Origin of the sequence: Microbispora corallina, from assembly GCF_016863035.1 — a bacterium.
GTDB lineage: Bacteria > Actinomycetota > Actinomycetes > Streptosporangiales > Streptosporangiaceae > Microbispora > Microbispora corallina.
The window spans coordinates 1-56,381 of sequence record NZ_BOOC01000021.1 but is presented as its reverse complement, the minus strand read 5'-3'; the positions used below and the strand labels follow the sequence as shown (position 1 = coordinate 56,381).

At 72.7% G+C, this 56,381-nt stretch carries 51 protein-coding genes and 2 pseudogenes (1 of these 53 running past the window's edge); 27 read left to right on the top strand and 26 right to left on the bottom strand.

Annotation, left to right across the window (positions count from 1 at the left end; genetic code table 11):
* The 3 genes in view from Mco01_RS21310 to Mco01_RS21300 are tightly spaced (each overlapping or abutting the next) and all read left to right on the top strand, a layout consistent with a single transcriptional unit that may run on beyond the window.
* Positions 1-320: the 3' end of a carbohydrate ABC transporter permease gene (locus Mco01_RS21310; RefSeq protein ID WP_239103793.1), read on the top strand. 697 nt of this gene lie to the left of the window's left edge; 320 of the gene's 1,017 nt are visible here — the last part of the coding sequence; its start codon lies off the left edge, out of view; the stop codon is at positions 318-320.
* Positions 317-1,183, top strand: a complete 867-nt coding sequence (locus Mco01_RS21305; RefSeq protein WP_204058658.1) for a carbohydrate ABC transporter permease — start codon at positions 317-319, stop codon at positions 1,181-1,183. Before Mco01_RS21310 ends, Mco01_RS21305 begins: the two co-directional genes overlap by 4 nt.
* Positions 1,180-2,619, top strand: coding sequence for a GH1 family beta-glucosidase (locus tag Mco01_RS21300; protein ID WP_204058657.1), 1,440 nt, complete (start codon positions 1,180-1,182; stop codon positions 2,617-2,619). The genes Mco01_RS21305 and Mco01_RS21300 overlap by 4 nt, the downstream gene beginning before the upstream one ends.
* Positions 2,620-2,850: 231 nt before the next feature.
* Here Mco01_RS21300 and Mco01_RS21295 read toward each other — a convergent pair whose 3' ends face one another.
* Both Mco01_RS21295 and Mco01_RS21290 read right to left on the bottom strand, forming a co-directional pair.
* Positions 2,851-3,273 carry a hypothetical protein gene (locus Mco01_RS21295; protein WP_204058656.1) on the bottom strand — a complete coding sequence of 141 codons (423 nt, stop codon included), beginning with the start codon at positions 3,271-3,273 and terminating at the stop codon, positions 2,851-2,853.
* A 48-nt stretch (positions 3,274-3,321) separates the two neighbouring features.
* Positions 3,322-3,492 (bottom strand): hypothetical protein, encoded by a 171-nt coding sequence (locus Mco01_RS21290; RefSeq protein WP_204058655.1) that lies wholly within the window; start codon positions 3,490-3,492, stop codon positions 3,322-3,324.
* On the opposite strand from Mco01_RS21290, the pseudogene Mco01_RS40515 reads away from it, so the two are divergent.
* A pseudogene (locus Mco01_RS40515) lies at positions 3,422-4,325 on the top strand (pectate lyase-like domain-containing protein). The gene Mco01_RS21290 and the pseudogene Mco01_RS40515 overlap by 71 nt on opposite strands.
* A gap of 102 nt (positions 4,326-4,427) precedes the next feature.
* On the opposite strand, the gene Mco01_RS21275 reads toward Mco01_RS40515, so the two are convergent.
* Positions 4,428-4,886, bottom strand: coding sequence for a nuclear transport factor 2 family protein (locus Mco01_RS21275; protein ID WP_204058652.1), 459 nt, complete (start codon positions 4,884-4,886; stop codon positions 4,428-4,430).
* A 114-nt stretch (positions 4,887-5,000) separates the two neighbouring features.
* Positions 5,001-5,879: a GNAT family N-acetyltransferase gene (locus Mco01_RS21270; RefSeq protein WP_204058651.1), complete on the bottom strand. Its 879-nt coding sequence runs from the start codon at positions 5,877-5,879 to the stop codon at positions 5,001-5,003.
* Between the two features lie 134 nt (positions 5,880-6,013).
* Between Mco01_RS21270 and Mco01_RS21265 the strand changes: the two genes are divergently transcribed.
* Positions 6,014-6,445: an ester cyclase gene (locus Mco01_RS21265; RefSeq protein ID WP_204058650.1), complete on the top strand. Its 432-nt coding sequence runs from the start codon at positions 6,014-6,016 to the stop codon at positions 6,443-6,445.
* A 3-nt stretch (positions 6,446-6,448) separates the two neighbouring features.
* Here the strand turns inward: Mco01_RS21265 and Mco01_RS21260 are convergent, their stop codons facing one another.
* On the bottom strand, positions 6,449-7,333 hold the full coding sequence (locus Mco01_RS21260; RefSeq protein ID WP_204058649.1) for a phosphorothioated DNA-binding restriction endonuclease: 885 nt from the start codon (positions 7,331-7,333) through the stop codon (positions 6,449-6,451).
* Between the two features lie 64 nt (positions 7,334-7,397).
* Here Mco01_RS21260 and Mco01_RS21255 point away from each other — a divergent pair, with 64 nt between their 5' ends.
* Positions 7,398-7,745, top strand: coding sequence for a nucleotide pyrophosphohydrolase (locus Mco01_RS21255; RefSeq protein WP_239103791.1), 348 nt, complete (start codon positions 7,398-7,400; stop codon positions 7,743-7,745).
* Positions 7,746-7,787: 42 nt separating this feature from the next.
* Here the strand turns inward: Mco01_RS21255 and Mco01_RS21250 are convergent, their stop codons facing one another.
* Positions 7,788-8,198 carry a DUF2000 domain-containing protein gene (locus Mco01_RS21250; RefSeq protein ID WP_204058648.1) on the bottom strand — a complete coding sequence of 137 codons (411 nt, stop codon included), beginning with the start codon at positions 8,196-8,198 and terminating at the stop codon, positions 7,788-7,790.
* Between the two features lie 93 nt (positions 8,199-8,291).
* Between Mco01_RS21250 and Mco01_RS21245 the strand changes: the two genes are divergently transcribed.
* On the top strand, positions 8,292-9,116 hold the full coding sequence (locus Mco01_RS21245) for an AraC family transcriptional regulator (protein WP_239103790.1): 825 nt from the start codon (positions 8,292-8,294) through the stop codon (positions 9,114-9,116).
* 4 nt (positions 9,117-9,120) lie between these two features.
* Here Mco01_RS21245 and Mco01_RS21240 read toward each other — a convergent pair whose 3' ends face one another.
* From Mco01_RS21240 to Mco01_RS21230, 3 genes are read right to left on the bottom strand one after another with little or no spacing between them, the layout of a single operon-like run.
* The gene (locus tag Mco01_RS21240; protein ID WP_239103789.1) at positions 9,121-10,290 is read right to left on the bottom strand and encodes an MFS transporter; all 1,170 of its coding nucleotides are present in this window, start codon (positions 10,288-10,290) and stop codon (positions 9,121-9,123) included.
* A gap of 8 nt (positions 10,291-10,298) precedes the next feature.
* Positions 10,299-10,760: a PPOX class F420-dependent oxidoreductase gene (locus Mco01_RS21235; protein ID WP_204058647.1), complete on the bottom strand. Its 462-nt coding sequence runs from the start codon at positions 10,758-10,760 to the stop codon at positions 10,299-10,301.
* Positions 10,761-10,770: 10 nt separating this feature from the next.
* Positions 10,771-14,931 (bottom strand): hypothetical protein, encoded by a 4,161-nt coding sequence (locus Mco01_RS21230; RefSeq protein ID WP_204058646.1) that lies wholly within the window; start codon positions 14,929-14,931, stop codon positions 10,771-10,773.
* A gap of 466 nt (positions 14,932-15,397) precedes the next feature.
* On the opposite strand from Mco01_RS21230, the gene Mco01_RS21225 reads away from it, so the two are divergent.
* Together Mco01_RS21225 and Mco01_RS21220 are read left to right on the top strand one after the other, a co-directional pair.
* Complete coding sequence (locus Mco01_RS21225; RefSeq protein ID WP_204058645.1) at positions 15,398-15,607, top strand: DUF5999 family protein; 210 nt, start codon at positions 15,398-15,400, stop codon at positions 15,605-15,607.
* On the top strand, positions 15,604-16,149 hold the full coding sequence (locus tag Mco01_RS21220; RefSeq protein ID WP_204058644.1) for an ATP-binding protein: 546 nt from the start codon (positions 15,604-15,606) through the stop codon (positions 16,147-16,149). The genes Mco01_RS21225 and Mco01_RS21220 overlap by 4 nt, the downstream gene beginning before the upstream one ends.
* A gap of 151 nt (positions 16,150-16,300) precedes the next feature.
* On the opposite strand, the gene Mco01_RS21215 is transcribed toward Mco01_RS21220, so the two are convergent.
* From Mco01_RS21215 to Mco01_RS21200, 4 genes are all read right to left on the bottom strand, one after another.
* Positions 16,301-18,658, bottom strand: coding sequence for an ATP-binding protein (locus Mco01_RS21215; RefSeq protein ID WP_204058643.1), 2,358 nt, complete (start codon positions 18,656-18,658; stop codon positions 16,301-16,303).
* A 115-nt stretch (positions 18,659-18,773) separates the two neighbouring features.
* Positions 18,774-19,025 carry a hypothetical protein gene (locus tag Mco01_RS21210; RefSeq protein ID WP_157099519.1) on the bottom strand — a complete coding sequence of 84 codons (252 nt, stop codon included), beginning with the start codon at positions 19,023-19,025 and terminating at the stop codon, positions 18,774-18,776.
* Between the two features lie 35 nt (positions 19,026-19,060).
* Positions 19,061-19,459 carry a VOC family protein gene (locus Mco01_RS21205; RefSeq protein ID WP_204058642.1) on the bottom strand — a complete coding sequence of 133 codons (399 nt, stop codon included), beginning with the start codon at positions 19,457-19,459 and terminating at the stop codon, positions 19,061-19,063.
* Between the two features lie 39 nt (positions 19,460-19,498).
* Positions 19,499-19,966: an NUDIX domain-containing protein gene (locus tag Mco01_RS21200; protein WP_239103788.1), complete on the bottom strand. Its 468-nt coding sequence runs from the start codon at positions 19,964-19,966 to the stop codon at positions 19,499-19,501.
* A gap of 197 nt (positions 19,967-20,163) precedes the next feature.
* Between Mco01_RS21200 and Mco01_RS21195 the strand changes: the two genes are divergently transcribed.
* Complete coding sequence (locus Mco01_RS21195; RefSeq protein WP_204058641.1) at positions 20,164-22,407, top strand: MMPL family transporter; 2,244 nt, start codon at positions 20,164-20,166, stop codon at positions 22,405-22,407.
* An 84-nt stretch (positions 22,408-22,491) separates the two neighbouring features.
* Here Mco01_RS21195 and Mco01_RS21190 read toward each other — a convergent pair whose 3' ends face one another.
* A complete protein-coding gene (locus Mco01_RS21190) occupies positions 22,492-22,839 on the bottom strand; it encodes a winged helix-turn-helix transcriptional regulator (RefSeq protein WP_239103787.1) in 348 nt (115 codons plus the stop codon).
* 111 nt (positions 22,840-22,950) lie between these two features.
* Between Mco01_RS21190 and Mco01_RS21185 the strand changes: the two genes are divergently transcribed.
* The gene (locus Mco01_RS21185) at positions 22,951-24,012 is read left to right on the top strand and encodes an alkene reductase (protein WP_204058640.1); all 1,062 of its coding nucleotides are present in this window, start codon (positions 22,951-22,953) and stop codon (positions 24,010-24,012) included.
* Between the two features lie 57 nt (positions 24,013-24,069).
* On the opposite strand, the gene Mco01_RS21180 is transcribed toward Mco01_RS21185, so the two are convergent.
* The gene (locus tag Mco01_RS21180; RefSeq protein WP_239103786.1) at positions 24,070-24,645 is read right to left on the bottom strand and encodes a TetR/AcrR family transcriptional regulator; all 576 of its coding nucleotides are present in this window, start codon (positions 24,643-24,645) and stop codon (positions 24,070-24,072) included.
* Positions 24,646-24,748: 103 nt separating this feature from the next.
* On the opposite strand from Mco01_RS21180, the gene Mco01_RS21175 reads away from it, so the two are divergent.
* Positions 24,749-25,711, top strand: a complete 963-nt coding sequence (locus Mco01_RS21175; RefSeq protein ID WP_204058639.1) for a zinc-binding dehydrogenase — start codon at positions 24,749-24,751, stop codon at positions 25,709-25,711.
* Between the two features lie 33 nt (positions 25,712-25,744).
* Here Mco01_RS21175 and Mco01_RS21170 read toward each other — a convergent pair whose 3' ends face one another.
* Both Mco01_RS21170 and Mco01_RS21165 read right to left on the bottom strand, forming a co-directional pair.
* Positions 25,745-26,428 carry an MBL fold metallo-hydrolase gene (locus Mco01_RS21170; protein ID WP_239103785.1) on the bottom strand — a complete coding sequence of 228 codons (684 nt, stop codon included), beginning with the start codon at positions 26,426-26,428 and terminating at the stop codon, positions 25,745-25,747.
* A 75-nt stretch (positions 26,429-26,503) separates the two neighbouring features.
* Positions 26,504-26,650 carry a hypothetical protein gene (locus Mco01_RS21165; RefSeq protein ID WP_204058637.1) on the bottom strand — a complete coding sequence of 49 codons (147 nt, stop codon included), beginning with the start codon at positions 26,648-26,650 and terminating at the stop codon, positions 26,504-26,506.
* Positions 26,651-26,762: 112 nt separating this feature from the next.
* Here Mco01_RS21165 and Mco01_RS21160 point away from each other — a divergent pair, with 112 nt between their 5' ends.
* Positions 26,763-27,584, top strand: coding sequence for a putative RNA methyltransferase (locus Mco01_RS21160; RefSeq protein WP_204058636.1), 822 nt, complete (start codon positions 26,763-26,765; stop codon positions 27,582-27,584).
* A 92-nt stretch (positions 27,585-27,676) separates the two neighbouring features.
* A complete protein-coding gene (locus tag Mco01_RS21155; protein ID WP_204058635.1) occupies positions 27,677-29,437 on the top strand; it encodes a S9 family peptidase in 1,761 nt (586 codons plus the stop codon).
* Between the two features lie 46 nt (positions 29,438-29,483).
* On the opposite strand, the gene Mco01_RS21150 is transcribed toward Mco01_RS21155, so the two are convergent.
* Positions 29,484-31,022 carry a PP2C family protein-serine/threonine phosphatase gene (locus tag Mco01_RS21150; protein WP_239103784.1) on the bottom strand — a complete coding sequence of 513 codons (1,539 nt, stop codon included), beginning with the start codon at positions 31,020-31,022 and terminating at the stop codon, positions 29,484-29,486.
* 141 nt (positions 31,023-31,163) lie between these two features.
* Between Mco01_RS21150 and Mco01_RS21145 the strand changes: the two genes are divergently transcribed.
* Together Mco01_RS21145 and Mco01_RS21140 are read left to right on the top strand one after the other, a co-directional pair.
* A complete protein-coding gene (locus Mco01_RS21145; RefSeq protein WP_204058634.1) occupies positions 31,164-35,378 on the top strand; it encodes a HAMP domain-containing protein in 4,215 nt (1,404 codons plus the stop codon).
* Between the two features lie 3 nt (positions 35,379-35,381).
* Positions 35,382-36,014, top strand: a complete 633-nt coding sequence (locus Mco01_RS21140) for a response regulator (protein WP_204058633.1) — start codon at positions 35,382-35,384, stop codon at positions 36,012-36,014.
* A gap of 191 nt (positions 36,015-36,205) precedes the next feature.
* On the opposite strand, the gene Mco01_RS21135 is transcribed toward Mco01_RS21140, so the two are convergent.
* From Mco01_RS21135 to Mco01_RS21125, 3 genes are all read right to left on the bottom strand, one after another.
* The gene (locus tag Mco01_RS21135) at positions 36,206-37,465 is read right to left on the bottom strand and encodes an NYN domain-containing protein (RefSeq protein ID WP_204058632.1); all 1,260 of its coding nucleotides are present in this window, start codon (positions 37,463-37,465) and stop codon (positions 36,206-36,208) included.
* Between the two features lie 181 nt (positions 37,466-37,646).
* Positions 37,647-40,076, bottom strand: coding sequence for a sigma-70 family RNA polymerase sigma factor (locus Mco01_RS21130; protein WP_204058631.1), 2,430 nt, complete (start codon positions 40,074-40,076; stop codon positions 37,647-37,649).
* A gap of 85 nt (positions 40,077-40,161) precedes the next feature.
* Positions 40,162-40,935, bottom strand: coding sequence for a TetR/AcrR family transcriptional regulator (locus Mco01_RS21125; protein ID WP_204058630.1), 774 nt, complete (start codon positions 40,933-40,935; stop codon positions 40,162-40,164).
* Between Mco01_RS21125 and Mco01_RS21120 the strand changes: the two genes are divergently transcribed.
* On the top strand, positions 40,934-41,476 hold the full coding sequence (locus Mco01_RS21120; RefSeq protein WP_036325142.1) for an orotate phosphoribosyltransferase: 543 nt from the start codon (positions 40,934-40,936) through the stop codon (positions 41,474-41,476). The two genes, Mco01_RS21125 and Mco01_RS21120, sit on opposite strands and share 2 nt — an antisense overlap.
* Here the strand turns inward: Mco01_RS21120 and Mco01_RS21115 are convergent.
* Together Mco01_RS21115 and Mco01_RS21110 are read right to left on the bottom strand one after the other, a co-directional pair.
* Positions 41,448-41,888 (bottom strand): hypothetical protein, encoded by a 441-nt coding sequence (locus Mco01_RS21115; RefSeq protein ID WP_204058629.1) that lies wholly within the window; start codon positions 41,886-41,888, stop codon positions 41,448-41,450. The genes Mco01_RS21120 and Mco01_RS21115 overlap by 29 nt on opposite strands.
* Positions 41,889-41,944: 56 nt before the next feature.
* Complete coding sequence (locus tag Mco01_RS21110) at positions 41,945-42,625, bottom strand: DedA family protein (protein WP_239103783.1); 681 nt, start codon at positions 42,623-42,625, stop codon at positions 41,945-41,947.
* A 167-nt stretch (positions 42,626-42,792) separates the two neighbouring features.
* On the opposite strand from Mco01_RS21110, the gene fbaA reads away from it, so the two are divergent.
* The 4 genes from fbaA to Mco01_RS21090 all read left to right on the top strand — a co-directional run bounded on the left by fbaA (position 42,793) and on the right by Mco01_RS21090 (position 46,825).
* On the top strand, positions 42,793-43,815 hold the full coding sequence (fbaA, locus tag Mco01_RS21105) for a class II fructose-bisphosphate aldolase (RefSeq protein WP_204058628.1): 1,023 nt from the start codon (positions 42,793-42,795) through the stop codon (positions 43,813-43,815).
* A gap of 97 nt (positions 43,816-43,912) precedes the next feature.
* On the top strand, positions 43,913-44,335 hold the full coding sequence (locus tag Mco01_RS21100) for a DUF3151 domain-containing protein (protein ID WP_204058627.1): 423 nt from the start codon (positions 43,913-43,915) through the stop codon (positions 44,333-44,335).
* Between the two features lie 195 nt (positions 44,336-44,530).
* On the top strand, positions 44,531-45,814 hold the full coding sequence (locus Mco01_RS21095) for an adenylosuccinate synthase (protein ID WP_204058626.1): 1,284 nt from the start codon (positions 44,531-44,533) through the stop codon (positions 45,812-45,814).
* A gap of 84 nt (positions 45,815-45,898) precedes the next feature.
* Positions 45,899-46,825, top strand: coding sequence for a glycerophosphodiester phosphodiesterase family protein (locus tag Mco01_RS21090; RefSeq protein ID WP_204058625.1), 927 nt, complete (start codon positions 45,899-45,901; stop codon positions 46,823-46,825).
* 165 nt (positions 46,826-46,990) lie between these two features.
* Here Mco01_RS21090 and Mco01_RS21085 read toward each other — a convergent pair whose 3' ends face one another.
* On the bottom strand, positions 46,991-47,185 hold the full coding sequence (locus Mco01_RS21085) for a ferredoxin (protein ID WP_036325138.1): 195 nt from the start codon (positions 47,183-47,185) through the stop codon (positions 46,991-46,993).
* A 36-nt stretch (positions 47,186-47,221) separates the two neighbouring features.
* Positions 47,222-48,421, bottom strand: coding sequence for a cytochrome P450 (locus Mco01_RS21080; RefSeq protein ID WP_204058624.1), 1,200 nt, complete (start codon positions 48,419-48,421; stop codon positions 47,222-47,224).
* Between the two features lie 122 nt (positions 48,422-48,543).
* Between Mco01_RS21080 and Mco01_RS21075 the strand changes: the two genes are divergently transcribed.
* Positions 48,544-49,176 carry a TetR/AcrR family transcriptional regulator gene (locus Mco01_RS21075; RefSeq protein ID WP_204058623.1) on the top strand — a complete coding sequence of 211 codons (633 nt, stop codon included), beginning with the start codon at positions 48,544-48,546 and terminating at the stop codon, positions 49,174-49,176.
* Positions 49,177-49,194: 18 nt separating this feature from the next.
* On the opposite strand, the gene Mco01_RS21070 is transcribed toward Mco01_RS21075, so the two are convergent.
* Positions 49,195-50,328 (bottom strand): magnesium and cobalt transport protein CorA, encoded by a 1,134-nt coding sequence (locus Mco01_RS21070; RefSeq protein WP_204058622.1) that lies wholly within the window; start codon positions 50,326-50,328, stop codon positions 49,195-49,197.
* A gap of 380 nt (positions 50,329-50,708) precedes the next feature.
* Between Mco01_RS21070 and purD the strand changes: the two genes are divergently transcribed.
* From purD to Mco01_RS21045, 5 genes and pseudogenes are all read left to right on the top strand, one after another.
* Complete coding sequence (gene purD, locus Mco01_RS21065; protein WP_204058621.1) at positions 50,709-51,947, top strand: phosphoribosylamine--glycine ligase; 1,239 nt, start codon at positions 50,709-50,711, stop codon at positions 51,945-51,947.
* A gap of 94 nt (positions 51,948-52,041) precedes the next feature.
* Complete coding sequence (locus Mco01_RS21060; protein ID WP_204058620.1) at positions 52,042-53,130, top strand: LuxR family transcriptional regulator; 1,089 nt, start codon at positions 52,042-52,044, stop codon at positions 53,128-53,130.
* Positions 53,131-53,187: 57 nt separating this feature from the next.
* Complete coding sequence (locus Mco01_RS21055) at positions 53,188-54,036, top strand: phosphoribosylaminoimidazolesuccinocarboxamide synthase (RefSeq protein ID WP_204058619.1); 849 nt, start codon at positions 53,188-53,190, stop codon at positions 54,034-54,036.
* A gap of 172 nt (positions 54,037-54,208) precedes the next feature.
* Positions 54,209-55,486, top strand: a complete 1,278-nt coding sequence (murA, locus tag Mco01_RS21050; protein WP_204058618.1) for a UDP-N-acetylglucosamine 1-carboxyvinyltransferase — start codon at positions 54,209-54,211, stop codon at positions 55,484-55,486.
* 276 nt (positions 55,487-55,762) lie between these two features.
* A pseudogene (locus tag Mco01_RS21045) lies at positions 55,763-56,381 on the top strand (transcriptional regulator); the annotation flags it as partial.

Below are 56,381 nucleotides of genomic sequence, written 5' to 3'. Positions count from 1 at the left end.
CGATCGACGGGGCCTCCTCCTTCACGCAGCTGCGCCGCATCACGATCCCGATGATCCGGCCGACGATCGTGTTCGTCGTGATCACCTCGACGATCGGCGCCGTCCAGATCCTCGCCGAGCCGCTGCTGTTCGGCACCTACAGCGTGACGGGCGGCCCGGATCGCCAGTACCAGACGCTCGCGCTGTACATCTACGAGAACTTCACCAAGCTCGACTTCGGCTACGCCTCGGCCGTCTCGTGGATGATGTTCGTCTTCATCGTCCTCGTCGTGGCCGTCAACTACGCCCTCACCCGCCGCACCAGAGGGAGCCTCACATGACCGCCCAGGTGACGGGCGGCGCGCACGCCCGCCCCTGCCGCCCCTCCGGCGGCGTCGGCCGCACCCTGACCTACCTGACCCTGACGGGGGTGGCGTTCTTCTCCGCCCTGCCGCTCTACTACAGCGTGGTCGTCGCCTCCCGCGACAACTCGGCCCTGGCGTCCGTGCCTCCCCCGCTCGTGCCCGGCGGCAACCTGGTCGCCAACATCTCCCGCGTCTTCGACACCGTCCCCTTCGCACTGGCGCTGCTCAACTCGGTGCTGGTGGCGGGGCTCATCGCCACGTCGGTGATGTTCTTCTCCACGCTGGCCGGGTTCGCGTTCGCCAAGCTGCGCTTCCGCGGCAGCCGGGCCCTGCTGGTGCTGACGATCACCACGATGATGGTCCCCACGCAGCTCGGCATCATCCCGCTCTACCTGATCATGGTGAAGCTGGAGTGGACGGGCACCCTGTACGCCCTGATCGTGCCGGCCCTGACGAACGCGTTCGGCGTGTTCTTCATGACGCAGTACCTGTCGCGCGCCCTGCCGGGCGAGCTGCTGGAGGCCGGCCGCGTCGACGGCTGCACGACGTGGGGGCTGTTCTGGCACGTCGCCCTGCCCGCCGCGCGCCCGGCGGCGGCCGTGCTCGGGATGCTCACGTTCATGTCGGCATGGAACGACTACTTCTGGCCGCTGGTCGTGCTGACCCCCGAGAACCCCACCGTCCAGGTCGCCCTGTCGACGCTCGCCGCGGGCTACGTGAGCGACTACGCCCTCAGCCTCGCCGGGACCACGCTCGGCACGCTGCCGCTGGTCATCGTGTTCGCGCTGCTCGGCAAGCAGGTCATCGGAGGAATCATGCAAGGAGCTGTGAAGGGATGACCATGACCACCACTCGGGGGACCCTGCCTTCCTTGCTGACGGAGGGACGGGCGGTGTTCCCCGACGGCTTCGTGTGGGGCGCGGCGACCGCGTCGTACCAGATCGAGGGGGCCGCGCGCGACGACGGCCGCGGCCCCTCGGTCTGGGACACCTTCTCCCGCACGCCGGGAGCGGTCGCGCAGGGCCACACGGGCGACGTGGCCTGCGACCACTACCACCGGTACGCCGAGGACGTCCGGCTCATGTCCGAGCTGGGGCTGGCGGCGTACCGGTTCTCCGTCGCCTGGCCCCGGATCCGGCCGGACGGGAGCGGGCCGGTCAACCCCCGGGGCATGGACTTCTACGACCGGCTGGTCGACGAGCTCGCGGCCGCCGGCATCACGCCGTACGTGACCCTGTACCACTGGGACCTCCCGCAGGCGCTCGAGGACCGGGGCGGCTGGACGGCGAGGGACACCGCCTACCGGTTCGCCGACTACGCGGCCGCCGTCCACGCCCGCCTCGGGGACCGGGTGCGGCACTGGACGACGCTCAACGAGCCGTGGGTGCAGGCCTTCCTGGGCTACGGCTCGGGCGTCCACGCGCCGGGGCGGCGCGACGCCGCCGCCTCCCTCGTCGCCGCGCACCACTTCCTGCTCGCGCACGGGCTGGCCGCGCAGGCGCTGCGGGAGGCGGGGGCGCCGGAGATCATGCTGGTCGTCAACACCGCGCCGGTGCTGACGCCCGCCCAGATCGCCGACCCGGCCGCCGAACCCGACGAGGCGGACGCGGAGGCGGCCGACCGCGTCGACTGCCTGCTCACCCGGCAGATCCTCGACCCCGTGCTGCTCGGGACCTATCCCGCCACCGTGCTGGAGATCGTCGAACGGCACGCCGGGCTGAGCCACGTCCACGACGACGACCTGCGGACCATCCACCAGCCCATCGAGCTGGTCGGGGTGAACTACTACAGCCCATGCGTCGTACGGTCGAGCCCCGGCGAGCCGGCCAACCCGGCCTACCCCGGCAGCGAGGGCATCGCGTTCCCGGCCGTCGAGGTCCCGGTGACGGCGATGGACTGGCCGGTCGTGCCCGAGGCGCTCTCGCGTCACCTGCTGCGCCTGTCGCACGACTACCCGGGCGCCGGGCTGATGGTCACGGAGAACGGCGCGGCGTTCGACGACGTGGTGACCGCGGGCGAGGGCGCCGAGCACGTCCACGACGACGACCGCACCGCCTACCTGGACTCGCACCTGCGGGCCGTGCACGCGGCGCTCGAGGGCGGCGCGGACGTGCGCGGATATCTCGTGTGGTCGCTGCTCGACAACTTCGAGTGGGCCGAGGGGTACGCCCGCAGGTTCGGCATCGTCCACGTGGACTTCGCCACGCAACGGCGGCTGCCCAAGGACAGCGCGCTGTGGTTCCGGGAGGTCGCCGGCCGCAACGGGCTCGCGTGAGCCGTCCGGGAGCCGGCGTGAGCTCCAGGAGCGGGGCGCCACCACCGCCCTGACGGGCGTATCCGATCGTGACGCGGCCATACGTAACGAACGTCTCGAGGGCCGACGCCGCACCCGTCCAGCTCTGGGCGTACGGCGGCGGCGACAACCAGCAGTGGCAGCCCGTGGAGGAGGCGGGCGGCGCCTGATGTTCAAGCCCGGCGCGTACGACGTCGACGTCAACGTCGGCTTCTACACACAGGTGCTGGGGCTCGGCGCGTCCCCGGACGACGTCACGATCAACGGCCGGGTGCACGCCGAGGCCGACTGGTTCCAAGGCAACGCGACCCAGAACTTCTGGCGCGGCGCGGAGAACCTGTCGGTCACCCCGACGGGCGGCCAGGACCGGTGGGCGGTCTCCCAGGCCGCGCCGTACCGGCGCATGCACGTGCGGGGCGGCCTCACGCTCGTCGACGGCGGCTGGGCGAGCGGCGGCTGGATCTCCGACTCCACTATCGACGGCACGGTCGACTCGGGCGGGCAGCAGCAGTGGCTGACCCGCAACTCCCAGATCGGCGGCTGGACGGGGGAGAACTGGAACCTCGTCTTCGCCGGAGTGGCCGGCGCTCCCCCCACCGGCTTCCCGAACCCGTCGTACACGACGCTGCCGGCCACACCGGTGACGCGGGAGAAGCCGTTCCTGTACGTCGACCAGGCGGGCGCCTACCAGATGTTCGTGCCCGCGCTGCGGACCGGCGCCCAGGGCGCGAGCTGGACCGGCGGCTCGACGGCCGGCACGTCGACCCCCATCGACCAGTTCTCCATCGCCAAGCCGGGCGCCACCGCGGCCGACGTCAACGCGGCGCTCGCCGCCGGGAAGAACCTGCTGTTCACCCCCGGCGTCTACCACCTGACCGACACGATCAGGGTGACCCGCCCCGGCACCGTGGTGCTCGGCCTCGGCCTGGCCACGCTGCAGGCGGACAACGGCGTCATGGCCCTGTCGGTCGCCGACGTCGACGGCGTGAAGATCGCCGGCCTGCTGATCGAGGCCGGGACCACCACCTCACCCGTCCTCATGCAGGTGGGACCGTCCGGGTCGGGCCAGAGCCACGCGGCCGACCCGACGTCGCTGCACGACGTGTTCATCCGCATCGGCGACCCGATCGCGGGGCGCCACCCAGAGCCTGGTGATCAACAGCTCCGACGTGATCGGGGACCACCTCTGGCTGTGGCGGGCCGACCACTCCGACGACTCCCACCCCGGCACGGTCGGCTGGACGACCAACCCGGCGGACACCGGACTGATCGTCAACGGCGCCCGCGTCACGATGTACGGCCTGTTCGTCGAGCACTACCAGAAGTACCAGGTCGTCTGGAACGGCGAGGACGGGCGGACCTACATGTTCCGGAACGAGATGCCGTACGACCCGCCGAACCAGTCCGCCTGGATGAACGGCTCCACCCAGGGCTACGCGGCCTACAAGGTGGCGGCGTCGGTCACCCGGCACGAGGCCTGGGGCATGGGCAGCTACTGCTACTTCAACGTCAACCCAGGCGTGGTCGCGGCCCGCTCCTTCGAGGTGCCGGACACCCCGAACGTACGGTTCCACAGCCTGATCTCGGTCTCGCTCGGCGGCACCGGCACGATCAGCCACGTCGTCAACACCACGGGCGGCGCGGCGCGGTCCGGGCACACCGAGTCAACCCTCGTCTCCTACCCCTAGCGAAAGGGGACGGAACACCGGTCTGTCACCGGGCGGCCGGTGTTCCGTCATCCCCGGCCCGTGCGGTCGTGGCAGGCGCGGCGGCTTGTGGGTGCGGCCGGCCTACCTGAGCGGGATGCCCGCGTCCCTCTCGGACTCCGGGCGGGGGCCGAAGATGCGCCGCTCGCCCTCGTCGATCGGCACGTCGTTGATGCTCGCCTCCCGCCTGCTCATCAGGCCCTCGGGGGTGAACTCCCACAGCTCGTTGCCGTAGCTGCGCCACCACTGGCCGTCCGCGTCCCGGCTCTCGTACTGGAACCGCACCGCGATCCGGTTGCCGCTGAACGACCACAGGTCCTTGCGCAGGGCGTAGTCGAGCTCGCGCTCCCACTTGCCCGTCAGGAACTCCACGATCTCCCGGCGCCCCGTCACGAACCGGTCCCGGTTCCGCCACTCGGAGTCCTCCGTGTAGGCCAGGGCGACGCGTTCGGGGTCGCGGGTGTTCCAGGCGTCCTCGGCCGCCTGCACCTTCTGCCGGGCGGTCTCCTCGGTGAACGGCGGAACCGGTGGTCGTGCGCTCATGGCGACCTCACAAATTGCCGCGATCTAGTAAGAAACGGTCGTTTTCTCCTAGGGTTTCCCGGTATCGAGCGCTGAACCGAACCCGGCCGGGGCGGCCCTGTCGACGGGCGCCGCTCAGCCGAGCGCCGACATGAACGACGCGACCAGGCGGGACCGGTCGCCGGGGAGCGCCCGCCCGCCATGAACCATGAACGCCGTCGTGGACGACTGCGGCACGCCGTGTCCCGAGATCCATGAGATCAGCTCGGTACGGCGGTCACCGAGGTCGATCCTGATCCGGACGTCTGTGTCCCGGGCCAGGTCGGTGACGAGGGCGCGGGCCGTCTCGTCGTCCTCCGCGACGACGGGGCCGACGAACACCCTGTCGCCGCTCCGCCAGGACGCCCCGTACCCGGTGATCTCCCCGTCCCGCCCGGCGACCCGGACCTGCTCGGCGAAGTCGAACAGGCGGGCCAGCAGGCCGGACCGGTCGGCCCCGAAGACCTCGGCGTCGAGGGCGCACAGCGCGGCCAGGTCGCGCCCGGGCTCGGCGAGCCGCGTGGCGTTCCGCTCGCGGCCGGACCCGCCGTGCGCGCCGTCGCCCGCGTCGAAGCGGCCGACGCAGGCATGGATCATGTCGACCGTCTCGAAGCCCAGCTTCTCGTAGAGGGGCCGGCCGTACTCCGTCGCGCACAGGAACACGGTCGCGTCGCCGGCCTCGGCCAGCGCGTGGTTCAGGAGACGGCGTCCCAGCCCTCGCCCGCTGTACCGGGAGGCCACCAGCATCATGCCGACCGCGGCCGCCGTACCGCCGTACCGGGTGAGGATGGTCGTGCCCGCCAGGCCGTCGCCGTCCGGGGCGTCGATGCCGAAGCCCTCGCCGTACTCCAGCAGGAGCCGCCACTTGCGCTCCTCCCTGGGCCAGGAGCGGTCCTGCGCCAGGTCGAGGCAGCGGGGCACGTCGTCGAGGCCGAGGCGGCGGACGGGCAGGGAGGACGGGTCTGCGGGCTTCATGGGCACCTTTCTCTCGACGGCCATCCGGCGGTAGCGCCCCCGGGCACCGCGGCCCGAGGCGAGGTCCGGCCGGCCCGATACCCTGGCTTGGAACGCCCCTCACCGGCTTCCGATCGCGAGAGGGGGACTCGCGCATGCCGGACCTGCCCGAGGTGACGGACGCCATGATCGGCGCGTTCAACGCGCACGACCTGAAGGCGGCACTCCTGTGCTACACGCCGGGAGCAGTGTACGTGTCGCCGAGCGGCATGGGCGAGGGCCGCGACGAGATCGCCTCGTTCCTGGGGGCGTTCCTCACCGGCTTCCCCGATGTGCGCGTTACGCCGTGGAGCACGCTCGTCCTCGACGACCTCGTGGTCATCGAGTGGACCCTTACCGGCACACACGAGGGGCCGTTCCTCATGCCGGGCGGCGAGGTCCTGCCGGCCACCGGGCGGTGTGTGGGCATCCGCGGATGCGGCGCCCGGACCATGGACCGCCACCTGATCGCCGCCCACCGCGTGTTCTACGACCAGCTTGAGCTGTACGCCCAGCTCGGCGCCGAGCTCGCCCCCGAGACCCCCTGACCGTCACCCCCGCGCCGGCGCGCGGAACACCTGCCGGCCGTGCCACTCGATGTGCCGGGGGTGCACCCCGTCGAGCCCGCGCTGCGGCTCCCGCACGTCTCTCCCGTTGAGGGCCAGCACCATGTCTCGGGCAGCCGCCGCCCTGCCCACGAACCTCGCGGAGACCGTGATCGTCCGGTCCTGCGTCAGTCCCAGCACGCCCTTGTCGAAGAGCTTGTGGTGCAGGGAGCACAGGCACAGGCCGTTGCCGGGGTCGTCCGGACCGTCGAAGGCCCACCACCGCACGTGCGCCGCGTCGAGCCCGACCGCCGTCCCGTCGAGCCAGCCGTCGTACGCGCAGAACGCGCAGCAGTACTCGTACGCCATGAGGACCTCCTCATGGAACCCCGGACGGCGCGGCCGGCCGCGCAGCAGGCGGCCTCCGGCCTCGGCGCCGTCGACGTCCAGCCCGGCGAGCAGGCAGATGTCCGCGTGCAGCGAGGGCTCGAAGTTCGCGTCGAGGAGAACCCGGGCCAGTCTCGCGACCAGCCGCGAGTCCGCCGCCAGCGCCGCGGCCAGGTCCGGATGCAGGCGGCCGCGCGCCCCGCTCTCCCGTAAGCGGCCCACCTCCGGTCCCGGGCTGCCCCGGCCGTCGGCCGTGTCGACGAGCCAGAGGCCGTCGTCGTTCGCCAGGTGATGGAAGGGATAGCCGGGGCTCGTGTCCCGCGGCGGGCCGAACTCCTTCAGCAGCCGCCGCAGATCCCCCTCCGCGGCGCTGAAGGAGATGGGCTCGGCCCCCTCGCGCTGGTAGCGGCCGAGGGCGTACAGGAGGAGCAGGGGTTTGTGCGGCGCGCGCTCACCGTTCCGCGTCCACCGGCGAACTCCGGCCACGCGCTCCACCCAGTCCACGGCCGACGATTCTAGGCCGATCAGGCCGTGATGGGCGGGGGGCAAGAGGGTAGGGTCAGCGGACGTGGGTGAGCTGGAGCGGCTGGCGGACCGGATGCGGGAGTTCGCCCAGGCCCGGGACTGGGAGCGGTTCCACACGCCGAAGAACCTGGCGATGGCCCTCGCGGGCGAGGTCGGGGAGCTGGTCGCCGAGTTCCAGTGGCTGACGCCGGCGGAGTCGTCCACGCTTGACGAGGAGGCGACGGCCCGGGTCCGCGCGGAGCTCGGCGACGTGACCGCCTACCTCGTACGGCTCGCCGACCTCCTCGGCGTCGACCTGGTCCGGGCCGCGCACGACAAGCTCGACGAGAGCGAGCGGCGCTACGACCCCGGCCTCTACCGCGGCTCCGCCCGCAAGGCCCCACCCCTCTGACGCCCACTGCCCACAACCAGCGGGCCCGGCGCACCCGGCCCGTTACGGATGGAGCGGCAGGCCCTTGAGGGACTTGTCGACGGCGTTCCTGGGGCCGTGGACGGCGAGGCCGACGAGGGACATGTCGTCGGGCGTGACGGCCCGTACGACGGCGCGGTTGTCGTCGTCGTTGCCGGTCGTGAACATCTCCTCGATGTAGACGGCGGTGTCCAGGCCCCGCGCGACGGCGCGGGAGCGCAGGGCGGACAGGCCGCCGGCGTCGGCCACGTAGACGAGGACAGGCTGCCGGAACGTCGGCAGGTACGCGGTGCCGGAGGCGTCCTCGTACGGCGACCCGATCAGGCCGGGGACGCCGCCGGCGACCGCGCCGGCCAGGAACGCGGTGACGTTGAGCCGCTGCCACACGGCCAGGTCGTCGCGGACCACGATACCGATCTTGGTGTCGAAGCGCATGGGGACCAGGGTGACCGGGCCTGCGCGAACGCGTCTTGAACGCTCGTGCGGCCACCAGGATCGCGGGATCGCGGTGCGGGCCACAATGGGGAGGTGGCACAGGACTGGTCCCGTTACTGGCGCTCGGCCGACCAGCCGCTCGAGGCCATGCGCGCCCACTTCACCCGGCACCGCTACCACCGGCACAGCCACGAGACCTACTCATTCGGCGTGACGGAGGAGGGCGCGCAGGCGTTCACCTGCCGGGGCGCCTCGCACACGAGCGCCACGGGCATGGTGCTGGCGTTCAACCCGGACGACCCGCACGACGGTCACGCGGCCGACGAGCTGGGGTTCACCTACCGCATCGTCCACATCGGCCCCGAGCTGGTGACCGGCGTCCTGGCCGACGCGACCGGCGGGCGCGGCGCGCTGCCGCTGTTCCCCCGCCCCGTCGTCGAGGACCGGGTGCTCGCGCGCGACCTGCTCGACCTGCACCGCGCGCTCATCCGGCCCGCGACCGCCCTGCGCCGGGAGGAGGCGCTGGCCGCCGCGGTCGCGTCCATCGTCCGCAGGGCCGCCGTACGGGGGCCGGGGCCGGCGGAGGCGGGCGAGCGCGAGACCCGGCGGGTGGCCGAACGCGCGCGGGCCCGGCTGCGGGAGGCCCCCCTCGCGGACGTGACGGCCGGTGACCTGGCGGCCGCCGCCGGGTGCAGCAGGTTCGCGATCTACCGCGCGTTCCGGTCGGTGTACGGGATGGCGCCCAGCGACTACCAGCGGCAGCTGCGGCTGCGGCACGCCCGGACCCTGATCGGCCACGGCACGCCGCTGAGCGAGGCCGCCGTCCGGGCGGGGTTCGCCGACCAGAGCCACCTCACGCGCTGGTTCGTCCGGTCGTACGGGATCACGCCCGGGGAGTACCGGAACGCCGCCGGCTGAGGGATCAGGGTTCCCGAGGGTGGGCGCGGCCCACCTGGACAGCGGCGGCGGCGAGGAGGACGGCCAGCGCGAGATATCCCGTGACAAGGGACCCGGCGGCGGCCAGGGCCCCGACCAGGAGTGGGCCGCCCGCGTCGCCGATCTCCCGGCCGACCTCGGCGGCGCCCATGGTCCGTCCCATCCGGTCGGGCGGCGTGGCCGCGGCGAGCGACGCGAACCCGAGCGGGGTGACCAGACCGACGCCCGCCCCCGCCAGCACGGCGGCGGCGAGCAGCGCCGCGACGCCCGGGACGGCGGCCGCGGCGAAGGCGGCCGCGCACATCAGCAGCCCTGCGGCGAGCCCAAGGCGGACCGTGACCCGTCCGGCGTCGAGGGCCCGCCCGGCGACGGGCTGGGCGACGGCGGCGCAGACGGCAAGCACGGAGACGGCCGCCCCCGTCAGGACGGGCGGGAGCCCGTCGGCCGCTCCGGAGACCGGCAGGAAGCCGACGCCGACGGACAGCGCGGCCGTCCCGGCCGCGAGCGCCGCCGTCGGCCGCAGGAAACCGGGGTGAGTCAGGGCGCGGCCCAGGTCGGCCACCGTGCCGCGGGCCCGCGGAAGCGGGGGGACCGCCGGGACGGCGAGCGCCGCCCAGCAGGCCACCGCGGCCGCGACGACGGCCGTCACGGCGAACAGGGCCCGCGGGCCGCCGAGCCAGACCAGCGCCCCGCCCGCGAGCGGGCCCGTGGTGTAGCCGATGCTCTTGAAGAAGCCGTACGAGCCGAAGACCCGGCCGCGCGCCGGCTCCGGGGTCAGCCGCGCGACGAGGGTGGACGCGGCGGGAGAGAACGCGGAGGCCGCCGCGCCCTGTCCCAGCCGGGCGGCCCACAGCAGCGCCGGGTCGCCGGCCGCCGCGAAGGCCGCCGAGGCGAGGACGAACGCCACCAGGCCGCCGACCAGCACGGGACGGGCCCCGACACGGTCGGCCAGCGACCCGAACACCGGCTTGAGCACCACCTCGGCGCCGTCGTACAGCGCCAGCAGCAGGCCGAGGTAGAGCAGCGAGCCCCCGACGCCTCCGGTGACGGCGCCCAGGTTGGCGGCCACGCCGTGGGCGCCGAACGCCGTGGTGAACCCGGCCGCGTAGAGCGGCCACAGCGGGCGCGTCCCGCCCGCTCGTCCCGGCGATACCACGGGGACGGTCAGGCGAGGCGGGGCGGGAAGCCGCCGGTGGCCACCGGCCCCCAGCGCGTGGGGGTGATCCGCAGCAGCGACTTGCCCTGGCGGACCATCGCCTCGCGGTACTCGTCCCAGTCGGGGTGCTCACCCGAGATCGACCGGTAGTAGTCCACCAGCGGCTCCAGGGCCTCGGGCAGGTCGAGCACCTCGGCCGTGCCGTCGACCTGGACGTAGGGGCCGTCGAAGTCGTCGGACAGGACGACCACGCTGACCCGGGCGTCGCGGCGGGCGTTGCGGGTCTTGGCCCGCTCGGGGTAGGTGGACACGACGATGCGTCCCTCGGCGTCCACGCCGCAGCTCACCGGCGACGCCTGCGGGCCTCCGCCACGCCGCGTGGTGATGAGGACGGCGCGGTGGCGGTCGCGCAGGAAGTCGAGCAGCTGCTCGCGGGAGACGGTCTCGGCGGTGGCGATCCTGGGGCTCATGGCGCCAACTCTATTGAGGGTCACCGGCGCAGTCGCCCGGGGTGAACCCGGTCACCGCCAGGGCCGGCGCGTCGAACGGGGACATCATGTGGGCCAGCAGGTCGACCGCGTACCCGGGGACCTGGCCGCCCGGGTCGAGCAGGCTGACCACCTGTGGACCGTCCGCGCCGCGCAGCGTGATCGCGCCGGTGGACGGCGGCGCGGCGAGGCCGGGACGGGTGCCGATCGTGAGGCACGCCAGCCGGGCGGGACCCACGCCGACCGGCTGCCGTGCGCTGATGGGCCGCAGCACGCCGTCGTACCGCCGCAGGCGCAGGGACGTCGCCGGGCCGAGCCTGAGCGTGTCGCGGAACGCGTCCGCCCCCACCGCGCGGTCGATCCTGACGGCGAGCTTCACGTCGGGCCGCAGGTCGACGCCGTCCGTACGGATGTCCAGGTGGTCGTAGACCCCCTCGAAGCCGGGCGTCAGGAACCCCAGCGCGGGCGGCGCGGCGAGTCCGAACGGGATCCGGCCAGGGCGGATCCGCAACCACGACATGGCGTGCACGCCGACCGAGAGGTCCGCGACACGGCTCGGCCCCGCCCCGTAGTGGCCGTTCATCCGCAGCCCGAAGAACCCTCCGGTGTACGGGATGCCGGTGCGGTAGGACACCCGCTGCCGCCGCACCGCGGGGACGGCGAGGCCCGCGTGGATCTCGATCGAGCCGGTCGGCACCGGACGGGAGGCGAGGTCGATCGACAGGTCGTCGTTCAGCCGCACGGTCGTGTCCGGCGCGAGGTCGGTGAAGGAGATCGACGAGTCGAGCGGCCGCGCCCCCCGCACCGCGAGCCTGGCGAGCGCCCCCTGCACGGCGAGCGTGCCGTCGAGGGTGGCCGCGTCGGCCGTGTAGGTCAGGGCCGGCACCCGCAGCCCCGCCACGGAGGCCGCCGCGTCGACGGCGAACGTCGCGGGGACGCCGGTGAACCGGACGCCGCCCGTCCCCGGCCTTCCCTTTCGTGGGACCACGGTCACGCGGGCGGTGAGCGCGTCGATCGGCGCCGAGTCGCGCACGGTGAGGCGGGTCCTCGCGCCGTAGGCGGCCGTGATCGCGACCGAGGCGGGCACCTTCTCGACGACGACCTGGCCGCGCACGGTGCGGCCGCCGGCGCGCGTCTCCCCGCGCACCTCGAGCGAGGCCATGGGCGTGGCGGGCTCGACGGCGTACCCGACGTCGACCGTCCCGCCGCCGGACCCGCCGGCGACGCCGAACGGCCCCACCGACAGGCGGGTCACCGTGCCGGGCAGCCCGCGCAGCGTGGCGAGCGCCCGGAACGGCGCCGGTCCGGGCGCGCTACCGCCGAGGTACACCTGCAGGTCGCGGCCCGCCGCGCGGTAACCGGAGAACGTCACCGTCTTGTGGGCCAGGTCCAGCGTCGCCTTGGCCGGAAGAGACAGGCGCACGGTCCCGCGCAGCCCGAAGCAGCCACCCGTACGGCAGAACGGGCCGCCGTCCGCGGCGCAGCCCCGGGACCCCGCCGCGCAGCGTGCGTCGGCGAGGGCGAGGCCGTTCGCCACGGCGGGGACGGCGGGGGCCCGCTCGACGGCGGCGGCCTTGCCGAGCCAGACGTCCGCCCGCAGGTCCATGGGCGCGTCGGTCTCGTAGCCGACGACCCCGCCGGGGGCCGCGGTGATCCGCAGGTGTCCGGGGACCGGCCCGAGCGTGCCCAGCGCCCCGGCGCGCAGGTCTCCGGGCAGGAGGGCGTCCACGTCGAGCGCGACGGTCTGGCGGGCGGCCCGCACGTCGGCGTCGAGTCCGCCCGCGCCGTCGCTCAGCCGCAGGCTCGACAGGCCGTCGAGACGCAGGCTCGCGTCGAACCGTCCCGGGCCGAGGTGCGCCGCCACGTGCGGGCCGGTGGGAGCCGTCGCCCCGTCGTGGTCGGTCACCGCGATCGCCAACGAGCCGAAGGGCCCCGACACGCCGCGGACGGCGTACGTCCCGCCGGCCCAGGTGGCGTCGAAGCGGGCGGGCACCCCGGTGGCCCGGGCCGCGACCCGGACCCCGCCCGTCCGGGCGAAGGCGGACAGCGAGGCGACCGGCCGGTCGGCGGTCCACGTGAAGGCGCCGGCGGCCGGGTCGGCCGCGACGCCCACGTGGGCGCCGATCCCCTCGGCCGTGACGAAGAGGTCGTCCCGCCCCCGGGGGCCGACGGAGGTCACATGGCGCCTGTTGACGTAGAGCGACATGGCCCGCAGGCCGGCGGGGGTCGCCACATCGGCCACGGTCCGACCGCCCATGTCCCAGGACGCCGCGACCGAGGACCGCACCCCCTCGACCGTGCCGTCGATGGTCGGGCCTGCCGTGGTGTCGGCGTAGGCCGCGCGGATCCGGTCGATCGTGCCGCTCGCGCGGTAGACGGCCTTCCGGGCCGCCGGGTCGACGTCCACCTCCACCTCGGCCGGGGTGTCGGAGATCTCGATACGCGCGAGGTGCCGGCCGTCCACGGACGCCGCCCCGAGGAACGGCCGCCCGCCCGCGGCGAGCCGGAGCGCGGCGTGCGGCCGGGTGCCGTACGCGACGTCGAGCGCGTCGAGGTTCGACAGGCGCCCGGAGACGCCGAGCCGCGAGCCGTCCTTGATCACGGTGACGTGGGCGCCGGGCGGCGACGACACGGCTCCCCCGCCGCGCTGGAGGACGGCGTCGAGGCCGCCGAGGGCGCCGGACGCGGTCAGGGCGAGCCGGGCGTCCCGCTGGACGAGCTCGAGGTGGCCGGGGACGTCCGTGAGGGCGGCCCGGAAGGCAGTGCCGGCCCCCGAGCGGTCGGCGTAGACCATCCGCACACCGGTGCCGGTGGGAGATCCGGTGTCCACGGTGAGGCGTGATCGCGGGCCCGGCTCGTAGCGCGCCCGCAGGCGTCCCGGCAGCCGGGTGACCGAGATCCCCGCCGCGCCGTCGAGCCGGCCGCCGCCGAAGGCGTAGGCGCCGAACTCCGCCGTGCCGATCGCGGCGCCGGAGTCGAGGCTGAGGCCGGCCGCCCCGTCCGCCGCCCGGGTCAGCCGGGCCGTCGCCGTCCCGGTGACCCTGTCGGCGAGGAGGCGGGTGACCCGGGACCGGTGGGAGTCCCCGGACAGCGCCAGCGCGTCCAGCGCGGACGGGCGCGAGACGGTGACGGTGAGCGTGCCGGCGGACGTCGCGGTCTCCACCCGGGCGTGGACGGACAGGGTCTCCGGCACCGGGGCCTGGCGGAGGCTGACCAGCGAGGACGCCCCGGCCGACCGGCCGCCGTCCGCTCCCGCCGTCCCCGCGACCGTCGCGATCGACGCCCCCGGCCCGCGATGCCGGACGTCGGCCCGCACGTCGATCGCCCCCGACGAGGAGCGGGTGACGGTGTAGAGCCCCCAGTCGAGGTCGGACAGCGAGGCCCCGCGGCGGTAGCCGTCGACGCCGACGCGGATCAGCCGGTCGCCCAGGGAGTACTCCGCCCAGACCTGGGCCCGCAGGTCGCGCCCGGCGGTGTCCCCGCCCGGGAGCCGCCGGGTGAGCAGGCCCAGTCCCGCCGCCGCCGTCGCCGCGAGGCGGTCGCGGCGTCCCGGCGAGCCGCCGAGCGGCAGGTGACCGGCGAGGGCGTCCGCCGCCCGCAGCACGTCGCCCGGGTCGCGGGCCGGCACGAGATCGGCCAGGACGTCGGGCGTCCCGTCGCCGGTCACGTCGGCGGCGGCCGGGTGCAGGAGCGGCCGCGGCGCGGAGCAGGCGACCGGGAGCGACGGCGACTCGGCGCACAGCCGGTAGGTGAGCACCGGCACGCCCTCCGGCCGCGACCGGTAGAGCCTGGTCAGGTCGGGGCCGCCCAGCCCGCCGACGGTCTCCGCCGCCCGCGCCACCTCGCCGTCCGGGGGGCGGGTGACGCCGAGACGGCCCGCCGCGCCCGTGGCGGGCAGCAGCGCCTCGGGCCGGGGAGCCGCGCCGCCCCTCGACGGCAGGCCGGCGGCCGACAGGCGGGCCCGGACCTCGGCCGTGACGCCGTCCATGAACACCGGACCCGCAGGGATGGTTACCGGGGGCGGCTCCGGGCCGACCGGACGCTCCTCCACCGGCCGCGCGGCGAGCGACGGCTCACGCGGCACCGCCACCCGCTCTCCCGTACGGGAGGGCAGGGCCGGCACGGGGTCGGTCACGCCGGTGGAGTCGGTCACTCCGGTGGGTTCGGGCGAGCCGGCGGCGGGAAGGGACACGGCAAAGGCCGGGTATGCCGAGGCACGGGCCGGACCAGGCTCGACGGCCCCCCACGCGGTGAGTGAGGAGACCGCGAGGACCGCCGCCACGCCGTTCCTGAGGAGACGTGGGATACCTGTGGGACGCGGCATGACTGGCTCTCCCCGATCCGTACCTCGATCCGAGATCGTCGAAGGAAGCAGCCGACCACACGGTGAACTTCATGTCAAATAGTGAATCAAGCCCATATTGACGGGCAATCTGTCCTCAATCGATCCAAAGGATCTACCTCCACGCGGCAGTCCTGGTCTACGCACTACCTACGTAGGGCGGAATGGGTACTCATACGGGGGTTTTCCCCGTCTTCCACCCAGAGGTTGTCGGGCATGCTGAAACCATCGCCAAGAAAGGCCCACAACATCCGGACAAGCACCAAGGGGAACCAATATGTGCCAGCACCAGCCTCCGTGCCCGCCGGCAGACGCCCCCGATCGTGAGGCGGCCTGCCTGGTCGCGTTCCACCCCGAGCAGGGATGGGGCCTTCTCTGCAACGGCATCGTGCTGTTCGAGGACAACGGCGAGCTGCTGCCCGACGGGCGGAGCGTCCCCGCCCACTACGACTATCCGCGCCGGGAGCACCTGGGGTGTGCCGCATGAGCGCCCTCACCTTTCCTCTCGGCACGGCCCTGCGGTGGCCCTCCCAGGTCTCCGAGGGCACGCCCCGCGACCCGTACGCCGGTGTGCGTGAGCGGTGGCGAACGGCCAGGCGCAGGCTCGGGGAGATCGTGGTGAACTTGGCCGAGGACCCGCACGCCCGCACGGCGACCTGGAAGCTGCCCGTCAGCGGCAGCGCGGCCGCCACCGCCCGCCACCTCACCCGCGCGCGGCTGGACGACTGGGGCCTCGCGGAGCAGGCCGACGTGGCCGAGCTGCTCGTCAGCGAGCTGGTCACCAACTCTTTGCAGCACGGCAAGGGCCCGGTCCAGCTGACCCTGTCCGTGACCGAGGACGTGCTGCGCGTCGAGGTCGCCGACGGCGCGACCGGCATGCCCCGCCTCCGCGAGGCGCGCGAGGACGAGGAGGGCGGCCGGGGGCTGTGGCTGCTCGACCAGCTCGCCCGCTGCTGGGGAGGCACGCGCACGTCCGAGGGCAAGGTCGTGTGGTTCGAACTCCCCGGCCGTCAGGTCCACGCCGCCTGACGCGACCGCCGCCCCGGGCCCGCACACCCAGCGGCCCACCGCACGTCAGCACCCGGCCCTCGCACCGCGGCGGCCCTCCGACAGCCCGGCCCCCGCACGCACCCGGCGGCCAGCCGTCGGCTCCCGGCGGCCGACCGCCGCACCGGCCTCGTCAGGAGGCGTCGCGGCGGGTGCGCTCGCCCAGCCAGGTGGCGATCTGTGTCCGGGACTTGAAGCCCAGCTTGTCGAGGATGTGCTCGATGTGCCCCTCGGCCGTCCGCTGCGAGATCACCAGAGCGCTCGCGATGTCCTTGTTGCTCAGCCCGCGCGCCACGAGCTCGGCGATCTCCGTCTCCCGGCGGGTGAGCGGCGGCAGCCGTCCCCCCTTCGCCGGAGCGGGCCCCTCCGCCTCGGCCTCCGGCGGCTCCTCCTGCAGGGCGTACTGGATCGCCTCGTCGTAGGGGAGCCGGGTCCCCCGCTTGACCGCCGTGCGGAAGGCCGGCTCCCCGAGGACCTCGGCGGTCCGGGCCTGGCACTCGTCGTGGTAGCGGACGAGGTGCCCGAAGCCGCACAGCGCCGAGCCGACCGCCCGCCAGACGGTGTCCAGGACGCCGAGCAGCCGGGCGGCCCGCTGGAACCGCCGCTCGTCGGCCGCGATCCAGGCCAGGACCTCCAGGTTCACGCCGGTCCCGAAGAGGTCGTTGACCGAACGGTTGATCCGCAGGCTGTCCTTCTCCAGCTCCGCAGCCCGGCGGAGGTCGCCCTGGCGGCGCAGCTCGATGCCGAGGGTCATCAGCGCGTACGCCCGGTGCCAGTCCTCCTGATGGGACTCGCACACGGCGAGCGCCTCCTCCGCCAGGCCCACCGCCGCCTCGGCGTCGCCGCGGAAGGACCGCGCCATGGACAGCCGGACCAGCGTGAGGACCAGGCCCACCGGGTCGGCGTGGGCGCGGTGGGCCGCCGCCGCCTCCTCGTACAGCTTGATCGCCGTCTCCGGGTCGCCCTGCCGCATGGCGAGCTGCGCGGAGAACAGGTTGACGTACGCGAGATCCCGCTCCAGCCCCAGCCGCTCGGCCAGGTGCCGCCCCTCCTCCAGCACGTAGCCGGCCGGGCCCGGGTCGTCCTGGAGGATCGCCAGCCACGCGTCGGACCAGAGGGCGCGGGCCCGGGTCGGGCTCGGGTCGACGTGGACGGCGAGGCCGCGGTCGATCCAGCGCCGCCCCTCGCTGATGTGCCGGCCGGTGATCCAGTGATAGAGCAGGTCGCAGGCCATGTCGAGGCCTGTCTCCACCTCGTCCGGCTCGCCGTACGACCATTCCAGCGCCATCCGGAGGTTGGCGTTCTCGCGCTGGAGGCGGCTCAGGCAGGCGGCCTGCTCCGGGCCGAACCGATCGGCGTGGGCCGCGGCCGCGATCCGGCGGAAGTGGTCGCGGTGCCGCCGCTGGAGGGCGGCCTCCTGCCCCGAGGCCGCGAGCCGTTCCCTGCCGTAGTGGCGGATCGTGTCGAGCAACCGGTAGCGCACGGTCCCCTGCTGCTCCTCACGCACCAGGACCGACTTCTCCACCAGCCCGGTGACCAGGTCGAGCACGTCGTGGCGGGCGATGCCGTCGCCCGAGCAGACGTCCTCGGCGGCCTCCAGGTCCAGGCCTCCGCTGAACACCGAGGCCCGCTGCCACATCAGCCGCTCCTGCTCGGTGCACAGGTCGTAGCTCCAGCCGATGAGCGCCCGGAGCGTGCGCTGGCGGGGCAGGGCGGCCCGCGACCCGGCCGTCAGCAGGCGGAACCTGTCGTCGAGCCGTTCGAGCACCTGGTCGACCGACAGCGCCCGCAGCCGTACGGCGGCCAGTTCGATGGCCAGCGGCAGCCCGTCCAGCCGGCGGCAGATCGCCGTCACTGCTTCGCGGTTGGCGTCGGTCAGCGCGAAGTCCGGCAGGACCGCCGTGGCCCGCTCCGCGAACAGCCGTACGGCGTCGCAGTCGCTCAGGGCGTCCGTCGGTATCGGGTCGTCGTCGGCCGCGGGGAACGGCAGTGGCGCGACGTCCACCGTCTGCTCGCTCGCGATCCCGAGCGGCTGCCTGCTCGTGGCGAGGACCCGCAGGTCGGGCAGGGCGCGGACGAGCGTGTCGACCAGGACGGCGCAGGGCGTGAGCAGGTGCTCGCAGTTGTCCAGTACGATCAGCGCGCTGCGGCCCGCCAGGCGCTCCAGCAGCACCTCGGTGCGCGGCCGGGGCGAGTAGTCCTCGAGGTCGAGGGCCTCGGCGACGGCCTGGGTGAGCAGTTCGGGGTTCTCCAGCTCGGCGAGCTCGACCAGCCACACCCCGCCGGGGAACGCGCGCCGGACGTCCATGGCCACCCGCAGGGCGAGGCGGGACTTGCCGACCCCGCCCACGCCCGTGAGGGTGACCACGTGCGAGCCCGTCAGCAGCCGTTTGACCTCGGCCAGCTCATGACGGCGCCCGACGAAGCTGGTCACCTCCGCGGGCAGTCCGCTCGGCCCCCGCCCGAACACATTCGCCGCCAGTGCGGTCATGACACCTCACGCCGCCCCCGTGTCCCCGCTACGCCACCCCCGGCGCAACCCCGGCTACCAGGGTACATTTGTCCGTTTTGTCGGTCCGAATGGGGTTTTACCTTCATCGGCCTCCTCAGGCCGACCCGAGGCGGTCCAAGATCTGGCGGCGCCTGACCTCCAGGTCGTCGATCAGCGCCTCCTGCTGCTCCACGTTCGTGAGCAGGGTGGACCGTTCGGCCAGGTCCGTGGGGGCGTCCCAGCTCTGGCCGATCTCCTCCCGCATCTGCGCCGCCTCCTGGCGCAGCCGCGCGATCTGGCCGTCCACCTCGTTGAGCTCGTCTCTGAGCTCGGACTCGTCCATCTCCACACCGTCCTGTTCCGTCACAGTCGTCCCTTCCCCCATTCCACGACGGAGGCGAACTATTCGAGATCGGAGAAGAGCGTGAGCTGAAGCCCGGCCGGACCCTCCAGGCGGGCGTTCAGCGAGTTCCAGGGCGTGCGGGTGGGCTCGGCGATCACCTCGGCGCCCGCGCCGGCCAGCCGCCGGGTCGCCTCGGCGCTGTCGGGCACCTCGAACGCCACCCGGACGTGTCCCGCGACCCGCCTGCCCACCTCGACGCGGTCGACGAACGCGGCGTGGGCGGGGTCAGCGATCTCCAACGTCGCCCGCCCGGCGTCGAGGATCGTCACCCTCCCGTCGGGTCCGGAGAAGGCGGCGCGCTCGGACAGGCCCAGGACGTCGCGGTAGAACCGCAGGGCCTCCTCGTAGTCGTCGGCGGTCACGACCAGGCGGAGCTCGGTGACGGGATGATCGGTCATGCCCGCGTCAACATCCCCGCCCGGGGGCGCATTCCGGCTCTACCAGGCGGAGCCGAGATAGACCGTGGCGTCCGCCTCCCGGGCGTCCCGGGCCGCCGAGAGCCGCGCCAGCAGGTACGGCGGCAGGAGGTCGGCCGCCTCCTCGATCGTGAAGAAGCCGTACCCGTCCAGTTCCTCGGCCTGGAGCACCACGCTGGTGCCGTCCACGATCGTGCCGCAGTCGAACAGGAAATGGACCAGGGGGACGGGCCGGTCGTCCAGCGGCGGCACCCATTGGAGGACGAGCAGCCGCCCGACCTCCGCGGTGAGCCCCAGCTCCTCCAGCACCTCCCGGCCACAGGCCGCCTCGGGCGACTCGCCCTCGTCGACGTGTCCGCCCGGCCAGCCCCAGTGGTCGCGGTAGTTGGGCTTGACCAGCAGCACCCGGCCGGACGGGTCGGTGATGAACCCTCCCGCGGCCGCCGCCACCTTGTGCAGGCCGGCGTAGAAGACGTCGGGGGGGATCACGACAGGGCCGCCGTACGGGACGAACGCATGGTCACGAGGGTAATAGGGGTCTCCCGCAGAGACGAGTGGGGGATGTCCCCTAGACCTCGAGGACGAGAGCCGTACGCCCCTGGCACTACCTCCGAATTGGTCTGCTCGCCCGATGTCCCGGCCCTGATCGATTCCTACGGTTGAGGCAGTCGTAAAGGGAGACTTTCATGGGACGCCGCAAGAACCTCGCCGCCTCTGTCGGCGGCTGGAGCGCTCGCCACCGGTGGTGGGCCCTGCTCATCTGGATCGCTTTCGTGGCCGCGGCGACCTTCGCTGGGAACGCCGTGGGCACCGCCGAGATGAAGGACTACGAGAGCGCCAACGGGGACTCCCGCCAGGCGCAGCAGATCATCGACGAGGCGGGCTACAAGAACGTCGCCGGCGAGGTCGTCTTGGTGCAGACCCGGACGGGCACGGCGACCGTCGGGGATCCGGCGTTCCGCCGGGCCGTGACGGACGTGAAGAGCGCGATCGAGGCCACCGGGCAGGTGGAGCACGTGCGCACGCCGTACGACGCGCGGCCGTCGCCCGTGACGGCCGACCGGCGCACGACGCTCGTGCAGTTCGACATGAAGGGTGACGGCGCGACGGCGGAGGACCGGGTGCAACCGGTGCTCGACGCCGTGGCCGGGGTGCAGCGGGCCCATCCGGACCTGCGCGTCGAACAGGCGGGCGCGGCGAGCTCGCAGAAGCTGATCGGCGAGGCGATCGACAAGGACTTCGTCCGCGCCGAGCAGTTGTCGCTCCCGATCACCCTCGGCATCCTGCTCGCGGCGTTCGGGGCGCTGCTGGCGGCGGTGGTCCCGGTCGCCCTGGCGATGACGGCCATCTTCTCGGCCACCGGCCTGCTCGCGCTGACCAGCCACCTCCTCCACGTGGACTCGGCGACCGGCAACGTGATGCTGCTCATCGGCCTCGCGGTGGGGGTCGACTACTCGCTCTTCTACATCATGCGCGAGCGGGAGGAGCGGGCGAAGGGCCGCGACAAGCGGCGGGCCATCGAGATCGCGGCCGCCACCTCCGGCAGGGCGGTGCTCATCTCCGGCATCACGGTCATCGTGGCGATGGCCGGCATGTTCCTCACCGGCAACGGCATCTTCATGGGGTTCGCCGAGGGCACCATCCTCGTCGTGCTGACGGCCATGGTCGGCTCGCTGACCGTGCTGCCCGCGCTGCTGTCGCTGATCGGCGGCAAGCTCGACGCCCGCCTGATCCAGGGCACGGTCCGCGTCGCCACCCGCGGCCGCGTCGGCTGGCGCCGGATCCTGGGTGTGCGCGGCGGCCAGAGCCGGATGTGGAGCGCCGTGATGCGGCCGGTCCTGCGCCACCCGGTGGTGTCGGTGCTGCTCGCGGGCGGCCTGCTCGTCGGCCTGGCGATCCCGGCCACCGGCCTGAGCACCGGCGGCCAGACGATCGACGACCTGCAGGGCGACTACGCCATCGCCCAGACGTTCAAGCGCATCGACCACGCCTTCCCCGGCGGCAACGAGCCCGCGGTGGTCGTGATCAAGGCCGCCGACGTCACCACCCCGGCCGTCACGGCCAAGATCGAGGACTTCAAACGCCGCGCGATGGCGACCGGCGAGGCGAACGAGCCGTTCGACGTCCAGGTCAACCCCGACAAGACCGTGGCCAGGATCAGCATCGGCATCAAGGGCAACGGCACCGACGCCGCGTCCGAGCACGCCGTGCGCACGCTGCGCGAGCAGGTCATCCCCGCCACGCTGCCGGGCGCCCACGTCACCGGCAACACGGCCGGCTCGATGGACTTCAACGACCAGCTCGGGGGGCGCCTGCCGCTGGTGTTCGGGTTCGTGCTGCTGCTCGCGTTCGTGCTGCTGCTCGTCTCGTTCCGCTCACTGGTCGTCGCGGTCAAGGCCATCCTGCTCAACCTGCTGTCCGTCGCGGCCGCCTACGGCGTGCTGGTGCTGGTCTTCCAGAAGGGGTACGGCGAGAGCCTGCTGGGCTTCCACTCGACCGGGACGATCACCAACTGGGTGCCGCTGTTCCTGTTCGTGATCCTGTTCGGCCTGTCGATGGACTACCACGTGTTCATCCTCAGCCGGATCAGGGAGGCGTACGACCGGGGCATGCGGACCGAGGACGCGGTGTCGTACGGGATCACCAGCACGGCCGCCGTGGTGACGAGCGCGGCGCTCATCATGGTCGCGGTCTTCGCCACGTTCGCCACTCTATCGCTGCTGACCTTCATGGAGATGGGCGTCGGCCTGGCCGCCGCCATCCTCATCGACGCCACGATCGTCAGGGCCGTGCTGCTGCCGGCGACGATGAAGCTGCTCGGCGACTGGAACTGGTACCTGCCCCGCTGGCTCGGCTGGCTGCCCGTCCTGTCCCACGGGGACGACAACGAGGAGGTGCCCGAGGAGCGCGTCCCGGCCCTCGTCGGCTGATCCCTCATTCGCTCGTACGGCTCCGCGTCACGGGGGTGCGCGGAGCCGTACGCATGCCGCCTGTCCGGCGGCCTATTCGTCGGCCTATTCGTCGGCCTTCGAGCCGGTCGCGACCGGGGGCAGCCAGAACTCGGCCCACCGCGACACCTCCCGGACGACGCCCTCGAGGTCGCGGCCCTGTTCCGTCAGCACGTACTCGATCCGTACCGGGGTCTCCGGGTAGATCCGCCGCTCCACCAGGCCTTCGGCTTCCAGTTCCTTGAGCCGTTCGGCCAGCAGCTTGTCCGTGATGTCGGGGATGGCGTGCGACAACTGCGAGAAGCGGTTCGCGCCGCGGAGCAGCTCGCGCAGGATGACGCCGGTCCACCGCTTGCCGATCAGCTCGATCGAGTGGTGATACCGGGGACAGAAGTCCGGTTCGTAGCCAGCCACGACAGCAGCTTACTTCTAGATAGTGACTTGCGCAACGATAGGTCAGCTGCCTAGCCTTTCCTTTCGATAGTTGCCTTCGACTTGATAGTCGAGACCGTTCGAGGAGCGCAGATGACCACCGCATTCGACCCGTTCGACCTGGCCGGACTCAGGTTGCCCAACCGCATCGTCATGTCGCCCATGACCCGCAGCCGCGCGGTCGACCAGATTCCGACGCCGCTCATGGCGGAGTACTACGCGCAGCGGGCCGGCGCGGGGTTGATCGTCACCGAGGGCACCCAGCCCTCCGTCGCGGGTCAGGGCTACCTGAACACCCCCGGTCTCCACCACGAAGGGCAGGTCGCCGGCTGGCGCGGGGTCACCGAGGCCGTGCACGCCAGGGGCGGCAGGATCTTCGTGCAGCTCATGCACACCGGCCGGATCGGGCACGCCGGCTTCCTGCCCGACGGCGTGCGGCACGTCGCCCCTTCCGCGCTCCCCGCGGACGTCAAGATCTTCACCGGGGACGGCATGCGGGCCAGCGCCGACCCGATCGCGCTGGACGAGGACGGCATCCGCGCCACCGTCGCCGACTTCGCGCGGTCGGCGCGACTGGCGATGGACGCGGGTTTCGACGGGGTCGAGCTGCACGGCGCGAACGGCTACCTCCTCCACCAGTTCCTGGCCACCGGCACCAACCGGCGCACCGACCACTGGGGCGGCGACCTGGAGGCCAGGATCCGGTTCCCGCTGGCCGTCGCCCGGGCCGTCGCCGACGAGATCGGCGCGCACCGGGTCGGGCTGCGGATCTCGCCCGGAGTGCCCAACAACGACATGGTCGAAGACGACGCCCACGACACGTACGAGGCCCTGGTGACCGGGCTCAACCCGCTCGGCCTCGCCTACCTGCACATCTTCGAGGGCCCGTACCGGGATCTGACGCTGCGCCTGCGCCGGCGGTGGCGCGGCGCGCTGATGCTGAACCCGTCCACCCCGAGCGCCACGACCGGCCCTGAGCACCTGAACCTGATCGAGGACGGCACCGCCGACCTGGTGTCCTTCGGCGCGTTGTTCCTCGCGAACCCCGACCTGCCGGCCCGGCTGGCCGCCGGCGGCCCGTTCAACACTCCCGACCCCGCCACCTTCTACGGCGGCGACCACCGCGGCTACACCGACTACCCCGCCCTGGCGTGAGCGGCGGACGCGGCTGTCCTCTTCGGTGACGCGCCCGTCCAGCGGCGGCGGCGAGCGCTACCGGGAGGCCTGGAACGCCCGGATCACGAGTGCGGCGAACCGCCGGGAGGCCGTGACCTGAGCGGTCATCGATGTGGCGTGGATGCCCCTGTTGGCCATGAGCACAAGGATCAGGTCGTCCAGCACGAAGTCGGGGCGCAGGTGGCCGGCGTCCTTGGCACGGCGAGCCAGCTCGGCCACCGAATCCAGTGTGTACTCGCGGTCCGCGGCGAAATCCATCACGTCCGGGAAAGCCGACATGAAGGCGTCGGTGAAGCCGCGGTTGCGCGCGTGCAGCTCACAGATCTTCTCGATCACCAGGCAGAAGCCTCGCCATGGATCCGGATCGGCACGCCCCTCGTCGACGATGGCACGGCAGGCGCGCATCTCGCCAATGAAGGCTTCGGTGACCAGCGACTGTTTCGTCGGGAAACGGCGGTACAGGGTGGCCGGGCCGACCTCGGCGCGCCGGGCGATCTTCCGCATCGGCACGTCCAGACCTTCGGAGGAGAACAGCGCGCGGGCCGCGTCGAGGATGCGCTCACGGTTGTCCAGGGCGTCGGAGCGCAGGGTGTGAGGCAAAGGTTCGGCCACCGCTCTCATTTTACTCAACCGGACGGGGGCGTCCGTTACGGTCCGACAGTCCGGCGCGCGGTGGCCGGGCAGGTCCCGATCGATCCACACCATGGAGACGACAGTGAAGGCAGTCGCGATCCGCGCGTTCGGAGGTCCAGAAGGTCTGGCGGTCATCGACGTCCCCGCCCCGGTCCCCGCCGAAGGACAGGTGCTGATCGCCCCCGAGGCGATCGGCGTCGGCGGAGTCGACGCCCTGATCCGAAGCGGCGCCCTGGCTGCCTACGGTTTCCAGGAAGGTCACATCCCCGGCGGCGAGGTGGCGGGCACCGTGACGGCCGTCGGCGGCGACGTCGACACGTCATGGATCGGCCGGCGTGTCTGGGCGTTCACCGGCGTGGGCGGCGGCTACGCCGAACTGGCGATCGCCCCTGTCGAGGAGGTCCTCCCCCTCCCCGACAACCTGTCCGCCGCCGACGCGGTGACGCTCGGGAGCTCCGGCGTGGTGGCCCACTTCGGCCTCTCCCATGCCCACTTCGCTCCCGGCGAGTCGGTGCTGGTGCGCGGCGCGGCCGGCAGCATCGGGATCATGACGGTGCAGCTCGCGGCTCGCCGTGGCGCCGGCGCGGTCGCGGTCACGACGTCGTCCGCGGAACGCGGCGACCGGCTGCGCGAGCTCGGCGCGACCCACGTGCTGGACCGCTCGGGCGAGGGAGGCGACGACGCTCCCTCGGGCTACGACGTCGTCGTCGACGTCGTCGCGGGTGCGGACATGCCCTCCTTCTTCGCCAAGCTCCACCCGAACGGCCGCATGGTGGCCGTCGGCGCGGTGGGAGGACAGCCGCCGGCGGACTTCGGCGCGGCGATGATGGCGGCGTTCCAGAGGTCCCTGTCGTTCGCCACCTTCAGCGCCGCCACCGTGGCCGTGCACGATCGGCGTGCCGTGAGGACCGAGCAGTTCGCCGCCGCGGGTCGCGGCGAGCTGCGCGCGGTGGTGCACGAGCTGCTGCCCTTGGAGCAGGCCGTGCTGGCGCACCGGAAGATGGCCGCCGGCGAGGTGTTCGGCAGGATCGTGCTGACCCCGTAGCCCTCGCCGCTCACGCAGCCGGCAGCCCTCGGATCATCCTGCGGCCGAGCCGGCCGGGCCGTCCACGAAGGGGGTGGGGAAGTGGCCGGGGGCGAGGACGCGGGCCCGGGAGACGAGGGCGGTCCGGGTGCGGACGGCCTCCTCGGGGTCCTCGTCGTACAGGTAGCGGACCGTGGGATCGGCGAGCTGGACGGGGTGGAGGACGACGTCGCCGCTCATCACCACATCGCCGACCTCGACGCACTGGTGGCCCGGGGTGTGACCGGGGGTGTGCAGGAGCCGCACGCCCGGGAACAGGCCGGCGTCGCCGTCCACGATCTGGAGCCGATCCTCCAGGGGAACCACGACCTGCTCGCGCATCGGACCCCGCACCCAGTCGAGCTCGGCCCGCTGGACGACATACCGGGCGGCGGGGAAGACCGGCGCGCCGTCCGCGACGCAGCCGCTCGCGTGGTCGCTGTGGAGGTGGGTCAGCACGACCGCGTCGACGTCCGCCGGGTCGTGGCCGGCGGCGGCCAGCTCACCGAGCAGGCGTCCGGGGACGGGCGCCCAGCTCGCGGCCGGCGAGTCCGCGCCGCCGATACCGGTGTCCACCAGGACCGTACGGCCGGCGGCCCGCAGCAGGTAGCAGTGGAAGTGGAGGACCCACTCGGCGCCCTCCTCGAACGAGGCGCCGGGGAACAACTCCGGCAGCGGCCTGCGGATGTGCGCCCCCATTGGGCCCACGGCATCACAGAGGGGGACTATCTCGACACCCGCGACGACTCTCGGCTCATGCGGCATCGCCCCACATTAGTGAACGGCGGAACCGGCGGGCACGTAGTCGAGGTCGAGATCGGCGGCGTAGACGGCGCGCTCGCAGCGGGCGCAGCGGTAGAGGATGGGGCCCTCGTCCAGCTCGGTGCGGCAGCGCGGGCAGTGGCGGTGGGTGCGGGTCATCTCGATCTCCCCCTTCGGAACTTCCTTCTGTGTCCATGAGACGCCCGGCCGCTTGCCGTCCTCCTGCAGTCCGCTTGCCGTCCGCCCCGGGCGGCCGGGAGATGATGGACGGATGCTCGGCGACGTCATCGACCACCTGATCTGCCCGGTCTGCGGGGCGGGGCTCCGCCTCGACGCCGGATCGGCCCGCTGCGCTCGCGGGCACGCCTTCGACGTCGCACGGCAGGGCTACGTCAACATGCTCACGGGGTCGGCGGCCCCGGGCACGGCCGACACGCCTGCGATGGTCGCCTCCCGCGCCGCGTTCCTGGAGGCCGGGCACTACCGCCCCCTCGCCGTACGGCTGAGGGAGCTGTGCGCGGGGGCGGGGGTCGTGGCGGACGCCGGAGCCGGGACGGGCCACTACCTGGCGGGGGCCCTCGGCGAGGGGGCCGTGGGCATCGCCCTCGACGTGTCCAAGCACGCGCTGAAGCGGGCGGCCAGATCCCATCCCCGGGTGGGGGCGGTGGTCGCCGACGTGTGGCGGGCCCTGCCCGTCAGGGATGGCGCGGCCGACGTGCTCCTCAACGTCTTCGCGCCGCGCAACGCGCCCGAGTTCGCCCGGATCCTACGCCCGGACGGCCTGCTCGTCGTCGTCACGCCCGCGCCCGGCCACCTGAGCCCGATCGTGGAACGGCTCGGGCTGCTGCGGGTGGACGAGGACAAGGAGCGCCGGCTGGAGGACACCCTGGGCGAGGACTTCGCGCCCGCCGGGCGGGAGGACGTGGAGATCGCCCTCGACCTCGACCACAAGGCCGTGGAGGCGGTCGTCGGCATGGGACCGAGCGCCTGGCACACCCGGCCCGGCGAGGTCGCCGTCCTGATCGCCGAACTGCCCGATCCGGTACGGGTGACCGCGTCCTTCCGTATCGGCACGTGGCGGGCACACAGGTGACGCGCCGCCAGGAAAATCCCCTAATTGTCGGCCAATGCCCCTACTAACGGGACATACTTAACGGCGACCCCGACGGGACCAGGGGAGGGCGCATGAAGGCCGAGGAACGCTGGCAGGCCAGGTTCCGCGCTCCCCGGGTCACCCTGCCTGCGTGGGCGCGGCTGGCGCCGCAGCGCGCCGTCTACCGCGGCAACGCCTCCGGGGCCTGGGAGATCTACGCCTGGGACCGCTCCACGGGGCAGACCCGTCAGGTGACCGACCGTCCCGAGGGCACCTCGCGCGGCGCGATCGACCCGACCGGCCGCTGGATCTGGTGGTTCGCCGACACCGACGGCGACGAGATGGGCGTGTGGATGCGCCAGCCCTTCCAGGGCGGGGAGGACGTGCCGGCGCCGATGCCGCCCGGCCACCCGTGCGGGCTCGGCCTGGCCAACAACGGCACGGCCGCCGTCGGCCGCTCGTCCCGCGCCGGCTTCGAGATCCTGCTGGCCCGCCCCGACGCGGAGCCGGTGACGATCTACCGGCACGACGAGTACGCCGCGGTCGCCGACCTCTCCCTCGACGGGTCGCTCGTCGCCGTCGTGCACAGCGAGCACGGCGACGCCCTGCACCCCGCCCTCCGGGTCCTGCGCACCAACGGCGACACGGTCGGCGACCTGTACGACGGGCCGGGCAAGGGCGTGGCCGGCGCCCGGTTCGCCCCCGTCCCCGGCGATCGGCGGCTGCTCGTCCTGCACGAGCGCCGGGGCCGTCGCGAGCCGCTGGTGTGGGACCCGGTGACCGGAGAGCAGCGCGAGATCTGGCTGCCGGTGCCCGGGGAGATCGACGCCGACTGGTACGGGGACGGCCGGGCCCTGCTCATCGTCCACAACCACCGCGGCCGCACCGACCTGCTCAGGTACGACCTCCCGGGCGGCGGCCTCACGCCGATCGAGAGCCCCCACGGCGTGATCGACGCCGCCACGCCCCGGCCCGACGGCACCGTGGAGTACTCCTGGTCGAGCGCCGCCCACCCGCCCGTGATCCGGTCGAGCAGCGGGCACGTCGTCCTCAGCCCCGGCCGGACGCCGCCGCCGTCCGTGCCGCTGGAGGACGTCGACGTGGAGGGCCCCGGCGGCCGGGTGCACGCGCTCGTCTCCCGTCCGGAGCGGGTGGCCTCGCCGTACCCGACCGTGTTCCTGCTGCACGGCGGCCCGGCCGGGCAGGACGACGACTCCTTCCAGCCGCACGTGGCGGCCTGGGTCGACTGCGGCTTCGCGGTCATCCGGGTCAACTACCGCGGCTCCACCGGGTACGGCTCGGCCTGGCGGGACGCCCTCCGGGGAGAGGTGGGGCACGTCGAACTGGCCGACGTGTCCGCCGTACGGGAGTGGGCCGTGGAGCGGGGGATCGCCGACCCCGCCCGGCTCGTGCTGAGCGGGTCGTCGTGGGGCGGCTACCTGACCCTGCTCGCGCTCGGCACGCAGCCGAAGACGTGGGCCGCCGGGATCGCGGCCGTCCCGATCGCCGACCACGCGGCGGCGTACGAGGACGAGGCCGAGGGGCTGCGGGCCACGCACCGGGCGCTGCTGGGCGGCACGCCGTCCGAGGCGCCCGAGCGGTACGCCGCGTCGTCGCCGATCACCTACGCGGACATGGTGCAGTCGCCGCTGCTGATCCTCGCGGGCGAGAACGACCCCCGCTGCCCCATCCGGCAGATCGAGCGCTACCTGGAGGCCCTGGCCGACCACGGCCACGAGGCGTCGGTGTACCGGTACGACGCCGGCCACGGGACCCTCGTGGTCGAGGAGCGCATCCGGCAGATGTCGGCCTCGATCGACTTCGCCGTCCGGGCCCTGGCCGCCCGAACCTGACGCCGCCCGGGCCCTGACATAGGACCTGAAGCGGGTCGCGGCGCCGTCAGGGGGCGCGCAGGACGAGGATCGCGAGGTCGTCGGCGCTGGGCTCGATCGCGAAGTCCTGGACGGCCCGCCGGATCCGCTCGGCCACCGCCCGCGCCGACAGGTCGACGCACTCGGCCAGCAGTTTGGCCAGGCCGCCGTCGTCGTCGAGCAGCCGGGAGCCCGACCGCCGCTCGGTCACGCCGTCGGTCACACCCAGCAGCACGTCGCCGGGGCCGAGGTGGACGTCGTCCTCCTCGAAGTGCACCTCCGGGAACACGCCGAGCAGCGACTGTGGCGTGGCGACGCCGTCCACCACGCCGCTGGGCCGCAGCCGCAGCGCCTCGGGGTGGCCGGCCGACACCAGGCGGATGTCGAGCCCGTCGTCGACCCGGCGGATCTCGCCGTGCAGCAGGGTCAGGAAGCGGGCGCGCTCGCCCTCCTCCAGGATGGCCTGGTTGAGCCGGGACATGACGGCGGCGACGCCGTACCCCTCCCGTCCGAGCAGCCGCAGCGCGTGCCGGGCGAGGCCGGTGACCGCGGCCGCCTCCGGCCCGGTGCCGCAGACGTCGCCGATGGCGAAGCGCCAGACCCCCTCGCCCACCGGGAACAGGTCGTAGAAGTCGCCGCCGACCTCGTTGGTCTCCCCGGCGGGCTCGTAGATCACGTGGAAGTCGAGGCCGGGGGTCGTCGGCTCGTCCGGCGGGAGCAGGCTGCGCTGCAGGGCCCGGTTGGCCGCCGCCTGCTGGGCGTACAGGCGGGCGTTGTCGAGCGCGAACGCGGCCCGCCTGCCGACGTCCTCGGCGATCTGGATGGCCTCGTCAGGGAAGCGGTCGCGGCGGCCGAGGCACATGAGGCCGAGCCGCCGTCCCCGGGCGGTCAGCGGGAACGCCAGCGACTGCCACTCGCCGATGTGCAGCACCGCGATGCCGTCCTCGGAGGGGATCTGGACCTCGTCGAGCTCCTCGCGCAGCCCGTCGATCTGCGTCTCGTCCGCGTGCCAGAGGTACGCCGGGCGCACCGGGCCGTAGTCGTTCTGGGCGGTGTAGACGGCGCACCAGCTCGCCAGCCGCGGCACCACGATCTGCGCGATGATCGCCGGAACCATCTCCGGGTCGAGGGTGCCGGCCAGCAGGTCGCTGGCGTCGGCGAGGAACCCGAGCCAGCCGGGACCGTTGGCCGCCTCGATCAGCCACTCGTCGCTCTGCACCGGCTCGCGGCCCGGCAGGTCGATCCTGGCCCAGCGGGTGCGCAGCGACGTGGTGAACGTCACCCCCCAGCCCGCGGCCTCCCCCGGCCGGTCGCCCGCGGCGTCGTCGGCCTTCTCCCGGATCTCCACCTGGACGGACTCGCCGTTGTGGATCCAGACCACCTCGAACGGCTCACCGGACACCCGCCCGACCAGGTCGGCCGTCAGCCGTTCCGCCTCGTCGCATACGGACATGGCGGCCCACGCGGTCATCACTTCACGCGTGAACCGCCTCGCTTCGGGTACGGCCGTCTCGCCCGGCGTGAAAGACGCCGCCAGCACGGCGCGAGGGGTAGTTGCCACTGTCATTGTGCTTACCACACTTCCGACTGACACAGGGTCAATCAAGGCACCCCTCACCCCACGGAACGTGACAGACTGGCATGGAGTCCGCGGCTGAAGTGCCGTTCGCCTTGGTCGCGTAACCCCCGATGGGGTAAAGGAGGCTACATGTCGCCCGCCAACGTCGAGCTGGCCGGGACGGAACGGGTGTACACCGAGTCCGACTTGGTTCCCTTCCTGGAAACGCTCATCACGTGGCGTGACGGCGACTTCCGGCGTCGGGTCTCCCACGCCCCGCCCGGCATCCTCAGTGAGATCCGCCTCCTTCTCAACGAGGTGGCCGACCGCCGCGAGCACCTGGCCAACGAGCTGGGCCGGGTGCGCCGCGAGATCGTCAAGGAGGGCCGCTTCGACGAGCGGCTCAGCCCGGGCCCCGGCGTCGGCGCCTGGGCCGAGAGCGTCGGCTCCGTCAACGACCTCATCGACGCGCTGGTGTCGCCCGTCACCGGCGCCGCGGACGTCATCGACGCGGTCGCGAAGGGCGACCTGTCCCGCAGGATCGACCTCGACCGCGGCGCCCGCGGCGAGGTGCGCCGCCTGGGCAAGGCCGTGAACGGCATGGTCGAGCAGCTGTCCGCCTTCGCGGCGGAGGTCACCCGGGTGGCCCGCGAGGTCGGCACCGAGGGCCGTCTCGGCGGACGGGCCAACCTGCGCGGGATGTCGGGCAGCTGGCGCGACCTCACCGAGGCCGTGAACACCATGTCGGGCCGGGTGTCGGCGCAGGTGCGCGACATCGCCGAGGTGACGACGGCCGTGGCCCGCGGCGACCTCAGCCGCAAGGTCACCGTCGACGCCGTCGGCGAGATGCTGGAGCTGAAGAACACGGTCAACACCATGGTCGACCAGCTCTCGGCGTTCGCCGAGGAGGTCACCCGGGTGGCCCGCGAGGTCGGCACCGAGGGCCAGCTGGGCGGCCAGGCCCAGGTCCGCGGGGTGTCGGGGGTCTGGAAGGACCTCACCGACAACGTCAACTTCATGGCGAACAACCTCACCTCCCAGGTCCGCCAGATCGCCGCCGTGTCCACCGCGGTCGCCCAGGGGAACCTGTCCAAGAAGATCACCGTGGACGCCCAGGGCGAGATCCTGGAGCTCAAGGACACCCTCAACACCATGGTGGACCAGCTGTCCGCCTTCGCGGCCGAGGTGACGCGTGTCGCCCGCGAGGTCGGCACCGAGGGCCGCCTCGGCGGGCGCGCCGAGGTGAAGGGCGTCTCCGGGGTCTGGAAGGACCTCACCGACAACGTCAACTCGATGACGAACAACCTGACCTACCAGGTGCGCAACATCGCCCAGGTCACCACCGCCGTCGCCAACGGCGACCTGACCCGCAAGATCGACGTCGACGCCCAGGGCGAGATCCTCGAGCTCAAGAGCACCATGAACACGATGGTCGACCAGCTGTCGTCCTTCGCCTCGGAGGTGACCCGCGTCGCCCGCGAGGTGGGCACCGAGGGACGGCTGGGCGGCCAGGCCCAGGTCCGCGGGGTGTCCGGCATCTGGAAGGACCTCACCGACAACGTCAACTTCATGGCGAACAATCTGACCTCCCAGGTCCGGCAGATCGCCGCCGTGTCCACCGCGGTCGCCCAGGGCAACCTCTCCAGGAAGATCACCGTGGACGCCCAGGGCGAGATCCTGGAGCTCAAGGACACGATGAACACGATGGTGGACCAGCTGTCCGCCTTCGCCGACGAGGTGACCCGCGTCGCCCGCGAGGTCGGCACCGAGGGACGGCTGGGCGGCCAGGCCCGCGTCCAGGGTGTGTCGGGCGTGTGGAAGGACCTCACCGACAACGTCAACTCGATGGCGAACAACCTGACCTACCAGGTGCGCAACATCGCCCAGGTCACCACCGCCGTCGCCAACGGCGACCTGACCCGCAAGATCGACGTCGACGCCCAGGGCGAGATCCTCGAGCTCAAGAGCACGATGAACAAGATGGTCGACCAGCTGTCGTCCTTCGCCTCGGAGGTGACCCGCGTCGCCCGCGAGGTCGGCTCGGAGGGACAGCTCGGCGGCCAGGCCCGCGTCGAGGGCGTCGAGGGCACCTGGAAGCGCCTCACCGAGAGCGTGAACGAGCTGGCCGGCAACCTCACCACGCAGGTGCGCGCGATCGCCGAGGTGACCAGCGCCGTCGCCCGGGGCGACCTCACCCGCTCGATCACCGTGGCGGCTCCCGGCGAGCTCGCCCAGCTCAAGGACACCATCAACACGATGGTCGCCACGCTGCGCGAGACCACCAAGGCCAACGAGGAGCAGGACTGGCTCAAGTCCAACCTCGCGCGGATCTCCCGGCTCATGCAGGGCCACCGCGACCTCATGGAGGTCTCGCGGCTGATCATGAGCGAGCTCACCCCGCTCGTGACCGCCAGCCACGGCGCCTGCTACCTCGTCACCGACGACCGGCTCGAACTCATCGCCGGGTACGGCATCCAGCCCGGGTCGTCCCCCCGGCAGAGCTTCGCCATGGGCGAGGGCATCATCGGTCAGGCGGCCCTGGAGGCCAAACAGACCATCCTGCAGAACGTGCCGCCCGAGTCGATCGTCATCGAGACCGGCCTCAGCCGGTCGCGGCCGGCGCAGATCGTCGTCCTGCCGATCCTCTTCGAGAACAAGGTGCTCGGCGTCCTGGAGATGGCGACGTTCACCGAGTTCGGCGAGGCCCACCTGGCGTTCCTCACCCAGCTCGTCGAGACCATCGGCGTCACGATCAACACGATCATGGCCAACTCCCGTACGGAGGACCTGCTCAAGGAGTCGCAGCGGCTCGCCCTTGAGCTGCAGGAGCGGTCGGACGAGCTTCAGCGCCAGCAGGAGGAGCTGCGCAGGTCGAACGCGGAGCTGGAGGACAAGGCGGCCCTGCTGGCCAAGCAGAACCGCGCCATCGAGATCCAGAACTTCCAGATCGAGCAGGCGCGGCGGACGCTGGAGGAGCGCGCCGAGCAGCTCGCCGTGTCCTCGCGCTACAAGTCCGAGTTCCTCGCGAACATGTCCCACGAGCTGCGCACGCCGCTGAACAGCCTGCTCGTGCTGGCCAAGCTGCTCACGGAGAACGCCGAGGGCAACCTCACTCCCCAGCAGGTGGAGTTCGCCCGCACCATCCACGACGCCGGCTCGGCGCTGCTCCAGCTCATCAACGACATCCTCGACCTGACCAAGGTCGAGGCGGGCCGGATGGACATCCACCCGCAGCAGCTGTCGCTGCCCTCGCTGGTCGACTACATGGAGGCCACCTTCGCCCCCCTCGCGCAGGACAAGGGCCTGTCGTTCACGGTCGAGGTCGACCCCTCCGTTCCCAACAGCCTGAGCACCGACGAGCAGCGCCTGCAGCAGGTGCTGCGCAACCTGCTGTCCAACGCGGTCAAGTTCACCCCGAAGGGCGAGGTCCGGCTGGAGGTCACCCACGCGCCGGCCGACATCGCGTACGTCGACGACACCCTCAAGGGGGCCAGCGACATCCTTGCCTTCAAGGTGATCGACACCGGCATCGGCATCGCGCCGGACAAACTTGAGATCATCTTCGAGCAGTTCCGCCAGGCCGACGGCACCACCAGCCGCAAGTACGGCGGCACCGGCCTCGGCCTGTCGATCTGCCGGGAGATCGCCCGCCTGCTCGGCGGCGAGATCCACGTGGACAGCGCGCCGGGCCTCGGCAGCACGTTCACGCTCTTCCTGCCACTGGCGTACGTCGGGCCGCTCGCCTCACCCGACGGCGGCGCCACCACGCCGGGCGGGCAGGCCGACAACCGGCCGGTCGAGGTGCCCGAGCTGTACACCCGCGACGTCCTGCCGGAGATCCCGCTGCCGACCGACCTGCCGTCGCCGCAGGCGGTCGCGCCGATCGTGGACGGCCGCGACTGGCAGGGCGACGACCCCCTGACAGGTGCGAAGATCCTTATCGTGGACGACGACATCCGGAACGTGTTCGCGCTGACGAGCGTGCTCGAACGGCACGGCTCCACCGTCGTGTACGCCGAGAACGGCCGCGAGGGGATCGAGCAGCTCGAACGCAACGAGGACGTCGCGCTCGTCCTCATGGACATCATGATGCCCGAGATGGACGGCTGGGCCACGACGTCGGCCATCCGCATGATGCCGCAGTTCGCCGACCTGCCGATCATCGCGCTGACCGCGAAGGTCATGCGCGGCGACCGGGAGAAGAGCATCGCCTCCGGGGCGTCCGACTACGTGCCCAAGCCCGTCGACGTCGACCGGCTGCTGGAGCGCCTGCGCGGCTGGCTCCTGCGCGGCCGGGGCAACGGCGCCGACCGGCCCCGGCCCGCCGTGCCCGCCGACCACCGAGACATCCACGAGGAGGCGTGATCGATGCCTGACCGCGCCAGGGTCCTGCTGGTCGACGACCGGGAGGAGAATCTGATCGCGCTCGAGGCGATCCTCAGCTCGCTCGACGTGATCCCCATGCGGGCCAGGTCCGGTGAGGAGGCCCTGAAGGCACTCCTGTCGACCGACTTCGCGCTCATCCTGCTCGACGTCCGCATGCCGGGCATGGACGGGTTCGAGACGGCCGCGCACATCAAACGGCGCGAGCGGACCCGCAACATCCCGATCATCTTCCTGACCGTGGTGGACAGCGCGCCCGACTACGCCTTCCGCGGGTACGCCGCCGGCGCGGTCGACTACCTGACCAAGCCCTTCGACCCGTGGGTCCTGCGGGCCAAGGTCGCGGTGTTCGTCGAGCTCTACACGATGAACCGGCGGCTCACCGAGCAGGCCGCGCTGCTGCGCGAGCGCCTGTCCACCGAGCTGCCCGGCGGCGCCGGCGCCGACCAGACGTCGGTGCTGGCCGAGCTGTCCCGGCGCGTCGTCGCCGTCGAGGACGAGCTGCGGCGGGTCCGCGAACTGGCCGACAAGTCAGGCGACACCACCGTGAACGGCGCGGTCGCCGACCTCGCGGAGCGCGTCACCCACCTCCGCGCCGGCTTCGACGCCCTCCAGTAGCCCCTCCCCCAAAAGCCGCCCAGCTCAGCGCCGCGCGCGTACTGTCGACATGGCCTCGCCGCGCTCAGCGCCGCGCGCGTACCGTCTACATGGCCTCGCTGCGCTCGGCGGAACGCGCGCCCACAGGCGCCGGCTTCCTTTCTCGCTCGGGGTCGCTCGTGCCTCGCTCCCCGCTCGCTCGTCAGTCCAGCTCAGCGCCGCGCGCGTTCGAGGGCGTCCCAGAAGCCGCGGCGGAGGGCGTGGCGGACCTCGTCGTGCAGCAGGAAGTCGATCGGCAGCGACGAGCCCTGGAGGAGGCGGGCCTCCAGGTCGGAGGGCATGCGGGGCTTGCGGGCGAGCACGGCCTCCAGCCACAGCGCCGGGGCGTCCCTGGCCACCGAGTCGCCGAAGTCGTGGCCCTCCTTGTGCGCGGCCTTCACCGCTTCGGCCAGCGTGGTCGTGCCGCCGGCGTTCTGCACCGGCACGGGGGCCGGCTGCGGCCCGGTGTACGGCCCGAGCTGAGACGGCGTGTACGCCCCCGTGCCCGAGGACGAGTACGGGGAGGCCGTGGGAGCCGGCTGGGTGGGCGGCGGCTGGACGGGCGGGGCCGGGGGCACGGCGGGCGGGGACACGGCGGGCGGAGGCGGCGGAGCCACCGGCGGCTGGGCCTGCGCCTGCGGGGCGGGCTGGGCAGGAGGCTGGGGGGCCGGCTGCGGCGGGGCCGCGGGCGGCGGCTCCTGACCGTACGCCGAGTACGACGTCGTGGACGGCTGCGCGGGCAGGGCCGGAGGCGTCGGGCGCGCGTGGGCCGCCGAGGAGCGCCCGGCGCCGTGCGACCCGTTGGCCAGCGGCACCACGCCGTTCGACCGCGACTGGCCGTTGCCCGCGGACTGCTGGTGGTGCTGCCCGTTCCCGATGCTCAGGCCGTGGTCCTGGGTGGTCACCATCGTCACGTACGGCCGGAGGTGGCCGCCGGCCATCTCGATGAGGTCGTCGCACTCCTGCCGGAGCGTCCGGGAGGACGACCAGGCGCCGTCGCCGGCGATCTGCACGACCGTCACCCGGATGCCGAGGTCCTGGGCGTCGCAGACCACCTGGGCGAGGTCCTCGTCGCCGCTCACCACGACCGCGTCGCACACCGCGTTGTTGCGGGCCAGCGTCATCAGGTCGCGGTGCACCTGCGCGTCGACGCCCTCGCGGCGGCCGGGCCGGATGCGGGCCAGGCGGAGCTTCAGCCCGGGGATGTCGGCCAGCACGTCGTGCTCGGGGGTGCGGCGGCCCTCGACGGTCGCCTCGTACCAGTAGCACCGCAGCAGCGGCAGGCCCGTACGCTCCCGCGACAGGTTCGTCAGGAGCTGCAGCAGGCCGGGGTAGTCCCAGGCGACGGCTTCGCGATGGCGGGTGCCGTGTACGGCCATTGCGCCGTCCGCCAGCACGTAGCCGGCGTCAACGAACAGCGCGCAGCGATCCACGCGACACCGCCCTTCCTACGTGGCTCTTTCAGGGTAGTCAAGCGGGTGATCGTGCGAGGGTGAATCCCGGCGATTCAGCCCTCGCCGCACGATGCGGAGCCTGTGGACCCGCATCCCTGACCTTGGAAGCGTTCACGCAGACCGTACCAGTTTGTCCGGGTCTTGCCTGCCCCTCCCGAGGTCAGGACCACGTACGGGCGCTGACCACCGCGACCCCGAAGAACAAGGAGTTCCGCCTGGTCGTGAGCCGCAGGACGGGATGCGGTCCGAGCAGCGCGTGGATGGTGTCGGCCGCGACCGCCGTGCCCCCGGCGGTGAGGTCGAGCGCGCCCCCGCGCCGCCGCTCCCCGCCGCCGGGCCGGGACCGGTCGCTCAACGTGACCACCCCTCCCTTGACGCCCTGGCCGTTCCAGACCACGAGGTCGATCCTGGCCGGCGCAGAGACGGGGGCGAGGCCGTCGAGCGGGATCCGCAGCGACCCGCCGGACTCGTCCACCACGGCCGCGGCGTCCAGCACGACGGCCCGCGTGTACGGCTGCCGATCGTCGGTCGCCATGACCACGAGGCTCCAGCCGGCGTGCCGCACGGCCCCGTCCAGGGTGGTGGGGTCGGCGGCCCACCAGGAGCCGGGACCGGCCGCCCGGACGAGCGAGGTGACGTCCGCGAACGCCTGGTAGCCCGACCCGTCCGGCAGGTCGCGGCGGGCGATCTCGGCCGCGCGGACGACGCCGTACTCGGCCGCGCCCGGCGGCCGGAGCCGGATCTCGCCTCCCGGGTCGACGTCGTGCCCGCCGGCCGCCCAGTAGAGGCCGGCCCACAGGACCCTGCCGCCGGCCGGCAGATCGAGCCGGGCGCAGCTCGAACTCTCCGTCGTGTCGTCGTCGTCGAGATCGACGGGGATCGCGACGCCCACGTCCTCGGCGGGCCCGGCGTCGCCCGGGGCGCATCCGCTCGGCGGGACGGCCGCGCTGACCAGCGTGTTGCCGACGACCCGCGTGACCACCCGGCCGTCGGCGGCGAACCGGGCCGCGGCGCCGGAGGCGCGCACGCCCGACACCGCGGTCGCCGCCGCCCGCACGCCCTCCGACCGCACCGCCACCCCCGGCCCCCGCCCGATGGGCGCGTCGGCCGCCACGGCGACCCGAAGGAAGATCGCGGTCACCTCCCCCGGCGCCAGCGCCCCCCTCCCGCAGCGCACGACCCGGCCGCCCGTACGGCAGGCCCAGCCGTCGGCCGTACGGGCCCCGGACCGGCGGCGGCCCGAGGACACGAGCGTGACGCCCCGAGGCAGCGTCACGGCGGCCTCGACGTCGCCGCTGCGCACGGCGCCCGCGTTGCGCAGGCGGACCGCGATGAGGCCGGACTGGGCCCGCAGCAGCGCGCCGAGGGGGTCGATGCTCGCGACGAGGTCGGCCGCGCCCGCCTTCCGCGTGCGTTCCCGCGGCACGGACGGCTCGGCGCGGCGCGGCGCGCGCGTCTCGATCCGCCGGCGTCCTGAGCGTCCGGCGGCGTCCCGATCGACGCCGGCGTCCGCGGTGGGCGCGGGCGAGGCGGGGGACGGCCCCGGCACCAGGGTCGGCTCCGTCCGCGAGGACGCGGGGAGCGCGGCCTGCCGGGCGACCGGGCGCACCGTCATCGGCCGGGCCACCAGGAGGAACGCCGCCGTCGCCACCGTCGCCGCCAGCACACCGGCCAGGACGGCCCGCACGGGGGTGGGGACCCCGCGCAGCAGGTCGCCGGCCCAGGACGAGCCCATTTTGCTCCGCTCGCTCGGACGGGCGTGCTCGGGCCGCGCCGGGCGCAGGAGGCCGGCCAGCTCCGAGAGGCGGGGCCGTCCGGCCAGGGCGGTGCGGGCCGCCGCGACCAGACCGCCCGGGGCGGCGCCGCCCTGCCGGGCGAGGTCGGCGAGGTAGTCGTCGACGACCGGGCCCGCGATGAGCTGGCCGACGACCACCCGCAGGCCACGGGTGACGTCGGCCAGCTCCAGGAGCACCGAACGGCAGTCGATGCACTCGGCGACGTGCTCGTCCACCAGCCGCGCCTCGGCCGGGGGCAGCCCGCCCTCGACGTGACGGGAGATCTTCGGCAGCACCCCGAGGCACTCCCGGCCCGGCCCGCCCTCCAGGTGGATCCGCACGTACGCGTGGCGCAGCGCCTCTCGGGCCGCCCGGGCGAGCCCGCCCACGCCGCCCGCCGACATGCCGAGCAGCGGGGCCATCTCCTCGGGCGCCGCGCCCTCGACCTCGGCGTGCCACAGGACCATCCGGAAGCGCTCCGGAAGCGAGAGGTAGGCCCGGGCGAGCGGCGAGCGCTCCAGCCCCGCGAGATCGGGGTGCACGTGGACCGTCCAGGGCTCCGCGACGTCGACCCGGCCGGTCGCGGCGTACCGCCGCAGGGCCGTCAGCAGGTACGGCCGGAACGCCGCCGGCGGGCCCCCGCCCTCCCGGACGATCTCCAGCACCCGCGCGAACGTCTCGACGAGCAGGTCCTCGGCCTCGTCGTCCCCCTGCACGAGCTGCCGGGCCAGGGACCGGGCGGCGGCCGCGTGGCGCTGGTAGAGCAGACCGTAGGCCGAGGAGTCTCCTCTCCTCACGGCCTCGATCAGTTCCATGTCGGTCCGACGGGCTTCTCGACGCATTGCGACCTCGCGATTACGATGAGTTGCACCGCGTTACATTCCGCAATCCACGTCCTGGCTAAACCGAAGCCCGCCCTTTACCGCGGGTAACCGTCAGGCCGGCGACACCTCCCGACCCATGATCGAGGCGAGGAAGCGGGCCGCCGCGCCGTTGTCGGCGGCGGGGACGATGGTGCGGTTCAGGCCGACGGTCACGCGGCCCCCGGCCGGCGGCGAGGACGCCGTGCAGGAGGACGTCGACGAACTCCTCCGGCGTCGGCTCCGGCTCGTCTCCGGTCAGGGGGAGCCGGGCGAACAGCAGGCCCAGGAAGTACGTCGCGACCCGCTCCGGATCCATCCGGAGGGCGTCCCGGTCGGGCTCCACGAGCTCGGCCACCGCCTCGCGGACGGCGCGCAACGACCGCTCGCGACCGCCGCCGGAAGGCCGCCCTCCCGCGGAAGGCCCCTCACCCATGGAAGGCCTGTCGCCTGCGGAGGGCTCCTCACCTGCGGAAGGCCGTTCGCCCGCGGACCGCTCCCGCCGGACGCCGGAGGCGTGCAGCGCGCCGAGCACGGTCCCCATCCGCCGCAGATGGGCGCCCAGGGCCTCGGCGGCCTGCACGAGCCGCGCGGGAAGGGGGTCGTCGACGGAGATCGAGGTCAGCTCCCGCAGGACGTGGTCGGGATTCATCGCCTCGGCCGCGCAGGCGCCCATCAGCTCGTCCTTGTCGGCGAAGACGCGGAAGATGGTGCCCTCCCCGATGCCGGCGGCCCGCGCGATCTGACTGGTGGTGACGCCGGCGCCGTACTCGGCGACCTTCCATCGCCGGGCCGCCCGTACGCTGAGCACCATGGGTGACCGCGACAGACTCCTGGACGAGATCAAGAACAAGGGGATCGTGCACGGCCGGGTCGTGCTGTCCTCCGGCAAGGAGGCCGACTGGTACGTGGACCTGCGCCGCATCACGCTGGACGGCGTCGCCGCGCCGCTGGTGGGCCGGGTCATGCTCGACCTGACCGAGGACCTGGGGTACGAGGCGGTGGGCGGCCTGACGCTGGGGGCCGACCCCGTGGCGACCGCGATGCTGCACGCGGCGGCGGCCCGCGGCAGGGCGCTCGACGCGTTCGTGGTGCGGAAGGCGGGCAAGGCCCACGGCCTGCAGCGCAGGGTCGAGGGTCCGGACGTGGCGGGACGCCGGGTGCTGGCCGTGGAGGACACGACCACCACGGGCGGCTCGGTGCTCACCGCCGTGGAGGCGCTGCGCGAGGCGGGCGCCGAGGTGGTCGGGATCGCGACGATCGTGCACCGCGGCGGCGACGAGGCGCTGGCCGGCGCCGGTGTGCCGTACCGCTCCGCCTACACGCTCACCGACCTTGGGATCTCGTCACCTTGAACGACTGGCGCTCGCCCGGCTGCCCGGCCGGGCGAGCCGTGCCGTTCTGCTCGACGGCGACCGTGGCGGCGTCGTCCAGGACGACGGCGAGCTCCGGGTCGAAGTAGGACGCCTGCTCGCCCTTGGTCATGTCGCGGTCGATGAGCACGTCCCCGCCCGGGACGCGGACGAAGACGGGGCACCTGTCCGCCTGGCAGACGATGCGCACCGTGGGGACGCGGGAGGCGGCGGGCGTGGGCGAGCCCGCGATGCTCGTGGACGGGGGACCGGAGGCGGGAGCGGCCTCGTCCGATCCCAGGGCGGAGAACAGGGATCTCGCCCCTATCACCAGCAGCGCGAGCAGCAGCACCACGGCCAGGCCGGCGAGGGCGAGCCTGGCGATGCCGAGCGGGTCAGACCTGTGGCGTCCCACAACCCGGAGAGTAGCGGGTGTGAGGGATATCTCAGTACTGGCGAGTCACAAACGGCCTACCTCGGGGCGTGGTGGCGGCCCTTGGGCTCCAGCGCTGCGGCTTTGCGGCTCTTCAGCACCTCGCGGACGATCGGGATGACCGACAGCAGGACCACCACGAAGACCCCGGGGAGGATGTACTTGTCGATGCCCTCGACCTTGCTGCCCAGGAAGTAGCCGAGCAGGAGCAGCGCCTCCACCCACACGACGCCGCCCAGGGCGTTCCAGACGAAGAAGCGCCGCGCGTCCATCTCCAGCACGCCGGCGACCGGGTTCATGAACGTGCGGACGATCGGCATGAACCGGGCGGCGACCACGGCCTTGGCCGGGCCGAACTTCTCGAAGTAGTACTCCGCCTTGTCGACGTGCTCCCGCTTGAACAGCCGCGAGTCGGGCTTGTCGAACAGTTTCCTGCCGAACCTCGCCCCGAGGAAATGGCCGAACTGCGCGCCGGCGATGGCCGCTATCGGCGCGAACACCAGAAGCGTGGGCAGGGAGAGCGGGGCGATCCCGAAACCGTGTGCGGCGGCGGCCGTGCTGAAGATGCCCGCGGTGACCAGAAGCGAGTCGCCGGGCAGGAAGAACCCGACAAGAAGGCCCGTCTCGGCGAATACGATGGCGATGACACCGATCGTCGCGAAGGCGCCGAGCATGCCCAGCCACCACTTCGGGTCAAGAAGATCCAAGAGCACGTCCACGGGGTGAGCCTACCTGTCCGGAATGAGATCAGACTGAGAAGCGACAGGCGCGCTCGACAACCGTGAAACCGTGAGATGAGCGCGGGTGACCCCGCGCTTCCCTGATCGGCATGGCCTTGGGGATACTGGCCAGCGCCGGTTACCGTCCCAGAAGGAGATGACTCCCGATGCCTATCGCCACTCCCGAGGTCTACGCCGAGATGTTCGACCGCGCCAAAGCAGGCGGGTTCGCATATCCGGCGATCAATGTGACCTCGTCGCAGACGTTGCACGCGGCCCTTCGCGGTTTCGCGGAGGCGGAGAGCGACGGAATCGTCCAGGTGTCGACCGGTGGCGCGGAGTTCCTTTCTGGCACCACGGTGAAGGACATGGTGACCGGCTCGGTGGCCTTCGCCGAGTTCGCCCGTGTGGTCGCCGAGAAGTACCCCGTGACGGTCGCCCTGCACACCGACCACTGCCCGAAGGACAAGCTGGGCTCGTTCGTGCGCCCGCTGCTGGAGATCTCCGCGGAGCGCGTCGCCCGCGGGCAGGACCCGCTGTTCCAGTCGCACATGTGGGACGGGTCCGCCGTGCCGCTCGACGAGAACCTGCAGATCGCCTCCGAGCTGCTCGACAAGACCGCCGCGGCCAAGGTCGTCCTCGAGGTCGAGATCGGCGTCGTCGGCGGCGAGGAGGACGGCATCGTCGGCGAGATGAACGAGAAGCTCTACACCACGGCCGAGGACGCCCTCGCCGTCGCCGAGTCCCTCGGCCTGGGCGAGCGCGGCCGCTACATCGTGGCCGCCACGTTCGGCAACGTCCACGGCGTCTACAAGCCGGGCCACGTCAAGCTGCGCCCGAGCGTGCTCAAGGAGATCCAGGACGCCGTCGGCGCCAAGTACGGCAAGGAGAAGCCGTTCTACCTGGTCTTCCACGGCGGCTCCGGCTCCGCTCTCGAGGAGATCCACGAGGCCATCTCGTACGGCGTGGTGAAGATGAACATCGACACCGACACGCAGTACGCCTTCACCCGGCCGATCGCGGACCACATGTTCCGCAACTACGACGGCGTCCTCAAGGTCGACGGCGACGTCGGCAACAAGAAGGCCTACGACCCCCGCGCGTACGGCAAGGCCGCCGAGGCGGGCATGGCGCAGCGCGTGGTCGAGGCCTGCCGGCAGCTCAAGTCCGCGGGCACCAAGATCAAGTAGTTCCACCTCGGCGGAGCGGGGGATCGATACGACATCGATCCCCCGTTTCCATGATCGGCCATACTCATTCAGCGGCCTTACAGGTAAGACTGTGCTCATGGAAACGCACGAGAACCTCCTTGGCGGTCCGCCGCCCACCCTGCTGCCGGACAACCCCGACGCGCGGCAGATGCTCGAATCGGGCGCCAAGGCGGCCGACGTGGCCGCGCGCTTCCCCGCCTACTCGGCGGCCTGGGCCGTTCTCGCCGACGACTACTTCGCGGCCGGGCACGCGGTCACCTCCTACGCCTTCGCGCGCACCGGCTACCACCGGGGGCTGGACCAGCTCCGCAGGGCGGGCTGGAAGGGCTTCGGGCCCGTCCCGTGGGACCACGAGCCCAACCAGGGGTTCCTGCGCTGCCTGAACGCCCTGGCCCGGGCGGCCCAGGCGATCGGGGAGAAGGACGAGGCCGAGCGGTGCGCCCAGTTCCTCCGCGACAGCAGCGAGGAGGCCGCGCGGGTTCTCACGGCCACCACGTGACCTCGCGCCCGCGGCGGTCCCCCTGACGTCCTCCCGGCCCGCCGCCGCCTCGCGCGGCGGCCGGGCCGGGAAAAGGGGAGCATCCGTACGTAAGATCCCGTTCACCCACACGGGGGCACTCGGGTAGTCTCTGTTTGCAAGAGGCCCCTGCCGCGCTTGCGTCAGGGGTTTTCGTTTTGTCGCGGGAGTAGGACCATGCCGGCTGTCGTTCTCGTGGGCGCCCAGTGGGGCGATGAGGGCAAGGGGAAGGCCACCGACCTGCTCGGCGGCGACGTCGACTACGTCGTCCGCTACCAGGGGGGCAACAACGCGGGTCACACCGTGGTGATCGGGGACCAGAAGTACGCGCTGCACCTCCTGCCCACCGGAGTGCTGTCGCCCGAGGTGATCCCTGTGATCGGCAACGGCGTGGTGATCGACCCCGGTGTGCTCCTGGGCGAGATCGACGGGCTGGCCGATCGCGGCATCTCGTGCGACCGCCTGCTGATCTCGGCGAACGCGCATTTGATCATGCCCCACCACAAGGCCATCGACAAGGTGACCGAGCGCTACCTGGGCAAGGCCAGGATCGGCACGACCGGCCGCGGGATCGGTCCCGCGTACGGCGACAAGATCTACCGCATGGGCGTGCGCGTGCAGGACCTGCTCGACCCGGGCATCCTGAGCAAGAAGATCGAGGTCGCCCTCGGCGAGAAGAACCAGATCCTCACCAAGATCTACAACCGGCGCGGCCTCGACCCGGCCAAGGTGCTCGACGAGTACCTCGGGTACGCCGAGCGGCTCCGCCCCCACATCGCCGACACCTCGCTCGTCCTGTCCAGGGCGCTCGACGAGGGCAAGGTCGTCCTGCTGGAGGGCGGCCAGGGCACGCTGCTCGACATCGACCACGGCACCTACCCCTTCGTCACCTCCAGCTCGCCCACCTCGGGCGGCGCGTGCGCGGGGTCGGGCATCCCGCCGACCCGGCTCACCCGGGTCATCGGCATCCTCAAGGCGTACACGACCCGCGTCGGCTCCGGGCCGTTCCCCACCGAGCTGCTCGACGAGCAGGGCGAGTGGCTGCGCCAGACCGGCGGCGAGTACGGCGTCACCACCGGGCGCAACCGCCGCTGCGGCTGGTTCGACGCCGTCATCGCCCGGTACGCCACCCGGATCAACGGCGTCACCGACTTCTTCCTCACCAAGCTCGACGTGCTGTCGGGCCTGGAGCGCATCCCGGTCTGCGTGGCCTACGACGTGAACGGCGTGCGCCACGAGGAGATCCCGATGACGCAGACCGAGTTCCACCACGCCACGCCGATCTACGAGGAGTTCCCCGGCTGGCAGGAGGACATCACCAGCGCCAAGACGTTCGACGACCTCCCGCCGAACGCCCAGTCGTACGTCCGGGCCCTGGAGGAGATGAGCGGCGCGCCCGTGTCGGCGATCGGCGTCGGGCCCGGCCGCACGCAGACGCTGCAGCTCCGGTCCCTCATCTGATCGGTTTGGGCGGGTTCGTGGTGTGCGCGCCGGGAACACGGCGATGCCCGGCGCGCGGAGGACGACCCAGTAAGGTACGCCCTTGTGCAGGGATACGTTGAGCTACACGGGCATCGCGGCGCGCGCGGGCTGAGACCTGAGAACACCCTTCCCGGCCTGGCCTTCGCGCTGGAGCTCGGGGTGGACGCGCTGGAGTTCGACGTGGCCATGTCGGCCGACGGCCAGCTCGTCCTCACCCACGACCTGCTGGTGTCCCCGGTCACCAGTGCCGACACCGGCATGGCGCACCCGGGCGACGAGATGTTCCCGTACGTCGGCAAGCCGATCATCTCGCTGACGTTGCCCCAGCTGCGCACCCTCGACGTGGGCGTCCGGCTGCCGCAGCGGCCGGACGACCGGTTCGCGATGACGCAGGTGCCGCTCCCCGACACCCGGATGCCCACGCTGGGCGCCGTTCTGGGCCTCATCGGGGCACTCGGCGCCGACAAGGTGCGGCTCAACGTGGAGCTGAAGTCCGACCCGACCCGGCCCGAGCTGTCGGCCGACCCGGTGCGGTTCACCGAGCTCGTCGCCAAGGAGCTCGACCGGCACGACCGGCTGTCCCGGGCGGCCCTGCTCAGCTTCGACTGGCGCATCCTGGAGGCGGCCCGGCCGCTCGTGGATCAGCGGTACGCCCTGGTCGAGCGGGCCACGATGAGCCCGGCCTGGATGAACGGCGTCCGCCTCGACGAGATCGGCGGCGACCTCGCCGCGGCCGCGGACATCGCGGGGGCGACCACGCTGTCCCCCGACCACACGCTGATCGACGAGGCGCTGATGGAGAGCGCGTCCCGCCGCGGCCTGCCGGTCGTCGCCTGGACCGTCAACGAGCCCGAGGACGCCTCCCGGCTCGTCGACATGGGCGTGGCGGGGATCGTCACCGACTACCCCGACCGGATGCGACGGCTGTGGAAGGCGCGGGGACTGGCGCTGCCCGAGCCGGTCAGCCCGCTCCGTCCCGTCGGGGCCTGACCACTCCGTACGACATGGGGAAGCCCCGCCCGAGGAGGACGGGGCTTCAGGGTCACCCACAAGAAACGGCTTGGTACAGCCGATTACCAGCCAACCCCATCGCAGCGTGCCCGTCAAGTAGCGCAGCGTCACATGTGACCGGGGTCACCACACGCGACGGCGGGGTCACTCCTCGACGGACAGGGCTCCGGAGGGGCACAGGTTCACCGCCCTGCGCACGCCGGTCGCCAGGCCCTCCGGCGGCTCGGGATCGAGCACGACCACCGTGCCGTCCTCCTCGCTCTGGTCGAACACCTCGGGCAGCGACAGCGCGCACATGCCGGCGCCGACACACTTGTCCGTGTCCGCTTTGATCTTCATGTCCCCCTCCTTCCCTCCGTCCTACCAAATCACCCGTCACCAGGCGACCGGCAGGCGGTGCACTCCGTAGATCGCCATATTGGACCGCATCGGCACCTCGCCGGGCGGCACGGCCAGCCGCAGGCCGGGGAGGCGGCGCAGCAGCGCGGCGTACGCGATCCGCATCTCGGTCCGGGCGAGCTGCTGCCCGAGGCACTGGTGGACGCCGTGCCCGAACGCGAGGTGCCCGTGGGCCGACCGGGAGACGTCGAGCATGTCGCCCCCGCCGAACCGCTCCGGGTCCCGGTTGGCCGCGGCGATGGCCAGCGTGACCGACTCGCCCGCCCGGATGAGGTGGCCGTCGATCTCGACGTCCTCCAGCGCCGCCCGGATGGGACCGAGGTGGACGATGCTGAGGTAGCGCATCAGCTCCTCCACCGCGTTGTCGATCAGCGTGGGGTCCTCGCGCAGGGCGGCCATCTGCGGCGGGTTGGACAGCAGGGCGAACGTGCCGAGGCCGAGCATGTTCGCCGTCGTCTCGTGGCCCGCCACGAGCAGCAGCAGGGCGATGCCGGCGAGCTCCCGGTCCGTCAGCTCTCCCCCGGCGATCAGGCCGCTCAGCAGGTCGTCCTCCGGGTCGGCGGTCTTCCGCATGACCAGGTTGTGCAGGTAGGTCAGCAGGTCGGCCATGGCGGCCGTGACCTCGTCGAGGGTCGAGTCCAGGTTCAGCATGACGGCCGAGTCCCGCTGGAACTTCGCCCTGTCGTCGTACGGCACGCCGAGCAGCTCACAGATCACCAGGGACGGGATGGGCAGCGCGAACGCCGACACCAGTTCGGCCGGCGGCCCCTGGCGTTCCATCTCGTCGAGCCGGGCGTTCGCGATCTCCTCGACCCTCGGCTCCAGGAGCTTCATCCGCCGTACGGTGAACTGGCCGGTGAGCAGCTTCCGGTAGCGCGTGTGGTCGGGGGGGTCCATGCGGATGAAGAACCCCGGAGGCACGTTCATGTTCTGCAGCCGGAGGTTCCGCTGGGGGATCGGGGAGTGCAGGAGCTCGGGACGGGTACTGAACCGGGGGTCGGCCAGGATCGCGCGGGCCGCGGCGTACCCGGTGACGACCCAGCCTTCGTGCCCGTCGGCGTACGTCATGCGCCGGATCGGCGCCTCCTCCTGCCACCGGCGGAGCAGGTCGGGTGGGTCGAAGGCGCGTTCCCGCTTGACGGGGAAGGTCGCGATCCGCGGTGTGGCCTCGGTCATGACACGCTCCTGTAAGGGTGGAAACGGTCCGCTGTCGAGTCGCCTGCTCCCTTCACATAACAGCATCGGGTGTCGATTTGCAACGAATGAAAGTTCATTGCGAATGTCATAGAGTCTTGGACATGACGGACGGCCCTGGCCTGCGCGAACGCAAGAAACTGCGCACCCGGCAGGCGCTGATCGAGGCGTCCCTGCGCCTGTTCCAGGAGCAGGGGTACGAGGAGACGACGATCGCCGAGATCGCCTCGGCCGTCGACGTCTCGACGCGGACGTTCTTCAGCTACTTCACGAGCAAGGAGGACGTCGTCTTCTTCGACCACCGGCACCGCGCCGACGAGGCTCTCAAGGTGGTCGCCGACCGGCGGCCGGGCGAGCCGGTGGCCGGCCTCCTGATGCGCCTGGCCCACCAGAGCCTCCGGTCGGCCTTCCTGGACACGGACCTGACCGCCGACCTGTTCCCGCTGCGCCACCGGCTCGTGATGTCCGTGCCCGCCTTGCAGGCCCGCGGGCTCCACCTGCTCTTCGACACCCAGCGCCGCCTGGCGGAGGCGCTCCACCAGGCGTACGCGGACGAGATCGACCTCACCGAGGCCGCGGCGGCCGTCGGGGCCGTCGCGGGCGCGGGCCACCTGGCCGCCCTGACCAGCATCGAGCGCGGCGAGCCCCCCGAGCGCGTCTGGGAGGCCGGTCGCCGCGCCGTCGACCTCACCCTCCGCGGCCTCGGCGCCCTCGGCTCCCGGCCTGCCTCCGGCTGACAGGGCCCGGGAAGGCGGTCAGAGCCAGCCGTTGCGGCGGAAGGCGCGGTGGAGGAGTGTGCAGGCCACCGCCATGACGCCCAGGACGAGGGGGTACCCGTAGGCGGCCCTGAGCTCGGGCATGTGCTCGAAGTTCATGCCGTAGATGCCGGCGATCATCGTGGGGACCGAGATGATCGCCACCCACGACGAGATCTTCCGCATGTCCTCGTTGGCGAGCGCGTTGGAGCGCGCCAGGGCGGCCTGGAGGATCGAGTCGGACAGCTCGTTGGACGACTGCACCTGCTCGCAGACCCGGGAGAGGTGGTCGCCGACGTCGCGGAAGTACTCGCGCATCTCGGAGGGGATCACGCGGCGCTGGGGGAGCGCGTTGAACGGCGTGAGGAGGGGGGCGACGGCCCGCTTGAGCTCCAGCATCTCGCGCTTGAGCTGGTAGATGCGGTTGATGTCGCGGGAGCTGACCTCGGCGAAGACGGCGGCCTCGACCTCCTCCAGCTCGGCCTGCATGAGGTCGGCGACCTGGAGGTACTTGTCCACCACGTGGTCGGCGATCGCGTGCAGCACGCCCGTGGGGCCGCGGCCCAGCAGCTTCGGCTTGGCCTCGATCTTCTCCCTGACGTCGCCGAGGGGACAGTGCCGGCCGTGCCGGACCGTGACGACGAAGTCGGCGCCGACGAACGCCATGATCTCGCCCGTGCCGATGATCTCGCCGGTCGCGGCGGACACCTCGTTGTCGAGGAAGGCGACGGTCTTCAGCACGACGAACAACGAGTCGCCGTACCGCTCGACCTTGGGGCGCTGGTGGGCCTTGATGGCGTCCTCGACGGCGAGCGGGTGCAGGCCGAACACCTCGGCCAGCCACTCGACCTCGGGCGCGGCGGGCTCGTGCAGGCCGACCCAGACGTACGCGTCGGGCATCGGCGCGGTCTCGTTGTGCTCACGGACGAGGCGGACGGCCTCGGGGATGCCCGAGGCGTCGATCTTCTCGCCGGCGACGTAGGCGCCGAACTCGACGAGGGAACTGCTCGGCGGCACGCAGCGGCCGAGCGGCTCGTCGGCGGCCGTGGCGGCGGTGGCGGCGGTGGCGGTCAGGCGCGTGGGCAGGACACGGGTGTGCCTGTTGATGCGAGGAAAGATGATCGAGGAGCGCATGGCGGTCCCTTCCCGCCCGAGTCGGCACGCTCCACGCGCGACGTGATGTCACCCCTTCATGCAGGCGTGAACGGCCCCTCGGGCTCTGTGTCGAAGTGGTCGGGAGTGCGCACGACGTACGTGCGCGAGCACGTACTGACGGGATCACCAGAATTCATCCCAGACCACCTCCAATCACGAGGAGACGACGCTAAGCCCGCCTAACTTACCACATCGGGGTCCGGCGGCCTTTCCAGGGTACCCCCACCGACAGCGGTGGATCATGCACTACTTGCCAAAAAGCACCGGAACAAATCGGCTGAGCATGTGTATCTCACCCTTTCCCGTACGGCCGGCACCGGTGCGGAGGAGGGGGTGGCGAACGCTGCGACAATGGACGCGTGCGCGTACTTGTCATCGGTTCCGGGGGCCGCGAGCACGCGTTGTGCCGCGCCCTCCGCCTCGACCCGGCCGTCAGCGAAGTCCACTGCGCGCCCGGCAACGCCGGCATCGCGCAGGTCGCCGACCTGCATCAGGTGGTCCCCACCGACGGCGCGGAGGTGACCGCGCTGGCCCGCCGCCTGGGAGCGGACCTGGTCGTCGTCGGCCCGGAGGCGCCGCTGGTCGCCGGGGTGGCCGACGCGGTGCGCGCGGCCGGCGTCCCCTGCTTCGGGCCCTCTGGAGAGGCGGCCGCGATCGAGGGCTCCAAGGCGTTCGCCAAGGACGTCATGATCGCCGCGGGGGTGCCGACCGCGCGCGCCCGGACCTGCGTCACCGAGGAGGAGGCGGCCGCCGCGCTGGACGAGTTCGGCGCGCCGTACGTCGTGAAGGACGACGGGCTCGCCGCGGGCAAGGGCGTCGTGGTGACCGACAGCCGCGACGAGGCCCTGGAGCACGCGCGGGCCTGCGAGCGGGTGGTGGTCGAGGAGTACCTCGACGGCCCTGAGGTGTCGCTGTTCGCCCTGTGCGACGGCAGCGCCGCGGTCCCGCTGCAGCCGGCCCAGGACTTCAAGCGCGCCTACGACGGCGACAAGGGGCCCAACACGGGCGGCATGGGCGCCTACACCCCGCTCCCCTGGGCTCCGGACGGCCTCACCGAGCAGGTCATGACCGAGATCGTGAACCCCACGGTGGCCGAGCTCGCCCGGCGCGGCACGCCGTACACCGGGGTCCTGTACGCCGGGCTGGCCCTGACGCAGGACGGGCCGCGGGTGATCGAGTTCAACGCGCGCTTCGGCGACCCGGAGACCCAGGTCGTGCTCGACCGGCTGGCGACGCCGCTCGGCGGGCTGCTGCTCGCCTGCGCGACCGGCGACCTCGCCGCGCACGGGCCGCTGGAGTGGCGCGGCGGCGCCGCCGTGACCGTCGTGCTGGCCGCCGAGAACTACCCGGCCGACCCGGTCAAGGGCGACCCGATCGCGGGCCTGCCGGCCGACGCCGAGGAGGCGTACGTGCTGCACGCGGGCACCGCGCTCGACGAGAACAACCGGCTGGTGTCCAACGGCGGCCGCGTGCTGAGCGTGGTCGGGACCGGGAGCGACGTGGCCGAGGCCAGGGCCCGGGCGTACGAGGCGCTCGCCGGCATCACGATGCGCGGCTCCCACCACCGCTCCGACATCGCGGCCGGCACGCCCGGCTGACCTCGTGCGACGGCCGCTCCTCCGGGTTATCCCGGAGACGACGGCCGGGCGTGCCCCGATGTCCCCGCCGCCGCCTCGGCCTAGCGTCGGGGACATGAGCGGAGTGCGGTGGCCGATGAGCGGGAGAGCCCGCGAGATCGGGGAGATCGTCGAGACGGTGCACGCGGGCGTGAGCCTGGTCGTCACCGGAGAGCCGGGGGTGGGCAAGACCGCCCTCATCCGGCGGGCCGTCCGCGAGCTGGGCGGGGTCACGGTCGCGGCCGTGCCGGGAACGTCCCTGCCGCCGGAGCCGACGGGACCGCTGCTCCTGGTCGTGGAGCGGGCGTACCTGCTCGACCCCGCGTCGGCACGCCGGGTGCACGATCTCGTCGCCTCCGGCGAGGCGACACTGCTCGCCGAGGCCCGCACCGGCGCGGAACCGCCCGGGCCGGTGGCCGCGCTGCTCGTCGAGGGGCTCGCCACCCGGTGGGACCTGTCCCCCCTGCCCGCGGAGCACGCCGTACGGATCCTGGCGGCGGCGCTGCGGGGGCCGGTGGACGGGGCGACCGCGCAGCGGCTGTGGCGGGCTGCCGCCGGGAACATGCGGCTGCTCCGCGAGCTGGTCGAGACCGGCCTGGCCTCCGGACGGCTGAGCCTGATGGACGACCGATGGACGCTCAGCGGCGATCTCCCCCTCGGCGACCGGGTGCGCGAGCTGGTGCGCGACGAGATCGGCCACCTCGACGACGGCGAGCGCGAGGCCCTCGACCTGCTCGCGGTGGCCGGCGAGGTGGACGTGGACGCGCTGGAGCGGCTGACCTCGCCCGCGGCCCTGCACCGGCTGGAGCGGCGCGGCCTCGTGCGCGCGCACCGCCTCGGCACCCGGCTCCAGGTGCGGTTCGCCCGCCCGATCCACCGCGCGGCGCTCCGGGAGGACCTCGGCCCGATCGTCGTGCGCGACCTGCTGCGCCGGCTCGGCCGCCCGGCCGGCCACCCTGTGAACGGCGGCTCCCGGGCCTCCGGCGACTTCAGCCGGCGCGAGCAGGAGGTGGCCCAGCTCGCCTCCTGGGGGATGACCAACCGGGAGATCGCGGAGTGGCTGGGGCTGTCCCCCCGCACGGTCGGCAACCACCTCTGCCGCGTCTACACGAAGCTCGGCGTGGCCGACCGGTCCAGGCTCGGATCCATCGGGTCGGCGGGCTGACCGTACGCGGCCCGCACCCGCGGTGGGGGACGGGCCGGGGGCTGGGAGGATGGAGGGGTGAAGCACCTCCACTCCGGCAAGGTCCGCGACCTGTACGAGACGCCCGACGGGCTGCTGCTGATGGTCGCCTCCGATCGCATCTCGGCGTTCGACCACGTGCTCGAGCCCGGCATCCCCGACAAGGGCGAGATCCTCACGCGGCTGTCGCTGTGGTGGTTCGAGCAGCTCGAGGACGTGGTCCCCAACCACGTGGTGTCGGCCGACGTGCCGGCGGAGTTCGCCGGGCGGGCCGTGCTGTGCCGTCCGCTGCGCATGGTGCCGGTGGAGTGCGTGGCCCGGGGCTACCTGACGGGCTCCGGGCTCGTCGACTACCGCAGGGAGGGCGCGGTCTCGGGGGTGAGGCTCCCGGACGGCCTCACCGACGGCTCACGGCTGCCCGAGCCGATCTTCACGCCGTCGACCAAGGCGCCGGTGGGCGAGCACGACGAGCCGATGACGTTCGAGCAGGTGGCGGCCGAGGTCGGGGCCGAGGTGGCCGACCGGCTCCGGCGCATCACCCTGGAGGTGTACAGCCGGGGCGCGGAGATCGCGCTGGGGCGGGGCATCATCGTGGCCGACACCAAGATCGAGATCGGCTGGGACGCCGAGGGTGTCCTGACGCTGGGCGACGAGCTGCTGACGCCCGACTCGTCCCGGTTCTGGCCCCTCGACCGGTGGGAGCCCGGCCACGCGCAGCCGTCGTTCGACAAGCAGTACGTCAGGGACTGGCTGGTGTCCCCCGCCTCGGGATGGGACCGGGCCTCGGGAGAGGCGCCGCCGCGCCTGCCCGACGAGGTCGTCGAGCGCACCAGGAGCCGGTACGTCGAGGCCTACGAGCGCATCACCGGCCGGCGGTTCAGGGACTGACCGCGCAAGTCACAAAAGTACCTCCAGTACCGCGTTCCCTCGGCGGCCACGCGGGTAGTTCCTCCGCGAAACGCCCGGGTTAGCGGCTACGCTGGGCCGACGACCCCGCCGACGATCGGTCGCCGCCTGGGTGCGAGTCCCCACATCTTCCCCCGACATAGGAGTCTCATCCATGGTTCGTTACCGCGTCCGCGGTGGCAACGTGCTGCGTGGAACCGCCTTCATCCAGGGCGCGAAGAACGCCGTACTGCCCATGATCGGCGCGGCCCTGATGGCGGCCGAGGGCCGCACGGTGCTGCGCAACGTGCCCGTGATCGAGGACGTGCGCAGGGCGGTCGAGCTGGCGCAGGCCGTCGGCGCGAAGGTGGAGTTCCATGAGAGCGAGCGCACGCTCGTCATCGACGCCTCACGGCTGACGAGCCCGGTGCTGCCGGCGGAGATCGCCCGGCGGTTCCGCGGGTCGGTCCTGTTCGTCCCGGCCCTGCTCCACCGGCTCGGGGAGGCGATCATCGAGGGCATCGGCGGCTGCAACCTGGGCAGCCGCAACCTCGACTTCCACTACCTCGGCTACAAGCGGCTCGGCGCGATGGTCGACGAGGGCGAGTCCGTCATCCACATCAAGGCGGGCGGGCTCGTCGGCGCCCCGCTCTACCTCGACACCCCGTCGCACACCGGCACCGAGAACCTCATCATGGCCGCCTCGCTCGCACTGGGCACGACCGTGATCGAGAACGCCGCGCTGGAGCCGGAGGTGCTCGACGTCATCTCGATGCTGAGCCGCATGGGCGCCCGCATCCAGGGCGGCGGCACCGGGTTCATCACGGTCGAGGGCGTGGACGAGCTCACCGCGGTGGAGCACACCGTCATGCCCGACCGCCTCGACGCCGGCGTGTTCGCCATGGCCGCCGCCATCACCGGCGGCGAGGTCAATCTGGTGGGCGCGTCGCTGGAGCACCTCGGCGTGGTGCGCTGGAAGCTGGAGCAGATGGGCGTGGAGTTCGAGAACCACGGCGCCGTCCTCCACGTCCGCCGCGACCGGCCGCTGCGGCCGATCAACGTGATCACCGACACCTACCCCGGCTTCGCCACCGACCTCCAGTCGCCGCTGATGACCGTGGCCTGCCTGGCCGACGGCTCCAGCTACATCCACGAGCGGATCTTCGACGGCCGCTTCGCGCTGGCCGGCGAGCTGAACAAGATGGGCGCCAATATCGAGGTCGAGGGCAGCCGGGCGGTCGTCCACGGCCCGACGCCGCTGCGCGGCACCGAGGTCACGGCGCACGACCTGCGCTCGGGGATCGCCCTCGTGCTGGCCGGGCTCGCCGCCGACGGCGAGACCACGATCGGCTCCGGCTATCTCATCGACCGGGGGCACGCCGCGCTCGCCCAGCGGATGCAGGCCCTCGGCGCAGATGTGGTCCGTGAAATTTCCACTTTGAACGAGGGTTAGTCCGGAAACCTATCTTTCCGGCCTGACCAGCGAAAACATTACAAATAAGGGACTCCCCCGCACCTGCCAGAATGGTATTCCGGCAAACCCGGGCGTGACATTACGGCCTTAACCAGCGATCGTTCCAAAGAGAAGCCACAACAACGAGGGCGACGTGGGATGGGACGAACATTGGTCGAGCGCACGGAAGACACTCCGCGCGGGTCGCGCCTGGGGACGGTGACACCGGACCTCACGATAGGCGTGGTGGGGTCGCACGACCTGGTCGAGCGGGTGATGCTGATGGGCCACTCGGCGGCCCCGGTGCCCTGCCGGCTGGTCGCGGCGGCCTACCGGGACGAACAGGAGGCGGCGGACAAGGTCACCCGCTTGGGACCGGGAGTGGACGCGTGCCTGTTCGCGAGCCCGGTCCCCTTCGAGCTCGCCCGGCGCGCCGGCGTGCTGACGATGCCCGCCACCCACGTGCAACTGGGCGGCGCGGCGCTCGTGGCGGCCGTGGCCAAGGCGGCCCTGGACGACCGGATCGACCCCCGCCGGGTCAGCGTCGACGTGCTGGGCCGGACGGAGATCGACGAGGTCTACAGCGACCTCAACCTCCCCTCGGGCGAGGTGCACACCCGTGACGAGCCCGGCCCGGTCGGGACGATCGCGGCCTTCCACGAGCGGCTGCTGCGGCAGGGCGTCACGACGGGCGCCCTGACGTGCGTCCACGGCGTGGCCGAGCGGCTGGTCTCGGCCGGGGTCCCGGTCGTGCCGATCCGGCCGACGTCCGCGGCCGTCCGTTCGGCGCTGCACACGGCGGCCCTGCTCGGCGCCCGCCACCGGCTGGAGGAGTCGCAGCTCACGGTCGTGCTCGTGGAGGTGCCGACGCTGCGCGAGCCGGTACGGCGGGGGG

Bases quoted from the DNA above. Each gene is read 5' to 3' on its own strand.
- Mco01_RS21120 (WP_036325142.1), top strand. From the start codon at position 40,934: ATGGGTGACCGCGACAGACTCCTGGACGAGATCAAGAACAAGGGGATC.
- Mco01_RS21185 (WP_204058640.1), top strand. From the start codon at position 22,951: ATGACCACCGCATTCGACCCGTTCGACCTGGCCGGACTCAGGTTGCCC.
- Mco01_RS21215 (WP_204058643.1), bottom strand. From the start codon at position 18,658: ATGACCGCACTGGCGGCGAATGTGTTCGGGCGGGGGCCGAGCGGACTG.
- Mco01_RS21170 (WP_239103785.1), bottom strand. From the start codon at position 26,428: ATGGGGGCGCACATCCGCAGGCCGCTGCCGGAGTTGTTCCCCGGCGCC.
- Mco01_RS21160 (WP_204058636.1), top strand. From the start codon at position 26,763: ATGCTCGGCGACGTCATCGACCACCTGATCTGCCCGGTCTGCGGGGCG.
- Mco01_RS21125 (WP_204058630.1), bottom strand. From the start codon at position 40,935: ATGGTGCTCAGCGTACGGGCGGCCCGGCGATGGAAGGTCGCCGAGTAC.
- Mco01_RS21165 (WP_204058637.1), bottom strand. From the start codon at position 26,650: ATGACCCGCACCCACCGCCACTGCCCGCGCTGCCGCACCGAGCTGGAC.
- murA (WP_204058618.1), top strand. From the start codon at position 54,209: ATGGTTCGTTACCGCGTCCGCGGTGGCAACGTGCTGCGTGGAACCGCC.
- Mco01_RS21140 (WP_204058633.1), top strand. From the start codon at position 35,382: ATGCCTGACCGCGCCAGGGTCCTGCTGGTCGACGACCGGGAGGAGAAT.
- Mco01_RS21265 (WP_204058650.1), top strand. From the start codon at position 6,014: ATGCCGGACCTGCCCGAGGTGACGGACGCCATGATCGGCGCGTTCAAC.
- Mco01_RS21155 (WP_204058635.1), top strand. From the start codon at position 27,677: ATGAAGGCCGAGGAACGCTGGCAGGCCAGGTTCCGCGCTCCCCGGGTC.
- Mco01_RS21205 (WP_204058642.1), bottom strand. From the start codon at position 19,459: ATGACCGATCATCCCGTCACCGAGCTCCGCCTGGTCGTGACCGCCGAC.
- Mco01_RS21300 (WP_204058657.1), top strand. From the start codon at position 1,180: ATGACCATGACCACCACTCGGGGGACCCTGCCTTCCTTGCTGACGGAG.
- Mco01_RS21305 (WP_204058658.1), top strand. From the start codon at position 317: ATGACCGCCCAGGTGACGGGCGGCGCGCACGCCCGCCCCTGCCGCCCC.
- fbaA (WP_204058628.1), top strand. From the start codon at position 42,793: ATGCCTATCGCCACTCCCGAGGTCTACGCCGAGATGTTCGACCGCGCC.
- Mco01_RS21130 (WP_204058631.1), bottom strand. From the start codon at position 40,076: ATGGAACTGATCGAGGCCGTGAGGAGAGGAGACTCCTCGGCCTACGGT.
- Mco01_RS21070 (WP_204058622.1), bottom strand. From the start codon at position 50,328: ATGCGCTCCTCGATCATCTTTCCTCGCATCAACAGGCACACCCGTGTC.
- Mco01_RS21075 (WP_204058623.1), top strand. From the start codon at position 48,544: ATGACGGACGGCCCTGGCCTGCGCGAACGCAAGAAACTGCGCACCCGG.
- Mco01_RS21085 (WP_036325138.1), bottom strand. From the start codon at position 47,185: ATGAAGATCAAAGCGGACACGGACAAGTGTGTCGGCGCCGGCATGTGC.
- Mco01_RS21225 (WP_204058645.1), top strand. From the start codon at position 15,398: ATGTGCCAGCACCAGCCTCCGTGCCCGCCGGCAGACGCCCCCGATCGT.
- Mco01_RS21275 (WP_204058652.1), bottom strand. From the start codon at position 4,886: ATGAGCGCACGACCACCGGTTCCGCCGTTCACCGAGGAGACCGCCCGG.
- Mco01_RS21150 (WP_239103784.1), bottom strand. From the start codon at position 31,022: ATGACAGTGGCAACTACCCCTCGCGCCGTGCTGGCGGCGTCTTTCACG.
- Mco01_RS21270 (WP_204058651.1), bottom strand. From the start codon at position 5,879: ATGAAGCCCGCAGACCCGTCCTCCCTGCCCGTCCGCCGCCTCGGCCTC.
- Mco01_RS21250 (WP_204058648.1), bottom strand. From the start codon at position 8,198: ATGCGCTTCGACACCAAGATCGGTATCGTGGTCCGCGACGACCTGGCC.
- Mco01_RS21060 (WP_204058620.1), top strand. From the start codon at position 52,042: ATGAGCGGAGTGCGGTGGCCGATGAGCGGGAGAGCCCGCGAGATCGGG.
- Mco01_RS21220 (WP_204058644.1), top strand. From the start codon at position 15,604: ATGAGCGCCCTCACCTTTCCTCTCGGCACGGCCCTGCGGTGGCCCTCC.
- Mco01_RS21100 (WP_204058627.1), top strand. From the start codon at position 43,913: ATGGAAACGCACGAGAACCTCCTTGGCGGTCCGCCGCCCACCCTGCTG.
- Mco01_RS21095 (WP_204058626.1), top strand. From the start codon at position 44,531: ATGCCGGCTGTCGTTCTCGTGGGCGCCCAGTGGGGCGATGAGGGCAAG.
- Mco01_RS21235 (WP_204058647.1), bottom strand. From the start codon at position 10,760: ATGAGCCCCAGGATCGCCACCGCCGAGACCGTCTCCCGCGAGCAGCTG.
- Mco01_RS21145 (WP_204058634.1), top strand. From the start codon at position 31,164: ATGTCGCCCGCCAACGTCGAGCTGGCCGGGACGGAACGGGTGTACACC.
- Mco01_RS21080 (WP_204058624.1), bottom strand. From the start codon at position 48,421: ATGACCGAGGCCACACCGCGGATCGCGACCTTCCCCGTCAAGCGGGAA.
- Mco01_RS21195 (WP_204058641.1), top strand. From the start codon at position 20,164: ATGGGACGCCGCAAGAACCTCGCCGCCTCTGTCGGCGGCTGGAGCGCT.